The sequence below is a fragment of the Streptomyces bicolor genome, from assembly GCF_000719285.1.
Taxonomy (GTDB): Bacteria; Actinomycetota; Actinomycetes; order Streptomycetales; family Streptomycetaceae; genus Streptomyces; species Streptomyces bicolor.
In genome coordinates this window covers 57,672-102,407 of record NZ_JOFS01000033.1, presented here as the reverse complement: position 1 = coordinate 102,407, position 44,736 = coordinate 57,672, and the positions used below count along the sequence as shown (strand labels likewise).

At 72.8% G+C, this 44,736-nt stretch carries 29 protein-coding genes and 4 pseudogenes; 15 read left to right on the top strand and 18 right to left on the bottom strand.

Features of this window, described 5'->3' with window-relative positions; translation table 11 throughout:
• Positions 1 to 98 precede the first annotated feature (98 nt).
• Complete coding sequence (gene hemC, locus IF78_RS0134280; RefSeq protein WP_031486330.1) at positions 99 to 1,034, bottom strand: hydroxymethylbilane synthase; 936 nt, start codon at positions 1,032 to 1,034, stop codon at positions 99 to 101.
• A 17-nt stretch (positions 1,035 to 1,051) separates the two neighbouring features.
• The gene (locus IF78_RS0134275) at positions 1,052 to 2,278 is read right to left on the bottom strand and encodes an MFS transporter (protein ID WP_078662682.1); all 1,227 of its coding nucleotides are present in this window, start codon (positions 2,276 to 2,278) and stop codon (positions 1,052 to 1,054) included.
• 167 nt (positions 2,279 to 2,445) lie between these two features.
• Between IF78_RS0134275 and IF78_RS0134270 the strand changes: the two genes are divergently transcribed.
• Positions 2,446 to 3,453, top strand: coding sequence for an ArsR/SmtB family transcription factor (locus IF78_RS0134270; protein ID WP_031486328.1), 1,008 nt, complete (start codon positions 2,446 to 2,448; stop codon positions 3,451 to 3,453).
• Here IF78_RS0134270 and IF78_RS0134265 read toward each other — a convergent pair.
• The 5 genes and pseudogenes from IF78_RS0134265 to IF78_RS44110 all read right to left on the bottom strand — a co-directional run bounded on the left by IF78_RS0134265 (position 3,434) and on the right by IF78_RS44110 (position 8,103).
• Positions 3,434 to 4,450, bottom strand: a complete 1,017-nt coding sequence (locus IF78_RS0134265; RefSeq protein ID WP_031486327.1) for a questin oxidase family protein — start codon at positions 4,448 to 4,450, stop codon at positions 3,434 to 3,436. The two genes, IF78_RS0134270 and IF78_RS0134265, sit on opposite strands and share 20 nt — an antisense overlap.
• A gap of 94 nt (positions 4,451 to 4,544) precedes the next feature.
• Positions 4,545 to 5,321, bottom strand: a complete 777-nt coding sequence (locus IF78_RS0134260) for an NPP1 family protein (protein WP_031486326.1) — start codon at positions 5,319 to 5,321, stop codon at positions 4,545 to 4,547.
• Between the two features lie 142 nt (positions 5,322 to 5,463).
• On the bottom strand, positions 5,464 to 6,444 hold the full coding sequence (gene ligD / locus IF78_RS0134255) for a non-homologous end-joining DNA ligase (protein ID WP_031486325.1): 981 nt from the start codon (positions 6,442 to 6,444) through the stop codon (positions 5,464 to 5,466).
• A 100-nt stretch (positions 6,445 to 6,544) separates the two neighbouring features.
• Positions 6,545 to 7,231, bottom strand: coding sequence for a response regulator transcription factor (locus IF78_RS0134250; protein WP_031486324.1), 687 nt, complete (start codon positions 7,229 to 7,231; stop codon positions 6,545 to 6,547).
• A 150-nt stretch (positions 7,232 to 7,381) separates the two neighbouring features.
• A pseudogene (locus IF78_RS44110) lies at positions 7,382 to 8,103 on the bottom strand (sensor histidine kinase).
• A gap of 135 nt (positions 8,104 to 8,238) precedes the next feature.
• On the opposite strand from IF78_RS44110, the gene IF78_RS0134240 reads away from it, so the two are divergent.
• The 8 genes and pseudogenes from IF78_RS0134240 (at position 8,239) to IF78_RS0134205 (ending at position 14,271) form a co-directional block, all read left to right on the top strand.
• Positions 8,239 to 8,889 carry a TetR/AcrR family transcriptional regulator gene (locus tag IF78_RS0134240; RefSeq protein ID WP_031486323.1) on the top strand — a complete coding sequence of 217 codons (651 nt, stop codon included), beginning with the start codon at positions 8,239 to 8,241 and terminating at the stop codon, positions 8,887 to 8,889.
• A 99-nt stretch (positions 8,890 to 8,988) separates the two neighbouring features.
• A pseudogene (locus tag IF78_RS0134235) lies at positions 8,989 to 9,354 on the top strand (winged helix-turn-helix domain-containing protein); the annotation flags it as partial.
• A 63-nt stretch (positions 9,355 to 9,417) separates the two neighbouring features.
• Positions 9,418 to 10,131 (top strand): annotated as a pseudogene (locus tag IF78_RS0134230) (NAD(P)/FAD-dependent oxidoreductase); the annotation flags it as partial.
• Between the two features lie 34 nt (positions 10,132 to 10,165).
• Positions 10,166 to 10,696: a MarR family winged helix-turn-helix transcriptional regulator gene (locus IF78_RS0134225; RefSeq protein ID WP_031486320.1), complete on the top strand. Its 531-nt coding sequence runs from the start codon at positions 10,166 to 10,168 to the stop codon at positions 10,694 to 10,696.
• Between the two features lie 97 nt (positions 10,697 to 10,793).
• Positions 10,794 to 10,907, top strand: a pseudogene (locus IF78_RS49915) (AraC family transcriptional regulator); the annotation flags it as partial.
• An 82-nt stretch (positions 10,908 to 10,989) separates the two neighbouring features.
• Positions 10,990 to 11,370 (top strand): DoxX family protein, encoded by a 381-nt coding sequence (locus IF78_RS0134215; RefSeq protein ID WP_031486319.1) that lies wholly within the window; start codon positions 10,990 to 10,992, stop codon positions 11,368 to 11,370.
• Entirely contained in the window at positions 11,367 to 11,825 is a 459-nt protein-coding gene (locus IF78_RS0134210; protein WP_031486318.1) for a peroxiredoxin, read from the top strand. The genes IF78_RS0134215 and IF78_RS0134210 overlap by 4 nt, the downstream gene beginning before the upstream one ends.
• Before the next feature lie 109 nt (positions 11,826 to 11,934).
• Complete coding sequence (locus tag IF78_RS0134205) at positions 11,935 to 14,271, top strand: SpoIIE family protein phosphatase (RefSeq protein WP_031486317.1); 2,337 nt, start codon at positions 11,935 to 11,937, stop codon at positions 14,269 to 14,271.
• Here IF78_RS0134205 and IF78_RS0134200 read toward each other — a convergent pair whose 3' ends face one another.
• The 3 genes from IF78_RS0134200 to IF78_RS0134190 form a co-directional block, all read right to left on the bottom strand.
• A complete protein-coding gene (locus tag IF78_RS0134200; protein ID WP_031486316.1) occupies positions 14,272 to 14,706 on the bottom strand; it encodes a cupin domain-containing protein in 435 nt (144 codons plus the stop codon). It lies immediately after the preceding gene.
• Between the two features lie 91 nt (positions 14,707 to 14,797).
• On the bottom strand, positions 14,798 to 15,442 hold the full coding sequence (locus tag IF78_RS0134195) for a DNA polymerase ligase N-terminal domain-containing protein (protein ID WP_051828373.1): 645 nt from the start codon (positions 15,440 to 15,442) through the stop codon (positions 14,798 to 14,800).
• A gap of 62 nt (positions 15,443 to 15,504) precedes the next feature.
• Entirely contained in the window at positions 15,505 to 16,335 is an 831-nt protein-coding gene (locus tag IF78_RS0134190) for an aldo/keto reductase (protein WP_031486314.1), read from the bottom strand.
• 95 nt (positions 16,336 to 16,430) lie between these two features.
• Here IF78_RS0134190 and IF78_RS0134185 point away from each other — a divergent pair, with 95 nt between their 5' ends.
• Complete coding sequence (locus IF78_RS0134185) at positions 16,431 to 17,495, top strand: LacI family DNA-binding transcriptional regulator (protein WP_031486313.1); 1,065 nt, start codon at positions 16,431 to 16,433, stop codon at positions 17,493 to 17,495.
• Here IF78_RS0134185 and IF78_RS0134180 read toward each other — a convergent pair.
• Genes IF78_RS0134180 through IF78_RS0134165 form a run of 4 tightly spaced genes read right to left on the bottom strand, consistent with a single transcriptional unit; the run spans position 17,458 to position 22,083 of the window.
• Positions 17,458 to 18,858, bottom strand: coding sequence for a glycoside hydrolase family 32 protein (locus IF78_RS0134180; RefSeq protein WP_031486312.1), 1,401 nt, complete (start codon positions 18,856 to 18,858; stop codon positions 17,458 to 17,460). The two genes, IF78_RS0134185 and IF78_RS0134180, sit on opposite strands and share 38 nt — an antisense overlap.
• Positions 18,855 to 19,709 (bottom strand): carbohydrate ABC transporter permease, encoded by an 855-nt coding sequence (locus tag IF78_RS0134175; protein ID WP_031486311.1) that lies wholly within the window; start codon positions 19,707 to 19,709, stop codon positions 18,855 to 18,857. The genes IF78_RS0134180 and IF78_RS0134175 overlap by 4 nt, the downstream gene beginning before the upstream one ends.
• A gap of 14 nt (positions 19,710 to 19,723) precedes the next feature.
• Entirely contained in the window at positions 19,724 to 20,677 is a 954-nt protein-coding gene (locus tag IF78_RS0134170) for a carbohydrate ABC transporter permease (RefSeq protein ID WP_031486310.1), read from the bottom strand.
• The gene (locus IF78_RS0134165; protein WP_031486309.1) at positions 20,674 to 22,083 is read right to left on the bottom strand and encodes an extracellular solute-binding protein; all 1,410 of its coding nucleotides are present in this window, start codon (positions 22,081 to 22,083) and stop codon (positions 20,674 to 20,676) included. The genes IF78_RS0134170 and IF78_RS0134165 overlap by 4 nt, the downstream gene beginning before the upstream one ends.
• Before the next feature lie 159 nt (positions 22,084 to 22,242).
• On the opposite strand from IF78_RS0134165, the gene IF78_RS0134160 reads away from it, so the two are divergent.
• From IF78_RS0134160 to IF78_RS0134150, 3 genes are all read left to right on the top strand, one after another.
• Positions 22,243 to 23,793, top strand: a complete 1,551-nt coding sequence (locus IF78_RS0134160) for a glycoside hydrolase family 32 protein (RefSeq protein WP_031486308.1) — start codon at positions 22,243 to 22,245, stop codon at positions 23,791 to 23,793.
• Positions 23,794 to 23,807: 14 nt separating this feature from the next.
• Entirely contained in the window at positions 23,808 to 24,416 is a 609-nt protein-coding gene (locus IF78_RS0134155) for an AAA family ATPase (protein WP_031486307.1), read from the top strand.
• A 92-nt stretch (positions 24,417 to 24,508) separates the two neighbouring features.
• The gene (locus tag IF78_RS0134150) at positions 24,509 to 25,483 is read left to right on the top strand and encodes a TauD/TfdA dioxygenase family protein (protein ID WP_031486306.1); all 975 of its coding nucleotides are present in this window, start codon (positions 24,509 to 24,511) and stop codon (positions 25,481 to 25,483) included.
• Positions 25,484 to 25,547: 64 nt separating this feature from the next.
• On the opposite strand, the gene IF78_RS0134145 is transcribed toward IF78_RS0134150, so the two are convergent.
• A complete protein-coding gene (locus IF78_RS0134145; protein WP_031486305.1) occupies positions 25,548 to 26,426 on the bottom strand; it encodes an alpha/beta fold hydrolase in 879 nt (292 codons plus the stop codon).
• Between the two features lie 213 nt (positions 26,427 to 26,639).
• Between IF78_RS0134145 and IF78_RS0134140 the strand changes: the two genes are divergently transcribed.
• Both IF78_RS0134140 and IF78_RS0134135 read left to right on the top strand, forming a co-directional pair.
• Entirely contained in the window at positions 26,640 to 28,631 is a 1,992-nt protein-coding gene (locus IF78_RS0134140; RefSeq protein WP_031486304.1) for an AfsR/SARP family transcriptional regulator, read from the top strand.
• 136 nt (positions 28,632 to 28,767) lie between these two features.
• A complete protein-coding gene (locus IF78_RS0134135) occupies positions 28,768 to 41,133 on the top strand; it encodes a hybrid non-ribosomal peptide synthetase/type I polyketide synthase (protein ID WP_051828371.1) in 12,366 nt (4,121 codons plus the stop codon).
• Here the strand turns inward: IF78_RS0134135 and IF78_RS0134130 are convergent.
• The 3 genes from IF78_RS0134130 to IF78_RS0134120 all read right to left on the bottom strand — a co-directional run bounded on the left by IF78_RS0134130 (position 41,078) and on the right by IF78_RS0134120 (position 44,661).
• On the bottom strand, positions 41,078 to 42,115 hold the full coding sequence (locus tag IF78_RS0134130) for an LLM class flavin-dependent oxidoreductase (RefSeq protein WP_031486302.1): 1,038 nt from the start codon (positions 42,113 to 42,115) through the stop codon (positions 41,078 to 41,080). The two genes, IF78_RS0134135 and IF78_RS0134130, sit on opposite strands and share 56 nt — an antisense overlap.
• Before the next feature lie 80 nt (positions 42,116 to 42,195).
• Positions 42,196 to 43,698, bottom strand: coding sequence for a metallophosphoesterase family protein (locus tag IF78_RS0134125; protein WP_031486301.1), 1,503 nt, complete (start codon positions 43,696 to 43,698; stop codon positions 42,196 to 42,198).
• A gap of 81 nt (positions 43,699 to 43,779) precedes the next feature.
• On the bottom strand, positions 43,780 to 44,661 hold the full coding sequence (locus tag IF78_RS0134120) for an MHYT domain-containing protein (RefSeq protein ID WP_051828369.1): 882 nt from the start codon (positions 44,659 to 44,661) through the stop codon (positions 43,780 to 43,782).
• Positions 44,662 to 44,736: the final 75 nt, after the last annotated feature.

Here is a 44,736-nt window from a genome sequence, read left to right as displayed (position 1 = left end):
CGCCGCCTCACAGCCGAATCCACCCCGAGCTGGCGCGGCACCTAGAACCTCAACGAATTAGGGCATCCAGGGACTAAACAACGGAACGAAACGCCCTCTCAGTGCGGGATGCCGTCGATGATCTCGCGGGCTCCCTGACGCAGCAGCGCGACCGCCACCGACGTGCCGAGCGTGGCCGGGTCCAGCCGGCCGGCCCACTCGTGGGCGTTCAGCCGCGTCTTGCCGTCCGGGGTGAACACACAGGCCCGCAGGGACAGCTCGCCGCCGCGGTCCACGCGCGCGTACCCGGCGATCGGGCTGTTGCAGTGCCCCTGCAGGACGTGCAGGAACATGCGCTCGGCCGTGGCCTCGCGATGGGTGTCCGGGTCACCGAGGCCGCTGACCGCGTCGATGAGCTCCGTGTCGCCCTCCCGGCACTGCAGCGCGAGGATGCCCGCACCGATCGGCGGCATCATCACCTCGGGGGAGAGGACCTCGCTGATGACGTCCGCCCGGCCGATGCGTTCGAGGCCGGACACCGCCAGCAGCAGGGCGTCCGCCTCACCGGCGGCCAGCTTCTCCAGCCGCCGGTTGGCGTTGCCGCGGAACGGCACGCACTGCAGCTGCGGATGAGTGGCGGCCAGCTGGGCGACGCGACGCACCGAGGAGGTGCCGATCCGGGTCCCGGCCGGCAGCTCGTCCAGCGTCAGGCCGCCGGGATGGATCAGGGCGTCCCGGATGTCGTCGCGCTTCAGGAACGCGGCGAACGTGGTCCCCGCGGGCAGTGGCCGGTCGGCGGGGATGTCCTTGACGCAGTGCACGGCGAGATCTGCCTCGCCCGCCACCAGCGCGGCGTCCACCTCCTTGGTGAACGCCCCCTTGCCCTCGACCTTGGAGAGATCGCCCATCCACTTGTCACCGGTCGTCTTCACCGGCACGACCTCGGTGCGCACGCCGGGGTGCAGGACCGCCAACTCGGCGCGCACACGCTCCACTTGGGCGAGCGCCATCGGCGAGTCGCGGGAGACGATACGGATCAGTTCAGGGACGGACATGCGGACACGATAGACCGTCACCAGCCCGCATCCGCACGGTACCGCCCCATTCGCGCCCCTCCGTTGCCGTCCGCCCCGTCCTTCCCGGCTGCCCGCACCGGAAGGCCCAGCACCGCGAGCGCCCCCACCGTCAGCAGCCCCCCGACGAGGAACGTGCCACGCACCCCGACCACGGACAGCAGCGCGCCGCCGAGCAGCGCACCGGCGGCGATGCCCACGTTGTAGGCGGCCGAGTTGGCCGCGAGGGCCGTCTCGGTGCGGCCCGGCGCCACCTGGAGCACCCGGCTCTGCGTCGCCATGAAGGCGGGCGCGACCGAGGCACCCAGCAGCATGATCAGTACGACGGTCGCCGCCGGGACATGACCCGCCGCCCAGAGACCGAGCAGGGCCACCGCCTGGACGGCCACCGGCAGCGCGAGCGTGGCACGCGGGAAGCGGTCCAGGAGCGGCCCGGTCACCAGGACCCCGGCCAGCGCCGCCCCGCCGAACGCGAACAGCACGCCACTCACCGCGTCCTCCCTGAATCCGCTCACCTCGTCCAGCAAGGCGACGACATAGGTGAACCCGGCGAAGGCACCGGTCACCGACAGGGCGGTGACGGTCAACACCACGAAGTACCCGCGCCGGTCGGGGGCCGCGCCGTACGCCGAGTGACCGTCCTCCGGGCGGGACGACGGCAGCAGTACGCCGATGACCACGAGCGAGACCAGGGCCAGCACGCCGAGCAGCGCGAACGGCGTGCGCCAGCCGGTGTGGCCGCCCAGCCAGGTACCGGCCGGAACCCCGGCCACGGTGGCCAGTGAACCGCCGACCGACAGCAGCCCGATGACCCGCCCCCGCCGCTCCGGCGGGAACAGACCGACCGCGACCGGCCCCATCACCGCCCAGAACAACGCCTGGGCCGACGCGGTCGCCACCCGAGCAGCCAGCAGCACCCCGTACGACACCCCTCCCAGCGCCGACACCCAGCTCGCCACGGCGAGCAGCCCCAGCAGCCCCGCCAGCAGATACCGGCGCGGCACGGACCGGGTGACATGGGCGAGCGGCAGCGACACCACGGCGACGGTCAGGCCGTACCCGGTGACCAGGGCACCCACGGCCGCGAGCGACACCCGAAGGTCCTCCGCCATGAGCGGGAGCAGGCCGACCGGCAGGTTCTCGGTGGTGTTGAAGGTGAACGCCGCCAGCATCAGCGCCGCGACGACGGCGGCACGCCGCCACGGTGCCGGACGTACGCTGCCCATCCAACCGCCTTTTGTTCAGGGGGAGTCGGGGCAAGCGTGCGGGGTCGGCGTGGACGCCTCTACTCTTTCGATCGAGGACGAATCATCGGTCCGGAAACCTCTGCTGGGCTCTGGCCGAATCGCCGCCTCGGGCCCGGGACGAACCGCCGCTCACCATGGGGGCCGCCATGCCGCTAGCCCTGCACCTCGGCACCGACGACCTCACGCGCTGCCGGTTCGCGATCTCGCCGCTGTGCCAGACGCACGAGGCGCTGCGCCTGCTCCGCCGCCCGTCCCGGCACGGCTACCACCAGGGCTGGCTGCGTCGCGTACGCCGTACCGTGGCAGCCCTCGACCTGTCACCGCTGTGGCTGTTCGTCCCGCCACCCGGCGGCTACACCCCGGACTTCCTCGGCGCGCCCCCGCACGAGCCGTACCCCTCCTTCGACGACGAGCTGGCCCGCATGCGCGCCACCGACCCTGCCCTGGCCCACGCGGAGATGGCGCGCTCCCTGGCCTGCACGCCCGGGCTCGCCGAGTCAGCGCGGGGGCGTGCCGCGCTCGACGACCCCGCCGCCACCGTGCGCCGCCTGGCCGACCTCACCGAGCGGGCCTGGCACGCCCTGCTCGCCCCGGACTGGCCGCGCCACCGCGCCGTCCTCGAGGCGGACATCGCGCACCGCTCGCGCGCGGCGGCTGACGGCGGCCTCGACGCGCTGCTCACCGGGCTGCATCCGGCGGTCGACTGGGCCGACCACACCCTCACCCTGCGCAGGTACGCCGATGTCCCGGACGTACAACCCCCGGACGGCAGGGGTGTGTTGCTCATGCCGAGCGTGTTCGTGTGGCCGGACGTGGTGAGCGGCTTCGCGCGGCCCTGGCAGCCGACCGTCATCTACCCCGCGCGAGGCATGGGCCGCCTCCACACCGCCGAAGCGCCGCGCCCGCCGCGGGCGCTCGCCCGGCTGCTCGGCCACCAGCGCGCGGCCGTCCTCGCCGGCCTCACCACCCCGTCCTCGACGACGGAGCTCGCCCGCCGCCACTGCCTGGCCCCCTCGACCGTGTCGGCCCACCTCTCGGTCCTGCGGGAGGCGGGCCTGCTGGTGTCCTGGCGGCGGGGCCACTACGTGCTGTACGGGCGGACGGCCCTGGGCGACGCCCTGGCCGAGGGGGACGTCAGACCAGAGGCCGGCTGATCTCGACCGCCCGCAGGGCGGCAGCGAGGGCGGGCTCGTCCCCGACGTCCAGAGCCGTGTCGGCGAGCTTGATGACGTGTTCGTCCCCGTGGGCGAGGGCCTTCTCCATGACGTCCCCGGCCGTCAGTCGCACCGACGGGACAGGGGCGACCGGTTCGGCGGGCCCGTACATCGCGGTGACGGCCGCCGAGGCCGTCCAGGCCGCGTGCAGGCTGGGGGCCCACAGGTCGCGGGGGAGCGCGTCGAGGGTGCGCAGGACGGCGCTGGGTGCCGTCGCCGCGTGCACGAGCATGGTGGGCTCGCCGTGGCCGTGGGTGGCGTAGCGGTGGGTCGCGGCACGGACGAGCTCGGCGAGGCGGGCCTTCGCGGTGTCCGGGTCGGTGACATCGCCGGCCCAGACGGGCAGTCGGCGCACCGCGGTCAGGCGGTCACGGAATCCCAGGTGCCCCGGCTCGATCGCCGGTACGGCGTCCAGGGTCCGGGTGGCGGTCGGCGCGCCCGGCAGCGCGGTGACGCCGGCGACCGGCTGGTGGCGTGCCGCCCAGTAGCCCAGTGCGTGCGCGAGTTCGGTGAGCCGGGGCGCGTTCTTGCCCGCCAGGAGGGCGCGTACGGCGTGGCCGGTCCGGATGACCGTGTGGGTGGCGCCGCCGTACATCCCGGGCAGCAGACGCGGCCACCACTCGGCGAGGACGCTCCTCCAGGGGTGCTCGGCGAGCGTGCGGGAGAAGTGGTCGGTCCAGTCGGCGATGCGTCGCGGATCGCCCAGTGCCGAGGCCCAGTTGTCGTCGGTGACGGGGGCGACGCGGTCGGGGAAGTCCTCCAGCCGGTCGCGGTAGAGGTCCAGCCAGTGGTGGACGGCGCCCGCGTGACCGTGTGCGGCGAGGGCTTCGACGACCATGGGGGCGTGGTTGGACAGCCAGCCGTCGCGTTCCGGGCCGGATGCGTGGACGCGTTCCAGTGCTTCTTCGAGCTGTCCGCTCGTGTCGGTGATGGCCATGAACCGGACGGTATGCCGCACGCGGGTGTGCCGGGATCGGGCGCGGGACGGAAGCCCTGGATGACGGGGTCCTAGGTCCCGCGCCCGATCCGGGTCAGGCGTTGGGGTCGAACGCGATCCCCGAGGGCTTCGCCGACGCCAGGTGGTTCGCGAAGTTGGCGTCCTTCAGACCGAAGTTGGCGCTGCCGAAGTTGTACGCGACCAGCTTGTCGCGCACGCCCGACGGGTAGCCGTTCCAGCCGACAAGCGGCGGGTACTGCCAGGTGCCCTTGTGGTTCTCCGGCGGCTCGTCATTGGAGTTGGCCGGCCGGAAGCAGTGCGTGCTGACGCCGTCCTTGTGGTAGACGATCTTCGGGTGCGTGCCGTCGAAGCGCACCGACGACGCGGGGCTGATGGTGAACGAGCCGTGGTTGGACGTCGAGACGTACTGCACCGCGTTGTTCTGCACCCACACCACGACGTGCTCCCAGTCGTGCCGGTGCCCGCCGATGCTGCTGCCCGCTATCGCCTGGTCCTTCTCGAAATACAGGCCGTACAGGTAGGCGCACCAGCCGTTGTTGCACTTGTAGCGCGAGTAGCCGTTGGTGTTGTCGAGGTCGGAGGCGTCACGGCAGTCGCCGCTGAGCGAACCGGTCGGCTTCAGGCCGCCGTTGACGGTACCGTCCGGGCCGATGGCGGGAGTGGAGTAGCAGCCGTCCGTGTCGTAGTCGTAGGCGGGCTGGTACGTCTTCTCGGCCGAGTCGGCGTTCGCGGGCAGCGCCGCGGGCGGGGCCGCGAAGGCGGTGCTGGGGAAGGCGACGACGAGCGCGGCGGCACCGGCCAGACCGGTGATCCAGCGCTTTCGGTGCATGCGGGACGTCTGTGACGACACTGCGTCCTCCTCCTGGTTCGGGCGCAGCCCAACGGCTATGGGGGGAAAGGCAGTTCAGGATCCTGGCTTTTCACTTCCGTGCCAAGAGCCACGGAAGTACCAGCGGTAACGATCAGCGCAACAACTGGCGCGAAGCTGTGTGTCAGGCGCTGTCGTCGGGGATTTCGGCCGCCGACTCCTCAGGCGTGAGGTCGGGCCTCAGCCGCAGCCAGGACGGCTGGCGCAGCAGCCCGGAGCGGGTGCGCACGCTGTAGCGGACCTCCCCGACCAGCCGGGGCAGCACCCAATGCGCGCCCGGCACCCGCGGGACGGGGTGGAACGGGCAGGTGTCCGTCTCCGACTCCCGCAGCATCCGGGCCAGTTGGTTCCGCTCGGACTCGCTCCAGCCGGTGCCCACATTGCCGACGTAGCGCAGCCGCCCCGCCGCGCGCTGACCGACCAGCACCGAGCCCGGCAGGCCCGTCAGCCGTCCCTTGCCGGGCAGCCAGCCCCCGACGACGACGTCCTCGGTGCGCATGTTGCGGATCTTGATCCAGGCACGGGAGCGCACCCCGGGCTCGTACACCGAGTCCAGCCGCTTGCACACCAGCCCCTCGAGGCCGTGCTCACGGGTCGCCCGCAGGGCCTCGGCGCCGTGGCCGACCACCGCGGCCGGCGTCGACCAGTACGGCCCGCCGAGGCCCAGCTCCTCCAGCCGGCCGCGGCGCCGGGTGTAGGGCAGCGCGACGAGGGAGCGGCCCGCCAGGTGCATCACGTCGAACAGCACCAGATGGACGGGCGTGCGGGCCGCCATCCGCGCGGCCCGCGCGGGCGCGTGCGCCAGCCCCATCCGGGACTGCAGCAACTGGAAGTCGGCGCGCCCCTGTTCGTCCAGCGCCAGGATCTCGCCGTCGAGGACGGCGGAGGTGGAGCCCAGCGCGCCGCCCAGCGGCCGCAGTTCGGGATAGGCCGCCGTGATGTCCTCGCCGGAACGGGCTCGCAGCAGCAGCTCGCCGTCCCCTTCCAGGTAGACGACCGCGCGCTGGCCGTCCTGCTTGGTCTCGTACGCCCAGCGCGCGTCCTGCGCGGCGGGCGGCAGGGTGCCGGGTGTGGCGAGCATGGGAGGGATCAGCGGCAGGCTCACGGGTCAGTTGTCGACGGCCCCGCCCGGCGCCACGCGCCCTCGCCGCCGTTTTCCCCTGAACGGCGGCCGAGCTGCCGTTCAGGGGAAGGACCGAGCGACCTCAGTTGTCCGCGTTCGGCGGCATGGCCCGCACCAGCCCCGACTGGTAGGCCATCACGACGAGTTGGGCGCGGTCGCGGGCGCCCAGCTTCGTCATGGCGCGGTGGACGTGGGTGCGCACGGTCAGTGGGCTGACGAAGAGCTTCCCGGCGATCTCCTCGTTGGAGTGGCCCTCGGCGACCCACGCCATGACCTCCCGTTCCCGGGCGGTGAGGGCGGCGAGGTGCTCGGGCGCGGCCGACTGCGAGCTATCGGCCGGCGAGGCCAGGAACCGGGTGATCAGCGTGCGGGTCGCCGTGGGGGAGAGCAGGGACTCGCCGGCGGCCACGGTCCGGATGCCGTCGAGCAGTACGTCCGCGGTGACGTCCTTGCCGAGGAAGCCGCTCGCCCCGGCCCGCAGCGCCTGCGCCACGTACTCGTCGATCTCGAACGTGGTGAGGATCAGCACGCGCACCGCCGCGAGGTCCGGGTCGGCGCAGATCGCGGACGTGGCGGCCAGCCCGTCGGTGCCCGGCATGCGGATGTCCATCAGGACGAGGTCGGGGCGGTGGGCCCGGGCGAGGTCGACGGCCTCGGCGCCGTCGGTGGCCTCGCCGACCACCTCCATGTCGGGGCAGGAGTCGATCAGGATCCGGAAGGTGGCGCGCAGCAGGGCCTGGTCGTCGGCGAGCAGTACACGGATGGTCATGAGGGGGGTTCTTCCGGTTCCGGAGCGGTCGGGTACAGCCTCCAGGGAACAGCCCGGCACGTCGTCGTCCGTCTGCCGACATTCGCCGGTACTCGAAACGCAGTAGGCGCCAGGGGCGAGGTCATCCCCGAGGGGGAGCAGAGCCCGGCCTCACCACACGCACGGCAGCTCCACTCGATGACCGTGGGGCCGCCGACCGGGCTGGACATCCGCACCGCACCGTCGAGCGCGTCGACCCGCCGCCGCACCGCGGCGGGCGCCCTCGGCCCGTCCTCCTCGAGCCCCTCGACGTCCACCGTGACCCGCAGGTCGGCTTCGCTCGAGCAGGGGGACCCCCACCCCGCCGCCAGCGCCCGCACGGCGCCGACCAGGCCGCGGTCGGTCAGGATCGGCGGATGGATGCCGCGCACCACCTGCCGCAGCTCCACCAGCGCCTGCTCGGTCTGCTCCTGGGCGTCGTCCAGCAGCTTGCGAGCGGCGTCCGGATCGCGATCGTAGGCGCGTTTGGCGAGCCCGATCCGCAGGGACAGCGCCACGAGTCGGGCCTGTGCGCCGTCGTGCAGGTCCCGCTCGATACGGCGCAGCTGGCGCCGTGGGCGGCGATCGCGTCGGCCCGCGTCGCGCTCAGCTGCTCCACCTGCGCCGCCAGCAGCGCCTTCGGGGACGGCCTCAGCAACGCGGTGGGCGAGGAAGAGCAGTGCGCCGTACCCGTAGTAGGTGGCCATCCAGCGCAGATCGGTGAGCGTGCCGGGATCGCGCATGGCCGTGCGCACCCGCACCGTCTCGGGCAGCAGCCGGCAACCGAGCACCGCGACCGTCCCGACGGCGGTGATCAGCAGGACCGTGAGGAACACATACATCCCGAAGGCCATCGCGGCGGTGCAGCCCGCTCCACCATCTTCACGCTTCTTTCAATCAGGTGACTTAGATTGTAGGTGTGCGCGTCCGTGACGGCTCGAGGGACTGGCCGTCGCGGTGATCCGTGAAGTCCCGGTGCGGTGGTGATCATGGCAGGCAGGACCCTGCGGGAGGAGCAGGTCAACGCGACCCGGGAGCTGCTCCTGACCGCGGCCGAGCGGCTCTTCGCCGAACACGGCGTGTACGCGGTGTCCAACCGCCAGGTCAGCGAGGCCGCCGGGCAGGGCAACAACACGGCGGTCGGCTACCACTTCGGCACCAAGGCCGACCTGGTCCGCGCCATCGCCCGCAAGCACGCCACGCGCATCGAGGAGATCCGCGCCCGCCTGGTCGCCGAGCTGGCCGACCCCGACGACGTGCGCGGCTGGGTGGACTGCCTGGTCCGCCCGGCGCTCGAACACCTCGCCGCACTCGGCAGCCCCACCTGGTACGCGCGGTTCTGCGCGCAGGTCGTCTCCGACCCGGCGCTGCACCGGATCATGGTCGAGGAGGCCCTCACCGCCCCGTCGCTGCAGAAGATCATCGAGGGCCTGAACCGGTGCCTGCCCGACCTCCCGGCCGAGGTCCGCGCCGAACGCGGCGAGATGGTCCGCCACCTGATCGTCCACGTGGCCGCCGAGCGCGAGCGTGCCCTCGCCGAGCACACCCCTACCCCGAGATCCAGCTGGGACGACGCCGCAACGGGCCTCGCCGACGCGGTCGTCGGCATGTGGCTGGCACCCGTGACACCGGCCCGCTGACAGCCGGCGCAAGGAGTACGACCGTGCAGACGACTCTCGGCCCAGGCCGCCGCGGCGGCGCCGGACGGGGCGGATCGCCTCGGCGCCCGTGCCGCTGGCGCGGAAGTCCTCACCAGGATCCAGGTGCTGCTCCGCGGCACCCGCCCCGGCGCGCACAGGGCCGAGCCACCGCAGTACGGCGACCTCGTGCTGGACGACACCGTGTGCCGGGCGACGCGTGGGACGCGGGCCCTCGACCTCACGCCCGCGGAGTACCGACTGCTGCGCCATCTCCTGGTCAACGCGCCCCGGGTGCTGTCCAAGGAGCAGATCGGCCGCTGCGTCTGGGGCGACCACCGCGGCGACAACGCGATCGAGCAGCTCGTCTCCCGGCTGCGCCGCAAGGTAGACCGGGACGGCCCGGCGCTGATCCACACGCGCCGGGGCTTCGGGTACTGGCTGGGGCGGGCCGACCTCGATTCCTGACCCGCAGCGATGCAAACGAGGGCGTCACCGGGATCTGCTCGGGGGCGCCCATCGTCGTGGGGCATCGCCTGGCGGCTCGGCTGCCAGGTCACGCTTCTCGAACCGGCCCCGGTACCGCTGGCCCACGCCGTCGGCACGGAGGTCGGCGAGGTGCTGACCCTGGCCCACCTGGAGCGGGGCGTGAACCTGCGGTGCGGGGTCACCGTGACCGAGGTGACCGGGGACGGCGTACGCCTCGCCGACGGCGAACTGGTCGAGGCCGACGAGGTGCTGGTCGCGGTCGGCTCCCGGCCCAACACGGACTGGCTGGACGGCAGCGGACTCACCGTCGGCGACGGTGTGGTGTGCGACGAGTACTGCCAGGCCGCGCGGAACGTGTACGCCGCAGGAGACGTCGCCCGCTGGTACAACCCGCTGTTCGGGGTGGCGATGCGGATCGAGCACCGCACCAACGCGGCCGAGCAGGGCATGGCGGCCGCGCGCAACCTGCTCGACCCCGGTGCCGGGAAGCCGTTCGCGCCGGTGCCGTACTTCTGGTCCGACCAGTACGACATGAAGATCCAGGCGTACGGGTATCTGCGCGGCCACGACGAGGTCGCCGTGGTGGAGGGCGACCTGGACGAGCGCCGGTTCGTCGCCGCGTACCGCATCGGCGACCGGCTGACCGGCGCCCTCGCGGTCGGGATGCCGCCCAAGGCGATCCGGCAGTGGCGCCTGGCCATCGCGAAGGGTGCGAGCTGGCGGGAGTCGGTGGGGATCGGCGCAGCGGCAAATTAATTGAGTTACGCAACGAGATGGTAAAGTGGCCAGCATGTCCACACCACCGCTCCCCGAACTCCCCGGCACACCCGCGTCCGCGGAAGTGGTCGAGATCGAGCGTGCGCTCACCCGGATCACCTACCTGAGCACCCGGGCCCGGCAGCACGACCGGCTGATGGCCCTGGCCGGCGTGCCGCTTGACCGGGCCGCCGTGGCGCTGCTGCGCCAGGTCGCCGACTGCGAACCGCTGCGGCCTGGGGAGCTGGCCAGCCGGCTCGGGGTGGAGGCCTCGCACGTCACGCGTACGGTGCAGCAACTGCAGAAGTCCGGGTACGTCACCCGCGTCCCCGACCCGCAGGACCGCCGAGCCCAGCGCATCGAGCTCACCGAGGCCGGCCGGCAGGCCATCGCCCGGGTGCGCGACGCCGGCGCCCGCGGCATGCAGCTCGCGTTGGCCGACTGGACACCGGAGGAACTGCGTCAGCTGGCCTCGCTCTTCCACCGCATGGTCGACGACTTCCTCGCCCACGCCATCGAGGAGGACGGCGAACCGCAGCAGTCGGCGCCGTCCGGGACCGCCTGACGGGTTCCTCGCGCGGTCACGCCGACGTCGCACGAGCGCGCCCACCGGATGCGCAGGGTCCGGGGTCCGCCCCTCCGGGCACCGCCGGCTCCCGCAGCCACAGCACCCCGTCGCCCACCGCTGCGGCTGGTCCTCCGCCAGCGCCTTCATCGACGTGTTCCGCCGGTCCTTCGGATACAGGCCCGGAACCCACAACCGTCGCACGCAGTAGGGCGGGTGACCTGCCGGGGCGGGTGACCGGCCGTGATCTACCCTCCGGTAGCATCCGGCGGCAGGCCATCCAAGGAGGATCCGTGCCCCGGTCCGAACGCTCGCCCCTGCTGCTCGCCGGCCTGCTGGCCACCGCGGGTGTCGCCCACTTCGCCGCCCCACGCCGGTTCGACGAGACCGTGCCGCGCGCCCTGCCGGGGACGCCCCGCACCTGGACGTACGCCAGTGGCGCCGCCGAACTCGCGCTGGCGGCCGGTCTGGCGCTGCCGCGCACCCGCAAGGCCGCCGCGCTGGCCACGGCGGCCTTCTTCGTCGGTGTGTTCCCCGCGAACGTGAAGATGGCCGTCGACTGGCGGCACCGCCCGGCGCCGCAGAGGGCCGCCGCCCTCGGCCGGCTGCCGCTGCAGATCCCGCTCGTGCTGTGGGCCCGGAGCGTCGCGAAGAACGCGGAGGGCCGGGCATGAGCGCACAGCTGAAGGTCGGGGACAAGGTCGAGGACTTCGCGCTGCCGGACGAGACCGGCACCGTCCGCAGCCTCACCGACCTGCTCGCCGAGGGACCGGTGGTGCTCTTCTTCTACCCCGCCGCCCTCACCCCGGGCTGCACAGCGGAGGCCTGCCACTTCCGTGATCTCGCCGCCGAATTCGCCGCCGTCGGAGCCCGGCCCGTGGGCATCAGCGGGGACGGGGTCGAACGCCAGCAGGAGTTCGCCGACCGGCACACCCTCGGCATGCCGCTGCTGTCCGACGCCGACGGCACGGTCCGGGAGCGGTTCGGCGTGACCCGCGGCTTCTCCCTGGCGCCCACCAAACGGGTCACCTTCGTCATAGGGCAGGACCGCACCGTCCTGGAGGTGGTCCGCAGCGAACTGCGGATGAACACCCACGCCGACCGGGCCCTGGCCGCGCTGCGCAAGTGAGCGGACGGGCACCCGGCACGGCGGCACCCGCGCGCGTCATGGCGTCGCGGCGGTAACCGCCCGGGCATCGCGTTTGATGCGGTGCGGCGTAGGACTCATGCTGGACGACATGGAGCGCGTCTCCGCTGCGGCGATCATCGATGTCCAGGGTGTCGTCACGGGGTGGAGCGAGGGTGCCCGCCGGGTGACGGGCCTGACGGCCGAGGAGGCCGTGGGCCGGCCGGTGCGGGACCTGCTCGCCGAGCAGCCGCCGCCCGACGCCGTGGCGGCGCTGACCGGCACCGCCGTGCTGCGTCACCGGGACGGCTCGACCGTCGCCGTGAACGTGACGGCGTGCCCCGTCCTGGCCGAGGACGGCGGACCGGGCGGGTACGTGATCACCGGCGCACCGCCCGACCGGCATGAGCCCACCCTGGCGGAGCGGGCCTTCCAGCAGGCGTCCATGTCCATGTCCATCTTCGACACCGACCAGCGCTACCTGCGGCTCAACGAGGTGGCCTGCAAGGTCATGGGCGTAGCAGAGGAGGCGCTGCTCGGCCGGCCCTTCCCGGAGACCGTCGAGGACGAGGTGCACAGCCGGGGCTTCCTGTGGCATCTGCGCCAGGTCGCCGAGACGGGCATGCCGATCCGCTACGAGAGCTACACGGGCGCCCCCGCCCTGAACCGGGAACACGCCTGGACCACGGACATGTGGCCGGTGCGCGACTCCTCCGGCGCGCTCATCGGAACCGCGCTCGCCGCCTTCGACAGCTCCGACCAGTACTGGGCACGGCAGCGGCTGGCCCTGCTGAACGAGGCCGCCGCCACCATCGGCACGACCCTGGACGTGGTGCGGACCGCTGAGGAAGTGGTCGGGGTCGTGGTGCCCCGGTTCGCCGACTTCGCCAGCGTGGACCTGTTCGACTGGGTGCTGGGCGCGGACGAGCCGCCGGCGCTGGCCGGCACCGACATTGCCCTGCGCCGCGTTGCCCACGGCTCCGGCACCGAGGGCACCCCGGAAGCGGCCGTGCACCTCGGTGAGGTGGACTACTACCCGCCGTTCTCGCCTCCTGCCCGGGCGATCCTGGAGAGCAGGGTCGTCCTGAGCCAGGCGGGCGAGCCGGCGTTCACGCGGTGGGTCGCGGAACGCAACGCCCGGGCCCCGGCCGGCCGGGGCCACCGCTTGGGCGCCCACTCGATGATGGCGGTGCCGCTGCGGGCCCGCGGCACCACGCTCGGTGTCGCCGTGTTCGTGCGCATCAGGGAACCGGACGACTACGGCGACGACGACGCCGTGTTCGCCGAGGAACTCGCCAGCCGGGCCGCCGTCTGCGTCGACAACGCCCGCCGCTTCGCCCGGGAACGCTCCACCGCGCTGTCCCTGCAGCACAACCTGCTGCCCCGGGGACTGTCCGGACAGGCGGCCGTCGAGGTGGCCCACCGCTACCGGCCGTCCGGCTCGCAGGCCGGCATCGGCGGCGACTGGTTCGACGTGATCCCGCTGTCCGGCAGCCGGGTCGCCCTCGTCGTCGGCGACGTCGTCGGCCACGGCATCCCGTCGTCGGCCACCATGGGCCGCCTCTGCACGGCCGTGCGCACCCTCGCCGACGTGGACCTTCCGCCCGACGAGCTCCTCACCCACCTCGACGACCTGGTCACCCACCTCGCCGGGGACGACACCGACGAGGTCGCCGAACTGGGCGCCACCTGCCTGTACTCCGTCTACGACCCCGTCACCCGACGCCTCACCCTGGCCGCCGCGGGTCATCCCCCGCCGGTCCTCGTCCTGCCCGACGGCAGCACACGGGTCGTCGACCTGAACGCGGGACCACCGCTGGGCGTCGGCGGGCTGCCCTTCGAGGCCATGGACGTGGAGCTGCCGGAGGGCTCCCTGGTCGCCCTGTACACGGACGGCCTCATCGAGGACCGCGACCGCGACATCGACCACTCCACCGCCGAGCTGTGCCGCGCGCTGACCGCGCCCGCCGAGAGCCTCGACGCCCTGTGCGACACCGTCCTCAAGGCCGTCCTGCCGGAGGACCCCAGCGACGACGTGGCCCTGCTGCTGGCCCGCACCCGGGCCCTGGGCGCCGACCGCATCGCCACCTGGGACGTCCTGCCGGACCCCGAGCACGTGGCGGCCACCCGGCAGGCAGCCACGGACCAGCTGACCGCGTGGGGGCTGGACGAGGCGGCCTTCGTCACCGAACTCGTCGTCAGCGAACTCGTCACCAACGCCATCCGGTACGGCGCACCGCCCATCCAGCTGCGCCTGATCCGCGACCGCACCCTCATCTGCGAGGTCTCCGACGGCAGTTCCACCTCCCCCCACCTGCGCCGGGCCCACGCCTACGACGAGGGCGGCCGCGGACTGCTGCTCGTCGCCCAGCTCACCCAGCGCTGGGGCAGCCGGCAGACCGACAGCGGCAAGACGATCTGGGCCGAACAGCCGCTGCCGCCCACCTGATCACTCGAAGGGGCAGCCCGGGTTGGGCGCGTCCCGGGAGAACGGCGCGCCGTGCGGCAGCACGTAGAGCACGTCGAGGACGACCGGGGTGTCGCCCTCGTTGCGGCCTATGTGGACGTTGCCGGGGCCGGCCGGTTCCTGGATGAAGCTGCCCTTCGGGTAGACACCGTCGGAGACACAGGCGGAGTTGTAGTGGCTCAGGGTGCCCTGCTGAGTGAAGGCGTACAGAGGGCCGTCGTGGTAGTGCCAGCCGGTGGCCTGACCCGGCGGGATGGTGACCTCCCGGAGTATGTAGTCGGTGTCGCCGACGGTCTTCTGACTGATGATCCGGCCGGTGACTCCCGGCCCGGGCGGAGTCGCCTGAGCGGGTCCGGCGACGAGAACGGTGGCGGCGGCCAGGGCGCCGGTGACGGCGATGCGGAGAGCGGGACGCATGACGACGTGCCTCCTGCGGCGAGAGTGATGTCGCCGTGAACATAGAGGCACGGAAGGGTAGTTGAGGGCGGAACCACAACATCCGCCGAAATCACGGGACCGCAGGACGCCCGGTTCTCGGGGTCCACTCCTCGTCGCCGTCGGCCGCGACCTGGGCCAGCGTACGACCGGTCATCACCGAACGGGCCCGGCGCGGGTCCGGGGTGCTGTGCCCGCCCGCTCGCGCCTTGCCGGCCTTCACCAGCAGCCACGCCTCACGCTCACCGTCCAGGCCGTCGCGGAACCGGGTCAGCGCGTACTCCCCGTGCAGCTTCGACCCCCGCAACCGGAAGGTGGCATGACCGCGCTCGAGCGACTCACCGAAGTCGACGGGCCGTCCCCTGCGGTCATGGCTCAGCGGTTCGTACGTGCCGTTGTCCCAGACGATCACGGTGCCGCCCCCGTACTCACCCTTCGCGATCACGCCCTCGAACTCCTCGTACTCCAGCGGATGGTCCTCGGTGGGCATCGCGAGCCGCTTGTCGTGCGGATCGTCGGAGGGCCCCTTCGGCACCGACCAGGACTTCAGCACGTCGTCCACCTGGAGCCGGAAGTCGAAGTGCAGCGTGCTCGCATCATGGATCTGCACCACGAACCGAGGCTCGTCACCGGAGGCCTCCGCACGCCCCTCCGGCTCACGGGTCCGCCCGAAGTCGCGCTTGCCGTGGTAGTCCGCCAGCCGGTCCTTCGTACCCACGAGAGCCTCCTTCCCGAGCACCGGGCGGGCCGAGTACCCGCCACGGCGCCCGCGACGCGCGGTCAGAACTCCTCGTGCACCGCCGGATCCCCGCCGACGCGCCGATGGGCGCGGTCCGCGATCGCGCCCATCTGGGCGGGGTCCAGTTCGAAGCCGAAGACGTCGAGGTTCGCGCGCTGCCGGCCGGCGTCGGCCGACTTCGGAATGGGGACCGCGCCGAGCTGGACGTGCCAGCGCAGGACGGCCTGGCCGGGCGTCACCCCGTGCGCCTCGGCGACCGAGGCGACCACGGGATCGTCCAGCAGGGCCGTGCCCCGTCCCAGCGGGCTCCAGCTCTCGGTCACGATGCCCTTGCCGGTGTGGAAGGCGCGCAGCTCCTCCTGCGGGAAGAACGGGTGCAGCTCGATCTGGTTGACCGACGGCAGGACGCCGGTCTCCTTCTCCAGCCGCTCGATGTGCTCGGCCGTGAAGTTGGAGACGCCGATCGACCGGACAAGGCCGTCCTCGCGCAGCTTGATCATCGCCTTCCACGAGTCGACGTACTTGTCGACGCGGGGGATCGGCCAGTGGATCAGGTAGAGGTCGACGTAGTCCAGGCCGAGCCGGGCGCGGGACTCCTCGAAGGAGGCGAGGGTCTCCTCGTAGCCGTGGTGCCGGCCCGGGAGCTTCGTCGTCACGACGATCTCCTCCCGGGGCACGCCGCCGCTCGCGACGCCCCGGCCGACGCCGGTCTCGTTGCGGTAGTTCGTCGCCGTGTCCACGAGCCGGTACCCCAGCTCCAGGGCGCTGCGCACCGCCTGCTCGGCCTGCGCGTCGTTCATCGGCCAGGTGCCGAGGCCGAGAGCGGGGAGGGTCGTACCGTCGTTGAGCGAGTGGGTCGGGATGCTGATCACTGCCGGACCTTCCCTTGACTGTGTCGTCCCTCCAGCGTCACGGATAGGGTGAGGCTTGATCAAACGCAACGGTGGGGGACGAGGCAGCGGACGTCATGGGCGGCACCGAGGAGAAGCAGACCACGGGAGCGGGACGCCCCACGTCACGGGACGTCGCCCGGCTCGCCGGCGTGTCCCACACGGCCGTCTCCTTCGTCTTCAACGGCCGCGCCGAGGGCAACCTCTCGCCCGCCACCCAGGAGCGCATCCGGCAGGCCGCCGCCGAGCTCGGCTACCGCCCCGACCCCGTCGCCCGCGGCCTGCGCCGCCGCCGTACGGCCGTGATCGGCCTGGTCACGGACGAGATCGCCTCCTCGCCCTTCGCCGGCCGGCTGCTGCGCGGCGCCATGGAGACCGCCTGGGGCAGCGAGCACCTCGTCCTGACCATCGACTCCGGCGGCGACCCGGCCAAGGAGGACGCGGCCGTCGCCGAACTCCTCGACCGGCGCGTGGACGGCATCATCTACGCGGCCATGTCGCTGCGACGGGTCCGCGTCCCCGAGGGCCTGCACCGCACCCACTCCGTCCTCGCCAACTGCCTGCCCGAGGACGACTCCCTGCCCGCCGTCATCCCCGCCGAGCGCGCGGGCGGCCGTACGGCGGCCCGGCTGCTGCTGGACGAGGGGCACCGCAGGGTCGCCATGGTGGGCGGTCAGGACGACATCGCCTCCGTCGACCGCCTGCGCGGCTTCCGCGACGCGCTGCGCGCCGAAGGGATCACCGTGCCCAAGGAGTGGGTCGTGCGCAGCGGGGGCGAGATCAGCGGAGGGTACGAGGGTGCGACGGGCATCCTCGACGGCGTGCCCGCCGACCGGCGGCCCACCGGGATCTTCTGCTACAACGACCGGGTCGCGGCGGGCGTCCTGCACGCCGCGACCCGGCTCGGCATCGCCGTCCCCGGCGAGCTGTCGGTCGTCGGCTACGACGACCAGGAACACATGGCCGCGTTCCTCACCCCGCCCCTCACCAGCGTCGCGCTGCCGCACCGGGCGATGGGCGAGGCCGCCGCACGGCTGGTCCTCGACTCCATCGACACGGGCCGGACGCCGCCCGCCACGGTACGGCGCCTGGCCTGCCCGGTGGTCAGTCGTGCGTCGGTGGGACCAGCTCCCAGCCGGTGACGGCCGCCGCGGAACCCGTGACGACCAGCTCCGCCACATCGTCCGGCCGCCGGTAGACCCGCTCGGTGACCGTCGCCCGGTCGCCGACGAACAGCTCCAGCAGCGAGCCGTCGACGAGGATCCGCACCTCGCCGGCCGGCGCCCGCACGACGATCGGCCCGGCTCCCTCGGGTCCCGTCCGGGGCCAGTCCCCGCGGTCGAGTGTCACCGTGCCCTCGTCGGGGTCCAGCAGGACCGTCAACTCCGCGCCCGAGGCGGCCCGCAGCAGGCTCACCGTGGTCCGGCCCGATGCGGTGACGGTCAGGTCGTACGCCTCCGGCAGCGGTGTCGGCAGGCCCGGTGCGGTGACGAACGGCCCGTCCGCACGCAGCAGTTCCAGCTCCGGTGCCGGTACGACCCGCAGCGACCCGTCCGGATGCACGTCCACGACCCTAGGCGCGGTCAGGACTCCGGCCCAGCCCGCGCGATCGACCTCGCTCTGCTCGCGGGCCTCCCAGGACCAGCCCCACATCAACGCCCGGTCCGGCTCCTGGAGCACCGCGGGCGCATAGAAGTCCCGCCCGTGGTCCAATCGCCCGCCCAGCCGGGCCTCGAAGCGCAACCCGTCCTCGTCGTCCGGCTGGAGCCGGCCCGTCAGACAGCCGGTGGAGCAAGGGTCTCCGTCCCACAGAGACACAACGAGCACCCAGTCCCCGCCCGCCGTCGCATACAACTGCGGGCACTCCCAGCCCACCGCCTTGGCGCCGAAGGCATCCACCGCGACCGGGTCGTTGCCGTCCAGGAGCACCCCGGCGAACCGCCAGTCGGTCAGGTCGTCGCAGTCGTACAGCAGCACCGACGGGGTCCCGTCGGCGTGCCCCGCACCGACCAGCGCCCACCGTCGGCCCCCGGTGCGGAACACGAACGGATCGCGGAACATCACCACGTCCAGATCGGCGGGCGGGCCGGTCACCACCGGCGTGGGCAGCGGCCGCCAATCGGTCAGCGTCTCGTCCTCCGGCACCAGCGCCCGCGCCAGACAGATCGAGCCCAGGCCGGTGTGCCACCGGTCGACGCCCGTGTACACGGCCGTCGGCACCCCGTCGTCATCGACCACGCAGCCCGACCAGCAGCCCGCCTCGTCCGGGCCGCCAGGCGTCGGGGTGAGCGCGATCGGATGGTGCTCCCAGTGGACGAGGTCATGGCTGGAGACATGGCCCCAGTGGACGTTGGCGTGCACCGGGGCGTCGGGGTTGTGCTGGTAGAAGAGGTGGTGGCGGCCCCGCCAACGGAAGGGACCGTTCGGGTCGTTGATCCAGTTGGCGGGTGGACGGACCCTGAAGCGCGGGGCGTTCGGGTCCGTGGACTGAGCGGCGAAGCTCAACGGTTGACTCCTGCGGACGTGATGCCCTCACGCAGAGGGCGCTGACCGACGACGAACACGACGACGGCGGGGATCATGGAGAGGACGACGCCGGCGAGCACCACCGAGATGGAGCCGGTGCCCAAGTTGCCCTGGAGGGAGACCAGACCGAGAGGGAGTGTGTAGTTCTGGCCCGAGGTCTCCAGGATCAGCGGCCGGAAGAACTCGTTCCAGTGGTAGTTGAAGGCCAGTACACCGACGATCGCGAGTCCGGGCGCGGCCAGCGGCGCGTACACGGACCGGAAGATCCGCCAGGGCCCGCAGCCGTCCAGCATCGCCGCCTCGCCGAGGTCCTTGGGCATGCCCAGGAAGTACTGGCGCATCAGGAAGGTGCCGAAGGCGGTCGGGAACGCCGGGATGATCAGACCGAGCAGGGTGTCGGTCAGGCCCATCGACTTCAGCACCAGGAACACCGGCACGATGGTGACCTGCAGCGGCACCATCATGGTCGCGAGGACCAGCCCGAACAGCGGCTTCTTGAACCGGAACTCGAGGCGCGCGAAGGCGTACCCCGCGAGCCCGGCCGTGATCATCTGGCCCACCGCGATCAACGCGGTCACCAGCGTCGAGTTCAGGGCGAGCAGCCATACGTCGATCTGGTCGAAGACCCCGCGATACGACTCCATGGTGGGGTCCGTCGGGATGATCTTCGGGGGCAGGTCGAAGGACTCCGCCGGGGTGCGCAGGGACGTGGAGATGGTCCAGATGACCGGGCCGAGTGTCAGCAGCGCGCATACGGCCAGTCCGGCGATCCGCGCCCAGGGCGCGAGCGAGTACCGGGTACGGCTGAGGTTCATCGTCGCTTGGCTCATGGGACTCACCCGGCTCACTGGTAGTGGACGAAACGCCGGCTGAGCCGGAACTGGAGGGCGGTGACCGCCATGATCAGCACGAAGAGCAGCACGCCCACCGCGGAGGCCTCGCCGAAGCGGAGCTGCTCGAAGGCGCTCTCGTAGATGACCATCACGACGGTGCGGGTGGCGTCGCCGGGCCCGCCGTTGGTGAGGACGTACGGCTGCTCGAAGACCTGGAGCGCGTTGATGATGCCGACCACCGACGCGACCAGCAGCGTGGGCGACAGCAGCGGCAGGGTGATGTTCAGGTGCTTGCGCAGGCCGGTCGCGCCGTCGAGGGAAGCGGCCTCGTGGATCTCCTTCGGGATGTTGTTGAGCCCTCCGACGAACAGCAGGAAGGAGAAGCCGAACTGCTGCCAGACGTAGACGAGGATCACCGTCGCCATCGCCGCGTTCTCGGACGTCAGCCAGGGCACCGGAGCGATGCCGACCAGGCCGAGCAGCCAGTTCACCATTCCGAAGTCCTGGTTGAACAGGTACTTCATCACGACCGAGATCGAGGCGGCGGACAGCACCAGCGGGAAGAAGAACGCCGAGCGGAACACCGACCGCAGCCACACCGGCATCCGCCCGTTCACCGCGAGCGCCAGGGCGAGGGCGATCAGCAGTTGCAGCGCGACCGCGAACACCATGAACACCAGCGTGTTGCGGAAGGAGACCAGCACGGTCGAGTCGCCGAACACCTCACCGTAGTTGGCGGCCCCGGCGAAACTCGGGTCGTCGATGACGTTCCAGTGGAAGAGGCTCAGCACCACCGAGCCGGCGATCGGGACGACCGTGAAGACGACGATGCCGACGATCGTCGGCGCCAGGAAGAGCGTGGCCAGCAGCCGGGTGCCGCGGTCCCGGGCGGAGGGCCGGGGCGGGGCGGCCGGTGGTGCGGCCGGCTGCTTCAGCCGTACGGCCGGTATCTGGGTGTTCGTCATACGTCACGCTCCATGGCCTTCTCCAGATCGCTCTGCATCCGCCGCAGCGCGGGGGCCACCGCACGCCGGGAGGCCAGGGCGGTGCCGGTGTGCTTCAGCAGCACCTGCTCGACCTCGGCGACCTGTGGCGGGGCGGGGATCGGCCCGGTGTCGGGGAACTTGTCGAGGGTGTCGTAGAAGACCTGCCAGTGCGCCGGGCCGCTCTCCCGGTAGCGGTCGGCGGTCAGCATCGAACGGCGGGCCGGGGTCGTCTGGTTGGTCGTGAACAGCCGCGTCAGGGTGTCTCTGCGAGCGGCGTACTTGATGAACTCCCAGGCCTCCTCCTGCTTCTTCGAGGTGCGCAGCAGCGCGTAGCCGGCCGCGCCGTACTGCATGCGCTGGGAGCGCCAGCGCGGGAAGTACTGCACGTCGAAGCCGTCGGCCTTCATGCCCGCCAGGTGCAGGCCACCCGCCCAGAAACCGCCCGCGGGCGTGACCCCGACCCGCCCGGTGGAGAACACGCCGATGAGGTTCTGGCCGTTGCCGCCCTCGGGGCGGGTGCACAGGCCCTCCTGGATGAGGGAGGCGAGATAGTCGTACGCCTCCTCCACCCGGGCGTCGGTGGCCTGCGGGGTCGTCCAGCGGAAGCCGCCGCCGCGCCCCTGCCGCCGGTCGGCCGGGTAGAAGGAGTCCCACAGCCAGGTGCCGCCGGGCGCCTTGGACTCGGTGAGCAGGTTTGTGTCGTTGGCGAACAGCCAGGGCACCACGCCGCCCCACAGCCGGTTGGTCCAGAAGTACGGGGTGAACTGGGAGCCGCTCGACTGCTTCATGTCCCGCAGCAGGGCCGTGAAGTCGTCGCGGGTCCAGTCGGCCGCCGGGAAGTCCGCGCCGGCCCGCTTCAGCACCTGGGTGTTCAGGTACATGTCGGCCGCGTTGAACTCGACCGGCAGCTGATAGAGGCTCCCCTCGTACATCATCGACTCCACCAGCGAGGGGTGGACGTCGGCGAAGTACTCCCGCAACTCTTCGGCGTCCCGCTTCACCCAGCGGTCCAGCGGGACGCCGAGGCGCTGCGCGAACAGCTGGACGCCCTCGGTGGCGACGTAGACGAGGTCGGGTGCGGTGCCCGCCGCGATCTGGGTGAGGATCTTCGCGAAGAAGTCCGACCAGTCGACGGCCTGCACGGCGTTGATCCGCAGCTTGATGTCGGGGTGGACCTGCTTGAACCCCTCGGTGAGGGTGCGGATGGCCTCCGGCCCGTAGGCGGGGCCCAGGGTGGCGACGACGAGGGAGCCGTCGTCGCGGCCGGGGATGTCGGCTCCGGTGAGCCGGTCCCAGCTCGCGGCGGTACCGGCCAGCGCGGCGGCTCCCGCGCCGTAGGCGCCGTACCGCAGCAGGGTGCGGCGGGTGAGGTGCGAGTCGGTCATACAGGGGCCTAACTCGTGTTAGTCGAGAAGCGATGCCCCAGATGATGTGAAGCGGGTTACGTCCCTGTCAATAGTCGTGAAGCACTTGACCTTTAACGAGTTAGGTCGCAAAGTCCTGGTCCACACGAGCCGCCGTCCCGATGAAGGGAACGATGTGTGATGCGCATGATGTCCAGGAGAGCCCTGCTCGCCGGTTCGGCCGCGGGGGCCTCGGCCGCGTTACTGCACCCCGCGACGCCTGCCTCCGCGAAGCCCAAAGCCGCCGCCGGCTGCGCGAGTTACCGCGCCGAGTACCACTTCACTGTCCCCGACCAGTGGATGAACGATCCGCAGCGCCCGGTGTGGATCGACGGCGAGTATCGCTACCACTACCTGTACAACCCGGACTACTTCACCGGCGGCACCACCGCGGGCACCGCCTGGCGCCTGGCCACCAGCACCGACCTGGTGACCTTCACCGACAGCGGGATCGCCGTACCGAAGGACACGACTCCCAACGGCGACGTGTGGTCGGGCTCCGCCGTGATCGACACGGACAACACGGCCGGCTTCGGCGCGGGCGCGGTGATCGTCCTCGTCACCATGGCACCGGACGAGGTCACGCAGGCCCAGTACCTGTACTACTCGACCGACGGCGGCCGGACGTTCACCCACCACGGCACCGACCCGGTCCTGCCCAACCCCGGCGTGCGGGACTTCCGCGACCCCAAGGTCATCCGGGACGAGGAGCGCGGACGGTGGGTGATGACGCTCGCCGAGAACGACAAGGTGGGCTTCTACCACTCCGCCGACCTGAAGTCGTGGACGTACGTCAGCGGCTTCGTCAAGGGCGGCATCGGTGTCCTGGAATGCCCGGACCTGTTCCGGATCACCGCCGACGACGGCACCGTGAAGTGGGTGCTCGGCGTGAGCGCGAACGGGAAGGGCGCGGGGCTGCCGAACACGTACGCCTACTGGACGGGCAGCTTCGACGGCAGCGCCTTCACCGCCGACGCCGCCGATCCGCAGTGGCTCGACCACGGCTGGGACTGGTACGCGGCCGTCACCTTCGACAAGCACCGCGACGACGGCTCGGTGGACCCGTCCGTCCGCTACGCGATGGGCTGGCTGAACAACTGGGACTACGCGAACATCACGCCCACCATCGACTGCGACGGCTTCAACGGCACCGACTCGATCGTCCGGGAGATCACCCTGAAGCGGGCCACATCCGGGACGTACTACCTCGCCTCACAACCCGTCGCCGCCCTGGACGACCACGTCTCGCGCACCGTGAACCTGGGCGATCTGGAGGTCACCGGCACCCGTGTCCTCGACTACCGGGGCACGGCCTACGAGGTGACCTGCGAGATCACCTGGGACCAGCTCAAGGGTGCCGGGCTCCAGTTGCGCCGATCGCCCGACGGCGGCCGCCATGTCGACGCCGGGATCTACGGCGACTACGCCTTCCTCAACCGCCGCCCCACCGTGAACCCCGACGCCTCCGGCAGGTGGCAGGAGAGCCGCAGCCCCTTCGACCCGGCCGCCCGTACCGTCAGGCTGCGCATCCTCGTCGACCGTACGTCGGTCGAGATGTTCGTGGACGACGGCCGGTACGTGCACTCGTCCGAGGTCTTTCCCTATCTGATCGACACCGGGCTCGCCCTGTTCACCATCGACGGCACGGCGGTGTTCCGGAACACGGTGATACGGGAGTTCGCCGTGAAGTGAGTAGGGTCCCCGGCATGCAGGACGTGCGTGTGGTGCTCATCGGGGGAACGTCCCACACCGGCAAGTCGACCGTGGCCCGGGCCGTCGCCGAGCGGCTCGGGTTCGACTGCCGCTCGACGGACAGGCTCGCCCGGCATCCGGGCCGGCCCTGGCGGACGCCGCAGTGGGAGCCACCGCCGCATGTGGCCGAGCACTACGCCACCCTCGGCGTCGACGAGCTGATCACGTCGGTGCTCGAGCACTACGCGCGCCTGTGGCCGCGCATCGAGGAACTGGTCGCCGACCGCGTGACCGCAGACGGCATCGGCCTCGTCCTGGAGGGTTCCGCGCTGTGGCCGGGCCGCGTGGCCGGGCTGACCACCGTCGCGTCCACGCGGGCCGTGTGCCTCACGGCGGATCATGCGGTGCTGCGCGAGCGCATGCGGTCCTCGGCCCGCTACGAGGAGCTGACGGACCCGGAGCGCTACCTGGTGGACAAGTTCCTGGCCCGTGCCGAGCGCTTTCAGTCGCTGATGACGCGGGCCGCGGACACGCACGGCCTGGCTCGCGTCGACACGACCGGTCGCTCGGTGAGCGAGCTGGCGGACGCGGTGCTGACGGCCGTCGGCCTGCCGGTGGGCTGAGGCCCTGTCGCCAGGCCCGCCGCGCCCTGTCACGATCTTCCTGGAGCCGGCTCGGACCGGGGGAGCCGGTGCGGACGATCGACGGAGTGCGCATGACGACGGACAGGGCCACCGCGCAGGGGACGGAACAGGCCGCGGGGATCGAGGTGAAACCGGTCGCCGGGCACATCGGGGCGGAGATCACGGGCGTCGACCTGGCCGCCGACCTGGACGACGCCGCGGTCGCCGCGATCCGGGCGGCGGTGCTGCGCTGGAAGGTCGTGTTCTTCCGCGGGCAGCGGCTGGACCACGCCGGGCATGTGGCGTTCGCGCGCCGGTTCGGCGAACCGGTGGTCCTGCGCAAGCGAGGGAGCGCCTCTCCGGCGGACTTCCACGAGATCGAGACGACCGCCGACCGGCTGGAGCTGGGCGGGAAGTTCGGCATGGAGCACGACGAGTGGCTGCGCCGTCGGCGCCACACCCTGCTGCGCGGCTGGCACTGCGACCACGGCGCCCGCATCGACCCGCCCGCCGCGACGATCCTGCGCGCCGAGACCGTGCCACCGTACGGCGGCGACACCACCTGGTCGAACCTCGCGGCCGCGTACGCCGGACTGTCCGCCCCGGTGCGGGAGTTCGTGGACGGCCTGCGCGCCGAGCACCGGCTCGGCGTCGGCTACCAGCCCCGGCCCGGCGACGACGCGTACGTCCGTCATCTGCTGGACCATCAGGTCGCCTCACTGCATCCGCTGGTGCGGGTCCATCCGGAGACGGGGGAGCGGGTGCTGTACGTCAACGGCTACTACGTCGAGCAGATCGCCGGTCTCTCGCGGCCCGAGAGCCGGGCGATCCTCGACATGCTGCTGGAGCAGGCGGTACGGCCCGAGTACACGGTCCGCTTCCGCTGGGAGCCGGGCAGCGTGGCCTTCTGGGACAACCGGGCCACCATCCATCTCGCGCCCGGCGACAACGCCCACCTCGACTTTCCCCGCATCATGCACCGCGTGATGCTCGCCGGCGAGGTGCCGGCCGGGGTGGACGGCAAACCGTCGGAGCCGATCATCGGGACCGAGCCGGGGCGCTGGTAGCCCGACGCCGGGTGCCGGACGCCCGGCGCGCCCGGACGCCCGGCGCGCCCGGACGCCTGGTGGTTCAGCGGGCGAGCAGTTCCCGCAAGGCCTTCGCGATGTCGTCCGGCGCCTCCTCGGCCATGAAGTGACCGCAGGTGACCGTGGTGTGCCGCAGATCCGGCGCCCAGGCGCGCCACAGCGCGGCGGCGTCGAAGCCGAGGGCCGCGCCCCAGTCCTGCTGGAGCACACCGACCGGCATCCGGAGCGTCCTTCCCGCCGCCCGGTCGGCCCGATCGTGCTCGATGTCGACGCCGGCGGAGGCCCGGTAGTCGGCGACGATCGAGGGGACCGCGTCACGGCAGGCCGTGAGGTAGGCGGCGCGGACCTCCGGCGCAATGGCGCCCCGGTCGGTCGTCCAGATGTCGAGGAAGTGACCGAAGAAGGTGTCCGGGGCGGCGCCGATCATGCGTTCGGGCAGGTCCGGCTGCTGGGCCATGAAAAAGAGGTGGAAGCCCACGGCGGCGGTGACGCCGTGCATGACGTCCCACATGTCCAGCGTGGGCAGGACATCGAGGCAGGCCAGGTGGGTGACGGTGTCCGGGTGGTCCAGCGCGGCACGGAACGCCACCAGTGCGCCACGGTCGTGCCCGGCCAACCCGAAGCGCTCATGCCCCAGTTCGCGGGCGAGGGCGACGATGTCCGCGGCCATGGTGCGCTTGGCGTAGACGGTGCCGTCCGTTGCCGCCGGCTTGTCGCTCGCGCCGTAGCCGCGCAGGTCCGGGCAGATCACCGTGTGGTCGGCCGCGAGATCGGCGGCCACATGGCGCCACATCAGGTGGGTCTGCGGGAAGCCGTGCAGCAGAACGACCGGTGTACCGGAGCCGCCGACGGCCGTGTGCAGGAAGACCCCGTCGGCGACGGGGACGCGGTGATGATCGAAGCCGGCGATGACAGGGGTCACGGCTCCGCTCCTTCCGATGCGATTCGATGGGTGGAGGATGCCTCCGAGGAGTGCCACCGAGGGCCCGGCGGGGGATTCTTCGCTGGGATCACCTCGGGGGACCTCCTCGAGGGATCTGTCAGGAGGATCTTGCTCTTCGATCCTCCTGCGACCGGATGAGCACTGGATGAGCAACGCCGGGGTGACCCGCGACGATGGAGGGAGGTGACGGACGTGAGCCCTGGTTTCGGTGTGCTCGGACCGGTGACGGCCTGGGACACGGACGGGAACCCGATCTCCCTGAAGGGGCCGAGGCACCGCTCGGTGCTGGCCCGGCTCATCGTCGCCCGGGGGCGCGTCGTGCCCGTCTCCCGCCTGGTCGACGACCTCTGGACGGACCCGCCCGCCGACGCGGTGGGCGCCGTACGCACCTTCGTCGCCGCGCTGCGCCGCGCCCTCGAACCGGGCCGCCCGCCCCGCACCCCGGCCCGGCTGCTGGTCACCGACGGACCGGGCTACGCGCTGCGTGCCTCGACGGACGCGGTCGACGCCTGGCGCTTCGAGCAGATGGTCGCCGCGGCCGGGACGCTGCCGCCCGAGGAGGCCGCCGTACGGCTGGAGGAGGCGCTCGGCTGGTGGCGCGGCCCCGCCTACGCGGAGTTCGCCGACCAGCCGTGGGCGCGGACGGACGGCCGCCGCCTGGCCGAGCTGCGCCTGCACGCCGTGGAACTGCGTGCCGAGGCGCTGATGTCCCTCGGCCAGGGCGACCGGGCGGCCGCGGACCTCCGGGCGCACTCGGCCGAGCATCCCTGGCGTGAGAACGCCTGGCGCCTGCTGGCCCTGGCGCTGTACCGAACCGGCCGTCAGGCCGACGCGCTGGACGTGCTGCGCCGGGCCCGTGGGCTGCTCGCCGAGCAACTGGGTGTCGACCCGGGCCCGGGGCTGCGCGCCCTGGAGGCGGACATCCTCCGGCAGGCCGACCACCTCGGCCGGACGCCGGACAACCCCGCCGGCCGGGTCTGGGAGCAGGTCGCCGACGCCTACGACCGCACCGTCCCGCCCGGCGCCCGGGCGCGCCTGGAGTCGACGGCCGCACTGCTGCGCAGCCTCGCCGTGACCGGGGGCAGCGGACTCCCGGCCGCCCGCGCCCACCGGGTGGCCGCCGTCACCGCAGCCGAGGAACTGGGCGATGCCGAACTGACCGCCCGGGTGATCGGCGCCTACGACGTCCCGGCGATCTGGACGCGCCTCGACGACCCGGACCAGGCCGCACAAGTGGTCGCGGCCGCCGAACGAACCCTCGCCGCCCTGTCCTCCCCCAAGTTCCCGGCTTCGCTCGAACAGGGCGCTGCCCCCATGGGCCACGAGGCGGCCAAGGCCCGGTTGCTGGCCACGATCGCCCTGGAATCGCGCGGCACCCGGCTCGCCCGCGGTCCGCAGGCAGCCCGCCAGGCCGAGGAGATCGCCCGCGGGCTGGGCGATCCGATGCTGCTGGCGTTCGCCCTCAACGCGTCCTTCATGCAGTGCTTCGACCGCGCGGGTCTCGCGCCGCGCCGGGACGGGATCGGCGCCGAGCTGGTCGCGCTCTCCGCACGGCACGGCCTGCCCAACTTCGAGATCCTCGGCCACCTCGTCCGCCTCCAGGCCCGTTGCGCCCTCGGGGACTTCACCACCGCCGACCGCCACGCGGCCGCCGCGGACGCACTTGCCGTACGGCATGAACGGCCGCTGGTGGGCGTGTTCACCGGGTGGTACGCCGCACTGCGGCTGGACGCCGGCGGCCGGGCACCGGCGCCGGCAGCGGAGGCGGCCTACCGGGACGCGGCCGGTCTGCTGCACGGCGCGGGCATGCCGGGCCTCGTCGAGGGACTGCTGCCGCTCGCGCTGCTGTGCCTGCGGCTGCGGCACGCGCTGCCGCTCACCTTCGACGAGGACACGGACTGGGGCCCGTACGCCCCCTGGGCGCGTCCCCTGCTCCTCCTCGACGGGGGCCACCGCCCGGAGGCTGTCGAGGCACTCCACGCGACGCCGGAGCCGCCCCGCGACCTCCTCCAGGAGGCCCTCTGGTGCCTCACCGCCCGAGCGGCGGTTGCCCTCGGCGACCGGCGGATCATGGAACGCGCCCGCACCGCCCTGCTCCCGGCGGCGAACGAACTGGCCGGTGCCGGCAGCGGCTTGCTCAGCCTGGGCCCGGTCTCGACCCACCTGAGCGACCTGGCCGGATGACCGCCCGGGTTCCCCGGTGAACCGTTCGACGATACTCGTCGTCGTACAGGTGAATGATCATCAATGCTCCTGCCCGGTACTGGACTCCGGGAGGGCGCGTCCACGGGCCCGGCCCGTGCGACGAGGAAGGAAGCGCATGCCGACTCCCGGGCGCCGCACGGCCGCCACGCTCCTCGACATCCTGCTGCACGCCGCCGAGGAGACCCCGGAGCAGGTCGTCGTCCACGTCCGCGGAGACGGCGGCGAGCGCACCGTCACCTTCGCCGAACTCCGCGACGACGCCCTGCGCGTGGCCGGAGGGCTGCGCGCGGCGGGACTCGAGCCCGGCACGCCCGTCCCCCTGCTCGCGGAACTCGGCGAGGACTTCCAGCCGATGTTCTGGGGCGCGCTGGCGGCGGGCCTCGTGCCCGTGCCGCTCGCCCCCGAGGCCCGTCGGCTGGGCCCCGTATGGGAGTTCCTCGGCAGGCCGGCCGTCGTGGTCGACGACGCCACCGAACCCCTGCTGGCCGAGGTCCCGGGCCCCGTGCGCGCCCTGCGCCTGAGTGCGCTGCGCGAGGGCGTCCCGTCGGCCTCGCTGCCCCGGCGCGCCCCCCAGGACCTCGCCTTCCTGCAGTTCTCCTCCGGCAGCACCGGCGCCCCGAAGGGCGTGGAACTCACCCACGAGGCGGTGCTCGCCAACCTCCGGCAGATCCGCGCCGCCATGGCGATCACCCCGGACGACGTGGTGGCGACCTGGATGCCGTACTTCCACGACATGGGCCTGATAGGCACCCATCTCGTCCCCATGGCGGCGCGCCTGAAGCAGGTGCGCCTCGAACCGCTGACCTTCGCCAAGCGCCCGGCCCGCTGGCTCGAAGCCGTGACGCGGCACCGGGCGACCCTGCTGTCGGCGGCGAACTTCGCCTTGGCGCTGGCGGTGCGCCGGGTGCCGGACAGCACCTGGGCCGGACTGGACCTGAGCCGCGTACGGCTGATGCTCGTGGGCGCCGAGCCCATCGCACCGCGCGTGTGGCGGGAGTTCACCGCCAAGGCCGGCCCGGCGGGGCTGGCGGCGACGGCCATGCTGCCCGTGTACGGACTGGCCGAGGCCACCCTCGCCGTGACCGTGCCGCCGCTCGGGGAGATCGCCGAACCGCTGACCCTGGACCGGACGGCGCTGAGCCGGGGCCGGGCTGTTCCGGTAGCGCCCGGACCGGACGCCGTCGAACTGATGGACGTGGGCCGCCCGGTGCCGGACTGCGAGATCCGCGTCACCGACGACTCCGGCAGACCCCTCGCCGACCGGCGGATCGGCCACATCGAGGTACGCGGTCCGCAGGTCGCCTGCAGCTACCACCACAGCCCCGAGGCGAGCGCCGACGCGTTCTCCGGCGGCTGGCTGCGCACCGGCGACCTCGGCTTCCTGGACCGGGGGAGGCTGTGCGTCACCGGCCGGCACAAGGACGTCGTCTTCGTCGGCGGCCGTACCTTCCACGCACCCGATCTGGAGGAGACCGCCGCCGCCACGCCGGGACTGCCCGAGGGGACGGCCGCGGCGATCGGGTCCACCGATCCGGACACCGGGGGCGACCGCGTCGTGGTGTTCGTGCAGTGGGCACGACCCGCCCCGGCCACGGCCCTTGCGGTGCTCGACACGGCGGCGGCCCGGGTCCGGGAGGCGCTGGGACACGACGACGTACGGGTGCTGCCACTGCCGCCCGGTGCGTTTCCCCGCACGACCAGCGGCAAGCTGCGGCGCGGTGTGATGCGTGCGCGGTTCGAGGCGGGCGCGTACGCGGCGGTCGAGGAGCGGCTGGCCGCGGCGCGGGCCGAGGCTGAGTCCGTCCGACGCGAGGGCGCGCCTGTACCGCTGGTGGCCCAGCCTGTCCGGCAGGAGGCCGAGCCGACCGGGGCGGAAGGGCACGGTCCGCAGGGGCCCGCACCGCGTTCGCGTCGTGACGTCGAGGAAGTGGTCCGGGGGATCTGGGCACGGATCCTGGAGCTCCCGCCCGCGGACATCGGGCGCGACGACCGGTTCTTCGCGCTCGGAGGCTCCTCGTTGAAGGCGATGGCGGTGCTCGCCGGGATCGAGGACGCCTTCTCCGTCACCGTGGAGCCGGGGGTGCTGCGCGATCACGACACGGTGGCTGCGCTGGCCCGGCAGGTGCTGGCCCAACTGCCCCTGTCGAATAGTCAAATTGATGGTGTGTCAGGCGCTGGCGACAGGAGCGGCCAGCCTGCGTCGGCCTCTTCCGGCCGGAACCCCGGTGACCAGCCGATCGCGGTGCTCGGCATGGCCTGCCGGTTCCCCGGTGCTTCGACGCCCGAGGCGTTCTGGGAACTGCTCCTCACCGGGCGTGACACGGTGACCGCCGTACCCGACAGCAGGTGGGAGAACGCACCCGACAACGCCGGCCTCTTCGGCTCCTTCCTCCCGGATCCGGCAGACTTCGACGCCGCCTTCTTCGGCCTCGACGACGAGGAAGCCCGCGCGACCGACCCACAGGCGCGGATCTTCCTGGAGCTGGCCCACGAAGCCCTGGAGCGCGCCGGGTACGCCGGGCCCCGGCGGGCCGGCCGCAGGATCGGTGTGTTCGCGGCCGTGAGCGACAGCGGATACCGGGAGATCCTGACGGCCGCCACGGACGGCGACCTCGCCGCCCACCCCGGCGCGCTCACCGGCAACCTGCCCAACCTGACAGCCGCCCGCCTCTCCCAGGCCCTCGACCTCGACGGCCCCGCCCTCGCCGTCGACACCGCCTGCTCCTCCGCGCTCGTGGCGCTCCACCTGGCGCGGCGCAGCCTCCAGAGCGGCGAGTGTGACATCGCCGTCGTCGGCGGCGTCCAGCTCGCCCTCACCCCCACCGGCCACCGGCTGCTCGCACGCGCGGGCGCGCTCTCCCCGACGGGCGGCGGACGCCCCTTCGGTGCCGCCGCCGACGGCATCGTGCCCGGGGAGGGCGGGGCGGCCCTCGTCCTCTCCCGCCTGGAGGACGCGCGGCGGGCCGGCGATCCGGCGCTCGCCCTGGTCCGCGGCACAGCCGTCAACAACGACGGGCGGTCGCTCAGCCTGCTCGCCCCCAACCCGCGCACCCAGCGCGAGGTCATCACCCAGGCGTACGGCGACTGCGGCATCGACCCCGACGCGGTGTCGTACGTCGAGGCCCACGGGACCGGCACGCCCGTGGGCGACCCGATCGAGGCACAGTCACTCGGGCACGCCTTCCCGCCCCGCACCGACGGGCTCCCGCGCCTGCTCGGCTCCGTCAAGGCGAACATCGGTCACCTGCTCAACGCCGCCGGCATGCCCGGCCTGGTCAAGACGGTCCTGGCACTACAGCACCGCCGGATCCCGCCCTCCCCGAACACGACCACGCGCGCGCCGTACCTGGAACGCGTCGCCCCCGGCTTCGAACTCGTCACCGAGCAGCGGGAGTGGCGGACCCCCGGGCCCTTGATCGCGGGCGTCAACGCCTTCGGCTTCGGCGGGACGAACGCGCACGCCGTGCTGGAGGAGGCGCCGGCGCGGATGCCCTCCGCGAGTTCCGCCGCCCACGGGTGGACGCCGGACGTGAGTTCCCCCGCCGACGGGCGGGCGACCTCCGTGAGCCCTGGTTCCGACGGCCCGCACCTGCTCACCCTGTCGGCCCGCACCGCAGAGGCCCTGCGGGCTTCCGCCGCCGACCTGGCCGCGCACCTACGCGCGCACCCGGAACTGTCCGAGGCGGACATCTGCGCCACCGTCAACGCGGCGCGCGACGACGCCCCTCATCGCCTCGCCCTGGTCGCCGACGGTGACCTCGCCGACCGCCTCGCCGCCGCGGGCACCGCTGACTTCACGGTCGCCCGTTCCCGCCCACGGACGGTGTTCCTGATTCCGGGGCAGGGAGCGCAGCGGCCCGGTCAGGGCCGCGCCCTGTACCGGTCGGCCCCGGTGTTCCGGGAGGTCATCGACGAGGCTTCCTCCCTGACGGGCCCCGTGCTCGGGCGCTCGCTCGCTCAGTGGTGCCTCGATCCCCGGGTGGATCCGGGGGAGTTGGCCAGGACTGAGGTGGCGCAGCCGCTGCTCGTCGCGTTCGGTGTGGGACTGGCCCGGCAGTTGGGGGAGTGGGGCCTGGCCGCGGACGCGGTCGCCGGACACAGCGTGGGCGAGATCGCCGCCGCGTGCGTGGCCGGTGCGCTGAGCCTCGCCGAGGCGGTGGGGTTCGCCGCGGAGCGCGGGCGCCTGGTCGGTGAACTGGCCCGGCCCGGAGCCATGGCCGTCGTCAGGGGCGACGAGGACACCGTCGCCGATCTCGTCTCGGCGTCGGGTGGCTCGCTGAGCGTGGCCGCCGTCAACGGGCCCGAGCAGCTGGTGATCGCGGGAGCCGAGGACGCCGTCGACCGTGCTGTCGCGGAGTTGACGGGACGGGGCGTGGCCACGCGCAGGCTCCGTGTCTCCCACGCCTTCCACTCGCCGTCGCTGGAGCCGGTCCTCGACCCGCTGGGGGACGCCGCCAAGGCGCTCACGGTCAAACCGGCGGCCGTACCGATGCTGAGCACGGTCAGCGGCGAGTGGCGGCCCGGCCTCACGCCCGCCTACTGGCAGGAGCACGCCGTCCGGCCGGTGCGGTTCGGTGTGGCTGTGGCGCGGCTGGTGGACGAGGGCTACGACCACTTCGTCGAACTCGGTCCGGGGAACACCCTGGGCGGGGCGGTCCGTGCGGTAGCCGGCGCGCAGGGTGCCGCGGACGTGGCGGTGCTGACGGCGGGACCTGCCCCGGACTCGGCAAGTGACGCCGGTTCCTCCGGTGCGCGGGCGCTGTGGGAGACGGCGGGCCGACTGTGGGCACGCGGTGCGGTCCTGGACCGGGCGGCCCTGGAGGTGACGGTTCCGGCAGCCTCGGACCGGACGGGCCGGGCCGCCCGGCGGCCGAGGGTGCCGGTGCCGACGTATCCGTATCAGCGCACCCGCCACTGGCCGCGCAAGCCCGGCGCCGGAACGGTGGTGCGGCGCCTCGACTGGAGGGACGCCCCGCTCATAGCGGCGGCCGGGCCCCGCGCCGTACGGCTGATCGGCGCGGACCGGGCGCTCGCACAGGCCGTCACCGAGCGGCTCGTCGGCCGTGGGGTGACGGTAGTGGGCGAGGGCCGCGGTGACGAGCCGGTCCCCGTTGCGGCGGACGCCGTGGTGTGGCTCGCGGGCACGGCGGGAAGCGGAGACGGAGGCCGCCCCGCCACGGACACCGACCCGAGAGTGGCGGTTTCCGCACTGCGCCCCGTACTCGACCTGCTCGCAACCTTCCGCGCCCGCCTGCTGGTGGTCACCGAGGACGCGTACGCCACCGGCGCCTCGAGGCAGCGGACGCGCCCGGCGCAGGCGATCCCGCACGGTTTCGCGCTGGCACTCCCGGACGAGCACCCAGGGCTCGCCGCCCGCAGCGTCGACCTGTCCTCCCAGGACCCGCTCGACGCCCGGGTCGAGGCCTTGGAACGGGAGCTGTGGTCGGCCCACGAGCCGGGCGCGGAGGGTGCGTTCGCGTGGCGCTCGGGCCGCAGGCTCAGCCGTACGCCGGCCCATGTGCCGGACACCCCGGCGGCGGTCGATGCCCTGCCGCCGGACGGCACGTACCTGATCACTGGAGGAGCCGGAGGGCTGGGCTCCGCGCTGGCCCGTGATCTGGCGGGACGCGGGCCCTGCGAGCTGATCCTCACCGGCCGCTCCGAGACCGCTCCCGACGAACTGCTCACCGAGCTTCGTGCCCAGGGCGCCCGGGCCCGATACCAGGCGGCCGACGTGTCCGACACCGCCGCCGTCGACGCCCTGTTCGCCACCCTGCCTCCGCTGGACGGGGTGTTCCACGCCGCGGGCACGGTCTGGCCCGGCACCCTGCGCGCCAAGACCGACGCCGAGATCGAGCGGGTGCTCGTCGCGAAGACGCGGGGCACGGTGCTGCTCGCCGAGGCGCTGCGGCGGCATGGCCAGACACCGTCGGTGTGTGTCGCCTTCTCCTCCCTCTCCTCGGTGCTGCCAGGCCTGGCGGGCGCCCTCGGGGACTACGCGGCGGCCAACGCCTTCCTGGACGCCTTCGCCGCCGCCGAACGCGCGGCGGGCCGGCCTTGGCAGGCGATCGGGTTCGGGCCCGTCGCCGATGCGGGGCTGGCCGCCGGATCGCCGGTCCTGCAGCGGCTGCGCGACCGCGGACTGAGCCCCATGACCGCGCGGGCCGCGGTCGCCGCGCTCCGCACAGCCGTCGCCACCGATGCCGCGCACCTGCTGGTCACAACCTCGGAGCCGGCGTCGGGTCCGGCCTCGAAGCGGCCCTCGCCGGACGTCACCGTGGACCGCCTGAACGGCATGCGCGCCAGTGCGCCTCCCGCGCCGGGAACCGCCGGGGACGACACGCACGACAGCGTGCCTCCCGCGCCCGGAACCGCCCGGGACGGCATGCGCGACAGCGCCTCACCCACTCCCCGTACCGCCCCGGACGGCGCCCCCGATCCCGTGATCGACCCGGCCCGCGTCGCGGATCTGGCGCGCCGCCTGCTGGCCGAGGCACTGCACCGCGCCCCCGACGAGATCGGCGAAGACGAGCCGTTCCTCGGCCTCGGCCTCGACTCCCTGAGCGCGGTGGACCTCGCACGCCGACTGGAGGCGGAACTCGGGCTGCCGCTGCCCGCCACGCTGCTCTTCGAGTACCGGACGATCGGCGAACTGGCCACCCACCTCAGCGGGCACAGACCAACGGCCGCTCCGGACCCCGCCGCGACCGGTCGCCGTGGCGAGGAGTCCACTCCGCGCCCCCTCACCCCGCTGCAGCGCGCCTTCCTCACCACCGAGGCCCTGTACGAAGGCGTCACCGCCTACGGCTACATACGCCAGACCGTCCGAGGCCCTCTCGACCCCGATCTGCTCGGCCGCGCTCTGGCCCACCTCGCGGCCCGTCACCCGATGCTGCGGCTGCGCATCACCACGGACGTCACGGACGCCACGAACGGCACACCGCCGGGCCAGTACACCGCCCCAGCCGACCCCACCGACCGCGCCCCGCGCTGGTACGAGGTGCACCAGCCGGACGACACCGTGCCGCTCCTCCCCGACCTCGAACAGCGGCTGTACAACCGCCCGTTCGATCTGACGAGCGAGGCCCCGGTACGCGCCACTGTGGTCCGCGACCGCGGGGACGCACACCTCGCCCACCTCCTGCTGGTCGTCCATCACAGCGCAGCCGACGGCTACAGCCTCAAGATCCTGTGCGAGGACCTCTGGTCGCTGTACACCGCCCTCGCCCACGGCCGTGCACCCGAACTCCCGGACGCGCGCGCGGAGTTCGCCGACTACGCGGACCTCGTCTCCGCCGAACGCCGGTCGCCCGACTTCACCCGGGACCAGCGTTACTGGCGTGACCGCATCGCCGACCACACCGCGGCGGCACCGGCACCGGCACTGCCGTACGACGGCGACCCGGAAGCACTCCCTCAGCCGCCGCTCACCCACCACCAGACGGCAGTCGACGCACCACTCACGGCCGCGCTGCGGGAGCTGGCCGCCCGGCACGAAGTCTCCCTCTTCCACCTGCTGCTCGCGGTGTACGGCCGCTGCCTGGCCCGGTGGAGCGGACAGCGGGCCGTCGCCGTGAACGTGGCGCGCGCCCGCCGGGAGGCGCCCCTGCCCGGGATCGACCGCCTGGTCGGCCCGCTCGCCGACACCCTTCCGGTGTTCGCCGACGTCGACCCCGACGAGCCCGTGACCGCGCTGGCGCAGCGGATGCGGCGGATCTGGCGGGAAGCGGAGGCCCATGCCACGCTCGGCAGCCCCGACATCGCCGCGCTGCGGCCCGCCACCGGCCCCGCCCCGCGCACGGTCGCCCCGGCCGGGTTCAGCTTCGCCCGCTTTCCTGTGAGCCACGGCCGCGACTGGCCGGTCACCGTGACCCCGACCGCGGCGGCCACCGCCTCCGCCGCGACCCGGCTCGGGCTGCTGTGCTGGGAGTCCGACACGGCCCTGCGTCTGTCCTGGAACCACCCCGCTCACCTGTTCCGGCGGGAGACCGTGGAGCGTCTCGCAGCGGACTACGTGGGTGAACTGCGCGCCGTGATCGGACAAGCGTCGACGGCGACACAGCCGGTCACACCCCCCGTCGCGCCTCCCGGTTCCCGGGTGCGCGGCGACGACGGGATCGTGCACCGCCTCTGCGCCCAGTTCCGCGCGACGCCGACAGCGGTGGCCGTCAACACTGGTGGTGCGACGCTCACTTACGCCGACCTCGACAGTGCCTCCGCCGTCCTCGCCACCCGGCTGCGGGCGAACGGCGTACGCCCCGGCGACCTGGTCGGCCTGCTCACCGAACCGGGCGCGGACACCGTCGTCGGCGTGGTCGGCGTCCTCCGCTCGGGTGCGGGCTGGGTGCCCTTGGACGCCGGTCACCCGGTGGCCCGGCTCCGGGACCAGGTGAACCGCACCGGCGTCGGCGTGGTGGTGTGTCACACGGCGACGCGCGCTGCCGCCGCCGAACTGGCCGATGTCACACCGATCGCCGCCGACGACCGGTCACCGGCCCCGGTCCGCACGCCCCCGCTGCCGCACGCCGACCCGGACGCCATCGCCTACGTCATCTTCACCTCGGGTTCCACCGGCCGCCCCAAGGGCGTCCCGATCACCCACCGGTCCATGCTCAACTACCTCGACTGGTCCCTGGCCACCTTCGGCTACGGCCCCGGGGACCAGCTCGCGCAGACGGCGTCCGTCTGTTTCGACGCCTCCGTACGCCAGTTGCTGGCACCGCTGCTGGTCGGCGCCACGATCCACACCTTCTCCCGGGACCTCGTCCGCGACCCCGAGGCCCTGCTGGAACGGATCGTCAACGACCGTGTCACGGTGTGGAGTTCGGTGCCGACCCTCTGGGAGCGACTGCTGACCGCCGCCGAGACCCGGGCGGCACAGGACGGAACACCCCCGGACCTGACGGCGCTGCGCTGGGTCCACGTGGGCGGCGAGGCACTTCCCGCCGCACACGTACGGCGCTGGTTCGACCTGCTCGACACCTGCGGAGGACCGGAGCACAGGGTCGCCAACCTGTACGGGCCCACCGAAGCCACCATCAACGCCACCTGCCACATCATCGACACCCGGCCCGACGACGACGTACGGCAACTGCCCATCGGCCGCCCGGTGGCCGGGACCGAACTGGCCGTCGTCACCGAGGAGGGCCGTCCCTGCCCGCCCGGGGAGGCCGGTGAACTGCTCATCGCCGGAACCGGGCTGACACCCGGATACCTCGGCGAACCGCACCTCACCGCCGAGGCGTTCGTGGAACGCGACGGCCGCCGCTGGTACCGCAGCGGTGACCGGGTCCGGCGGACCGCGGACGGCGCACTGGAGTTCCTCGGCCGCCTAGACGACCAGGTCAAGGTCCGCGGCCACCGCGTCGAGCTCGGCGAGGTCGAGGCCGCGCTGCTCACCCACCCGGACGTCTCCCGGGCCGCCGTGCTGCTCGCCGACGGACGCCTGGTGGCGTACGTCGAGCCCAGGCCCGGCTCCGGGGTGCCGGACGCTCGCGAGTTGCGCGCCTTCCTGGCTCGAGTACTGCCGCCGTACATGCTGCCCGGCCGCATCCGCTCGATCCCGGCGATGCCCCTGACAGGCACCGGCAAGATCGACCGCGGCCTGTTGGCGCGCGACTTCGAGACCCTGCGATCCGAGCCCCCAACCCCGCCCGGAATCCTGCCCGCCACGCGGCCTGGAACCCCTCCCGTCACCCCGACCGAGCACACCGTCGCACGCATCTGGTCGGCCCTGCTGGACGTCCCGGACGTCACCCGCGAGGACGACTTCTTCGCACTCGGCGGCGACTCCATCATGGTCCTGGAGCTCTTCGCCCGCCTGCGCAAGGAACTGCCGGCCGTCCCCCGGCCGACCACCGTCTACACCCACCGCACGCTGAGCGCGCTCGCGGCGGCCCTCGACACCGCCGCCACCGCCCCCTCGCCCGCTCCGACCCCGGACTCCGGCTCCGCGCGGTTCGCGAGTCCGTTCCCGCTCACACCCTCCCAGCGAGGATTCCTGCTCGCCGAGACCATCGACCCCGGAGCGGGCTTCGGCTGGCTCGCCCGGTTCCGGCTGCGCGGACCGCTGCGCCATGACGTCTTCCAGCGCGCCGTCGACGTTCTGGTGGCCCGGCATCCCATGCTGCGCACCGTCTTCCCGGCGGGCGCCCGCCCGCCCGTGCAGCAGGAGCTGCCGGACTCGTTGCGCCTGCCCGTTCAGGCGGAGACCCTCGCGCACCCCGACCTGCTGGAGGAGCGGACAGCCGAGGAGGCACGGCGGCGACTCGAGCCCTGGGCCTGGCCGTTGCTGCGGCTCAGGCTGTTCACCGTGACCCCCGCCGAGCACGTGCTCCTGGTCCACGCGCACCACCTCATCGGCGACGGCTACAGCGCCGCCCTGCTCGCCGGAGAACTGCTCACCGTGTACGACCGCCTCGACCGCGGGCTCGCCCCCGGCCTGCCTGCGCTGGACAGCTCCTTCCGCGACCACGTCGCCCTGTCCGCCGTACGCCCACACCCACAGGGACCCGAGGCCGAGGACTACCGCGCACGCCTGCGCGCGCCCTACACGGCCCCGGCCCTGCGCCGGCCGGCCCCCGAGGGCACCGAGGCACAACCGGCGTTCCACACCACGGGCTTCACCCTGGACGCCGACACCACCGGGGCGTTGCGCAGGCTCGCCCGAGCAGCCCACCGCACCCCGTACGCCCCCCTGCTCACCGCGTACTACCGCGCCCTCGCGGAGCTCACCGGACAGCGCGACCTCGTGCTGGGGCTCGCCGTCACCGGGCGTGAGGAGTCCACGGCGGACGCGCACCGGGTGTTCGGCCCGTTCGCGGAGGCGGTGGCACTGCGCCCGGCTCGGCCCGGCGGGCACGGCGACGATCAACTGCCCTCATTCGAGGAGGACTTGCGGCAGCTCGCCGCCGAAACCGACCTGGCCCGCGCCGAAGGCCCCGGCGATGCCCGCACGCCGGCGGGACTGCCGCGGCACGCCCAGTTCTTCTTCACCTTCCTCGACTTCACGTCTGTCGGCTCCGAGTCCGTGGGCGGTCTGACGCTGCACGCGGACGAGTCCGACACCGCCCTCGCCCCGCCGCCGGTGGGCACCGACGTGTTCCTGGCCGTACGGCCGGTGGCGGACGGTGAGGGTCTGCGCGTCACCGTGCGGGCCTCGGCGGCGGCCCTCACGCCCCGCGAAGTCGCCGGGTTCGCCGAGGAGATACGGAGGCAACTGCGGGACGCGCTGAGCGAGGTGAGCGAGGTCGCCCCCGCCCCTGCCCGCAGCGGCGTTGGGGGCCGTCGGCGCCCTCACCTCGACGCCGCGCTCGTCGGATATCTGCCCGCCCCGCACCACCTCGCCGCCCTCGCCGGACTGCCGTCCGAGAGCCCGGGCCGGGGCCGTGAGGAGATCAGGGCGCTCCTCTTCCCGGAGGGCCGCGCCCGGCTGCTGGAGGAGACCGGGACCGCGCTGGGGAACACCGGCTTCGTCGCCCTCCCGCTCTTCGCCGACGAACTCGCTCCGGGCGGCGGCCTCGCGGCCCGCACCGCCCGAGCCGTGGAACACGCCGCCTCACTCGGCGCCCGCTGCGTCTCGCTGGCGGGCATGATCCCGTCCCTCACCGGCTACGGCTACGACGTGCTGCGCGAGACCACGACGAGCGCGGCGATCACCACCGGGCACGCATCGACGACCGTGGCCGTGGTCAAGACGGTCCGGGCCGCGCTCGCCGCGACCGGCCGTCGGCTCGACGCTCTCTCCCTCGCCGTCGTCGGCTGCGGCTCGATCGGCACCTCGTCCCTACGGCTGCTGCTGGCGACGGCACCATCCCCGCCGGCCCGCCTGCTGCTGTGCGACCTGCCGGGCAGCACCGCCCGACTGAAGCGGCTGGCGGCGGACCTGTCGGCCGGGCATCCGGAGATGCCGGTGCGGGTCGCCGAGTCGGGGCGGACCCTTCCCGCGTCCGTCTACGAGGCCGATGTGATCGTCACCGCCGTGAGCGGCGCGACGGCCCTCCTGGACGTCGACCGGCTCCGGCCCGGCACGATCGTCGTGGACGACTCCTTCCCGCACTGCTTCGACACCGCGAGGGCGCTGGACCGCATGAGCCGTGACCAGGACGTACTGGTCGTAGGCGGCGGTCTGCTGGCCCTCGACTCCACGCGGACACGGCTGAATGAGGACCTGCCGGCCGTGGCGAGCGCGGGCTTCGCCATGCGGCCCGGGATTCCGGGCACCTTGGCCTCGTGCCGACTGGAGTCACTGCTCCACGCCCACCTCGCGGACTCCGGCCGGCCCCCGGGCGATCTCCCCCTGATCCACGGCCTGGTCGACCTGCCCCGGGCTCTCGCCCACTGGGACGCGGCCGAGGCGGCCGGGGTCCGGCCCGCGCCGCTGCACCTGCTGGACCGAGTCCTCGTCGACGGCGAGGGGCTGCCCCTCAGACGCCCGGACGCCAACCCAGCGCCGGACCCAGGCGGGTGGCGATGTCCGTGAGGATCTGCACATAGTCCTCGTGCCCGAAGGTGAAGGGCAGCGCGAACGCCACCTCGTCCACCTCGCGGAACGCGGCGTGGGCGTGGAGGCGTTCGGCGATCTCCTCCGAGGTGCCGACGAGGTCCGGCGCGAACAGCAGCCGCGCCGGACCCTGCGGTGCCGTGGTGCGCGGGGTGCGCTTGGCGACGTACTCCTCGTACTTCGCTCGCTGCTCGGGCGTGGCGGAGTCGGTGGGGATGACGACAAGGCCCTGGGAGACACGGGCGTTCTCGCCGTCCGGGTGACGGGCGCGGAAGGCGCGGATGTGCGAGAGCTGGATCTCGGCGAACCCCGGTGACCGCTCCGCGTCCTCGGGCCCTTCCGCCTTGACGACGCTGCTGGTCAGGAAGTTCATTCCGTGCTCGCCGGCCCACTGAGCCGAACGCAGGCTGCCGCCGCCGTACCACATACGGCTGCCAAGGCCGGGGGAGTGCGGCTGCACACGGTCCGAGAACACTTCGAACGCCTCAGCCCCGCTGAAGTCGGTGACCGGCTTGCCCCGCACGAAGTCCAGCAACCGCCGCACCCGCTCGTAGCCGAAGTCCTCGGCGTCGGCCGTGTCCGGGTACAGGGCCTCCTTGACGCGGTCGTAGTGCATCGGCGGACCCACGCTGACGCCCGGGTTGACACGGCCGCCCGACAGGATGTCGACCGTGGCCAGGTCCTCGGCCAGACGCAGCGGGTTCTCCCAGCCGAGCGGGATGACCGCGGTGCCGAGCTCGATCCGGCGGGTCCGCTGGGAGGCGGCGGCGAGGACGGCGACGGGGGAGGAGATGCCGTACTGGAGATGACGGTGGCGGAGCCACGCGCTGTCGAAGCCGAGCCGCTCGCCCAACTCGATGATCTCGAGGGTGGACTCGTGGCCCCGGCGTGGATCCGCCTCGTCGAACAGCCCGATGGTGAGGAAGCCCAGTTTGCGAAGCGGTCGTGAGGTCGGCGGCACGGGCCCCTCCATGGGTCGGCGATCACCTGGTACGGCAGTGCCAACCCGCCGGCCAGCGGTGATGTTCCCGCGGTGCCCGGTCAGATCAGCGCAATGGTGACCTCGTCCTCGACCGGCGGGTCGAGCTCCTGGGCGCGGTTGCCGGTCGCGGCGTAGCACCGCAGCCGGACGGTCTCCGGGGTGACGTCCACACGCAGGAAGCACTTGAAGAACGGCGGGCTGTAGGTCGCCGAGCTCGGCGAGAACAGCTGCGTGTGGATCTTGCGCACGGGGAGGCGGAACCGCTTGGCCCGGTCGGGGCGGCGTCCGGTGCCCAGCAGGCCCGCGACCAGACGCGTGCGCCATGTGATGCGGGCGTGCGGGGCCGGTGCGCGCCCCGGCTGGATCTCCAGCCGCTCGGCGACGACGGCCGCCGCCTGCGCCTCGGTGAGGGTGAAGAAGCGGCGCAGGCGCAGCCGACGTCCGTAGAGCGCGCTGTAGAAGGCCAGGGAGTCGCCGCGCAGGGGATAGCAGCGGAACTCCTTCTCGGTGACGTTCGCTATGTCGACCCGCGGAATCGTGTGCGTGGCGTGCATGAAGGCACCGCCGCCGCCCGACACGAGGTACTGGATGGTCCGGCCGTCCACCTGCACCGGGTAGCGCTGGTAGTTGTGGATGTCGCCGCCGATCGCCGCGACATAGCGGTGGGCCGGGTCGCGGACGATCTCGTCGACGGTGCCGCCCCCTTCGATCGCGCAGGGGTGGTGCTCACCGTCCACGTACAGGGGCTGGCCGGTGATGAGGATCTTCGGCCGGGGATCCCTGGACACCTCGCGCAGCCAGGCGCCCTGCTCGGCGTCGATGGTCCCGAGCAGTCCGGTGTCGATGCCGACGATGCGGACCGGCCCGGCGTCGATCGCCCAGTACGGCCCCGGCTGGACGGCCTGTTGAGCCGGAGCCGACCTCAACTCGCGGACCTCGCTGAGGCGTTGGCCGTCTCCCTTGCGTGGCCGGTGCCACAGCAGTGACCGCAGCCAGGCCCTGCCGGGCGGGCGCGGAGCGGCCTCGGGTTCGAGGGGCGGGGCGTCGCCGCAGAAGACGCGCATGAACGCGCCCAGGTCCTCGTACCAGTCGTGGTTGCCCGGTATCGCGTATATCGGTGCCTGGTAGTCCTGGTACGGCCGGAAGTACTTGGTGCCGTAGTCGTCGGCACTGCCCACCGGATAGATCACGTCACTCGCGACGACCGCGAACCGTGTGTCGCGGCCCACCTTCAAAAGACCCGGTACGACGGCGTACTGGGGCTCGTCCCCCTCGCCGGTGTCACCGATGACGAGGAAGGAGAAGCGGTCCGGGTCGTCACGCCGGATCACCTTGTCGGCCGGCACCCCGGCGGCCGCCCGCTGCGCCACCCAGCGGCTTCGGGTGCGCCCGGTGGGGTCTCCGAACCAGGACGCGAGGACGCCGTTGCGGGCGGCCCAGAGCGTCTTCGGGTTGAGCCAGGAGATCTTCTCGACCTTGTGCGGCATCAGCCGCTTGTACTCGCCGAGTTCGGTGGCGCCCCAGCCGGCGCCCTCGGCGGTATCGCGTGAGGAGTCAGACACGCGTGCACCGTAACAATGATCTAGAGAAGGCCGAGCGGGGGGAGGCAGGGTCCGGCGCGTCGCGGGCTCCGCCTCCCCGGGTCACCACTTGGGGACGGTCGGTTCCCGGCGCGGCGGCTGGGCGTCGGCGGTGGGTGCCGTGAACTCGCCCTCCCCATCGGCCCGTTGCCACGAGGGGCCGCTCGGTTCCCCGGTGCGCGTGGAGGCGCCGGACCGGCTCCACTCGCCCTCTCCGAGAACCAGCAGCGGGTCGAACATCACCACCACTCCGGCCAGCAGGAGGAAGATCGCCGGCCCCAGGAGCATGGGCAGTAAGAGCGAGGTGGGCGAGTCACCGGCCCACGACGCGCCGGTCCGGCCGTGCAGATGCACGCTGACGGCGGCCATGCCCGTGTAGTGCATCCCGGAGACCGCCACCCCCATGACCATGCTGGCGCCCAGGCTGGTCAGGAAACCGCGGATGGTCACGGCCGCCCACAGCGCGGCGGTCGCGGCGACGATCGCGATCAGGATCGAGAGCCCGACGGTGAACACGTCGTACCGGATGCTGCCGTCGAGGCGCATCGCCGCCATGCCCAGATAGTGCATGGCGGCCACACCGAGCCCGGTGATGACACCGGCGCTGGTCAGCGCGCCCTTGCCCGCGCCCAGATAGCCGACGATGAACACGCCGATGCCGACCACGACGATGGCCACGGCGAGGCTGATGACGGTGAGTCCCGCGTCGTAACCGATCCGGGCCTCCTCGACCTGGAAGCCGATCATCGCGATGAAGTGCATCGTCCAGATGCCGCAGCCGATCGAGGCGGCGCCGAGCGCCAGCCAACCCGCCTTCCACGACTGTTCGCTGAGCAGCGTACGGACGATGCACCGCAGTCCCAGCGCCCCTCCCAGGCAGGCCATCAGATAGGCCGCCACCGGGGTCACCGCACCATAGCGGAACCCGTCCACCGTGCCTTCCATAAGCCAACTCCCCCCAGAGTCCTGGCCAGTTGCGGGGCCAGTTGTGGAGCAAGGTGTACGGGGCCGGGTTACGCG

Excerpts from the sequence above, each read along its gene's own strand:
- IF78_RS0134135 (WP_051828371.1), top strand. The coding sequence starts at position 28,768 with ATGCCGACTCCCGGGCGCCGCACGGCCGCCACGCTCCTCGACATCCTG.
- IF78_RS0134205 (WP_031486317.1), top strand. The coding sequence starts at position 11,935 with ATGGAGCGCGTCTCCGCTGCGGCGATCATCGATGTCCAGGGTGTCGTC.
- IF78_RS0134225 (WP_031486320.1), top strand. The coding sequence starts at position 10,166 with ATGTCCACACCACCGCTCCCCGAACTCCCCGGCACACCCGCGTCCGCG.
- IF78_RS0134265 (WP_031486327.1), bottom strand. The coding sequence starts at position 4,450 with ATGGCCATCACCGACACGAGCGGACAGCTCGAAGAAGCACTGGAACGC.
- IF78_RS0134150 (WP_031486306.1), top strand. The coding sequence starts at position 24,509 with ATGACGACGGACAGGGCCACCGCGCAGGGGACGGAACAGGCCGCGGGG.
- IF78_RS0134210 (WP_031486318.1), top strand. The coding sequence starts at position 11,367 with ATGAGCGCACAGCTGAAGGTCGGGGACAAGGTCGAGGACTTCGCGCTG.
- IF78_RS0134175 (WP_031486311.1), bottom strand. The coding sequence starts at position 19,709 with ATGAGCCAAGCGACGATGAACCTCAGCCGTACCCGGTACTCGCTCGCG.
- IF78_RS0134155 (WP_031486307.1), top strand. The coding sequence starts at position 23,808 with ATGCAGGACGTGCGTGTGGTGCTCATCGGGGGAACGTCCCACACCGGC.
- IF78_RS0134120 (WP_051828369.1), bottom strand. The coding sequence starts at position 44,661 with ATGGAAGGCACGGTGGACGGGTTCCGCTATGGTGCGGTGACCCCGGTG.
- IF78_RS0134185 (WP_031486313.1), top strand. The coding sequence starts at position 16,431 with ATGGGCGGCACCGAGGAGAAGCAGACCACGGGAGCGGGACGCCCCACG.
- hemC (WP_031486330.1), bottom strand. The coding sequence starts at position 1,034 with ATGTCCGTCCCTGAACTGATCCGTATCGTCTCCCGCGACTCGCCGATG.
- IF78_RS0134275 (WP_078662682.1), bottom strand. The coding sequence starts at position 2,278 with ATGGGCAGCGTACGTCCGGCACCGTGGCGGCGTGCCGCCGTCGTCGCG.
- IF78_RS0134270 (WP_031486328.1), top strand. The coding sequence starts at position 2,446 with ATGCCGCTAGCCCTGCACCTCGGCACCGACGACCTCACGCGCTGCCGG.
- IF78_RS0134200 (WP_031486316.1), bottom strand. The coding sequence starts at position 14,706 with ATGCGTCCCGCTCTCCGCATCGCCGTCACCGGCGCCCTGGCCGCCGCC.
- IF78_RS0134170 (WP_031486310.1), bottom strand. The coding sequence starts at position 20,677 with ATGACGAACACCCAGATACCGGCCGTACGGCTGAAGCAGCCGGCCGCA.
- IF78_RS0134160 (WP_031486308.1), top strand. The coding sequence starts at position 22,243 with ATGCGCATGATGTCCAGGAGAGCCCTGCTCGCCGGTTCGGCCGCGGGG.
- IF78_RS0134165 (WP_031486309.1), bottom strand. The coding sequence starts at position 22,083 with ATGACCGACTCGCACCTCACCCGCCGCACCCTGCTGCGGTACGGCGCC.
- IF78_RS0134240 (WP_031486323.1), top strand. The coding sequence starts at position 8,239 with ATGGCAGGCAGGACCCTGCGGGAGGAGCAGGTCAACGCGACCCGGGAG.
- IF78_RS0134250 (WP_031486324.1), bottom strand. The coding sequence starts at position 7,231 with ATGACCATCCGTGTACTGCTCGCCGACGACCAGGCCCTGCTGCGCGCC.